Origin of the sequence: Streptomyces bauhiniae (assembly GCF_004784475.1) — a bacterium.
GTDB lineage: Bacteria > Actinomycetota > Actinomycetes > Streptomycetales > Streptomycetaceae > Streptomyces > Streptomyces seoulensis.
This window is the reverse complement of sequence record NZ_SRRT01000002.1, coordinates 1-57,023: the sequence shown is the minus strand read 5'-3', so window position 1 is coordinate 57,023 and position 57,023 is coordinate 1. Positions and strand designations below refer to the sequence as shown.

General features: G+C 71.6%; 52 protein-coding genes and 1 pseudogene (1 of these 53 running past the window's edge). 30 read left to right on the top strand and 23 right to left on the bottom strand.

Going from position 1 to position 57,023, the window contains the following annotated elements; all coding sequences use genetic code 11:
* The 3 genes from E5083_RS05570 to E5083_RS05560 all read right to left on the bottom strand — a co-directional run.
* Positions 1-567: the 5' portion of a Rieske (2Fe-2S) protein gene (locus tag E5083_RS05570; RefSeq protein WP_135784475.1), read on the bottom strand. The gene continues 294 nt to the left of window position 1, outside the view; only the first 567 of its 861 coding nucleotides appear in the window; its start codon is at positions 565-567; its stop codon lies off the left edge, out of view.
* A 152-nt stretch (positions 568-719) separates the two neighbouring features.
* Complete coding sequence (locus E5083_RS05565; RefSeq protein ID WP_135784474.1) at positions 720-944, bottom strand: hypothetical protein; 225 nt, start codon at positions 942-944, stop codon at positions 720-722.
* A gap of 60 nt (positions 945-1,004) precedes the next feature.
* Complete coding sequence (locus E5083_RS05560) at positions 1,005-1,247, bottom strand: hypothetical protein (RefSeq protein WP_135784473.1); 243 nt, start codon at positions 1,245-1,247, stop codon at positions 1,005-1,007.
* A 379-nt stretch (positions 1,248-1,626) separates the two neighbouring features.
* Between E5083_RS05560 and E5083_RS05555 the strand changes: the two genes are divergently transcribed.
* The 6 genes from E5083_RS05555 (at position 1,627) to E5083_RS05530 (ending at position 7,733) form a co-directional block, all read left to right on the top strand.
* A complete protein-coding gene (locus tag E5083_RS05555) occupies positions 1,627-2,280 on the top strand; it encodes a fasciclin domain-containing protein (protein WP_244317391.1) in 654 nt (217 codons plus the stop codon).
* 96 nt (positions 2,281-2,376) lie between these two features.
* Complete coding sequence (locus E5083_RS05550) at positions 2,377-3,633, top strand: NAD(P)/FAD-dependent oxidoreductase (protein ID WP_135784472.1); 1,257 nt, start codon at positions 2,377-2,379, stop codon at positions 3,631-3,633.
* Positions 3,627-4,358 (top strand): DUF1365 domain-containing protein, encoded by a 732-nt coding sequence (locus E5083_RS05545; RefSeq protein ID WP_135785229.1) that lies wholly within the window; start codon positions 3,627-3,629, stop codon positions 4,356-4,358. Before E5083_RS05550 ends, E5083_RS05545 begins: the two co-directional genes overlap by 7 nt.
* Positions 4,355-5,635, top strand: coding sequence for an SAM-dependent methyltransferase (locus E5083_RS05540; RefSeq protein WP_135784471.1), 1,281 nt, complete (start codon positions 4,355-4,357; stop codon positions 5,633-5,635). The genes E5083_RS05545 and E5083_RS05540 overlap by 4 nt, the downstream gene beginning before the upstream one ends.
* Positions 5,632-6,936: an SAM-dependent methyltransferase gene (locus E5083_RS05535; RefSeq protein ID WP_135784470.1), complete on the top strand. Its 1,305-nt coding sequence runs from the start codon at positions 5,632-5,634 to the stop codon at positions 6,934-6,936. The genes E5083_RS05540 and E5083_RS05535 overlap by 4 nt, the downstream gene beginning before the upstream one ends.
* Positions 6,933-7,733: a DUF1295 domain-containing protein gene (locus E5083_RS05530; RefSeq protein ID WP_135784469.1), complete on the top strand. Its 801-nt coding sequence runs from the start codon at positions 6,933-6,935 to the stop codon at positions 7,731-7,733. Before E5083_RS05535 ends, E5083_RS05530 begins: the two co-directional genes overlap by 4 nt.
* Positions 7,734-7,798: 65 nt before the next feature.
* Here the strand turns inward: E5083_RS05530 and E5083_RS05525 are convergent, their stop codons facing one another.
* The 5 genes from E5083_RS05525 to E5083_RS05505 form a co-directional block, all read right to left on the bottom strand.
* The gene (locus E5083_RS05525) at positions 7,799-8,548 is read right to left on the bottom strand and encodes an anti-sigma factor (RefSeq protein ID WP_135784468.1); all 750 of its coding nucleotides are present in this window, start codon (positions 8,546-8,548) and stop codon (positions 7,799-7,801) included.
* Entirely contained in the window at positions 8,545-9,129 is a 585-nt protein-coding gene (locus E5083_RS05520; protein WP_086694527.1) for a sigma-70 family RNA polymerase sigma factor, read from the bottom strand. Before E5083_RS05520 ends, E5083_RS05525 begins: the two co-directional genes overlap by 4 nt.
* Before the next feature lie 130 nt (positions 9,130-9,259).
* The gene (locus E5083_RS05515) at positions 9,260-9,610 is read right to left on the bottom strand and encodes a hypothetical protein (protein WP_135784467.1); all 351 of its coding nucleotides are present in this window, start codon (positions 9,608-9,610) and stop codon (positions 9,260-9,262) included.
* A complete protein-coding gene (locus E5083_RS05510; RefSeq protein ID WP_135784466.1) occupies positions 9,603-10,229 on the bottom strand; it encodes an Asp23/Gls24 family envelope stress response protein in 627 nt (208 codons plus the stop codon). The genes E5083_RS05515 and E5083_RS05510 overlap by 8 nt, the downstream gene beginning before the upstream one ends.
* On the bottom strand, positions 10,226-10,816 hold the full coding sequence (locus tag E5083_RS05505) for an RNA polymerase sigma factor (RefSeq protein WP_244317451.1): 591 nt from the start codon (positions 10,814-10,816) through the stop codon (positions 10,226-10,228). The genes E5083_RS05510 and E5083_RS05505 overlap by 4 nt, the downstream gene beginning before the upstream one ends.
* Before the next feature lie 283 nt (positions 10,817-11,099).
* Here E5083_RS05505 and E5083_RS05500 point away from each other — a divergent pair, with 283 nt between their 5' ends.
* From E5083_RS05500 to E5083_RS05470, 7 genes are all read left to right on the top strand, one after another.
* Positions 11,100-11,612, top strand: coding sequence for an Asp23/Gls24 family envelope stress response protein (locus E5083_RS05500; RefSeq protein WP_135784464.1), 513 nt, complete (start codon positions 11,100-11,102; stop codon positions 11,610-11,612).
* Positions 11,613-11,684: 72 nt separating this feature from the next.
* Entirely contained in the window at positions 11,685-11,870 is a 186-nt protein-coding gene (locus tag E5083_RS05495) for a hypothetical protein (RefSeq protein ID WP_086694531.1), read from the top strand.
* Entirely contained in the window at positions 11,867-12,817 is a 951-nt protein-coding gene (locus tag E5083_RS05490) for a DUF6286 domain-containing Asp23/Gls24 family envelope stress response protein (RefSeq protein WP_135784463.1), read from the top strand. Before E5083_RS05495 ends, E5083_RS05490 begins: the two co-directional genes overlap by 4 nt.
* Positions 12,817-13,389 carry a hypothetical protein gene (locus tag E5083_RS05485; protein ID WP_135784462.1) on the top strand — a complete coding sequence of 191 codons (573 nt, stop codon included), beginning with the start codon at positions 12,817-12,819 and terminating at the stop codon, positions 13,387-13,389. The genes E5083_RS05490 and E5083_RS05485 overlap by 1 nt, the downstream gene beginning before the upstream one ends.
* Positions 13,379-14,275, top strand: coding sequence for a YihY/virulence factor BrkB family protein (locus tag E5083_RS05480; RefSeq protein ID WP_135784461.1), 897 nt, complete (start codon positions 13,379-13,381; stop codon positions 14,273-14,275). Before E5083_RS05485 ends, E5083_RS05480 begins: the two co-directional genes overlap by 11 nt.
* A 460-nt stretch (positions 14,276-14,735) precedes the next feature.
* Positions 14,736-15,683, top strand: a complete 948-nt coding sequence (locus E5083_RS05475; RefSeq protein ID WP_135784460.1) for a sensor histidine kinase — start codon at positions 14,736-14,738, stop codon at positions 15,681-15,683.
* On the top strand, positions 15,680-16,348 hold the full coding sequence (locus E5083_RS05470) for a response regulator (RefSeq protein WP_135784459.1): 669 nt from the start codon (positions 15,680-15,682) through the stop codon (positions 16,346-16,348). Before E5083_RS05475 ends, E5083_RS05470 begins: the two co-directional genes overlap by 4 nt.
* Before the next feature lies 1 nt (position 16,349).
* Here the strand turns inward: E5083_RS05470 and E5083_RS05465 are convergent, their stop codons facing one another.
* Complete coding sequence (locus E5083_RS05465; RefSeq protein WP_135784458.1) at positions 16,350-17,573, bottom strand: cation:proton antiporter; 1,224 nt, start codon at positions 17,571-17,573, stop codon at positions 16,350-16,352.
* A 303-nt stretch (positions 17,574-17,876) separates the two neighbouring features.
* On the opposite strand from E5083_RS05465, the gene E5083_RS05460 reads away from it, so the two are divergent.
* Positions 17,877-18,185: a hypothetical protein gene (locus E5083_RS05460; protein ID WP_030813481.1), complete on the top strand. Its 309-nt coding sequence runs from the start codon at positions 17,877-17,879 to the stop codon at positions 18,183-18,185.
* Positions 18,186-18,204: 19 nt separating this feature from the next.
* On the opposite strand, the gene E5083_RS05455 is transcribed toward E5083_RS05460, so the two are convergent.
* Positions 18,205-20,589, bottom strand: a complete 2,385-nt coding sequence (locus E5083_RS05455) for an RICIN domain-containing protein (RefSeq protein WP_135784457.1) — start codon at positions 20,587-20,589, stop codon at positions 18,205-18,207.
* Between the two features lie 75 nt (positions 20,590-20,664).
* Positions 20,665-23,250: a PA14 domain-containing protein gene (locus tag E5083_RS05450; protein WP_425276706.1), complete on the bottom strand. Its 2,586-nt coding sequence runs from the start codon at positions 23,248-23,250 to the stop codon at positions 20,665-20,667.
* Positions 23,251-23,463: 213 nt separating this feature from the next.
* On the opposite strand from E5083_RS05450, the gene E5083_RS05445 reads away from it, so the two are divergent.
* From E5083_RS05445 to E5083_RS05425, 5 genes are all read left to right on the top strand, one after another.
* The gene (locus tag E5083_RS05445; protein WP_031179563.1) at positions 23,464-24,501 is read left to right on the top strand and encodes a LacI family DNA-binding transcriptional regulator; all 1,038 of its coding nucleotides are present in this window, start codon (positions 23,464-23,466) and stop codon (positions 24,499-24,501) included.
* 158 nt (positions 24,502-24,659) lie between these two features.
* Positions 24,660-25,745 carry an ABC transporter substrate-binding protein gene (locus E5083_RS05440; protein ID WP_135784455.1) on the top strand — a complete coding sequence of 362 codons (1,086 nt, stop codon included), beginning with the start codon at positions 24,660-24,662 and terminating at the stop codon, positions 25,743-25,745.
* 69 nt (positions 25,746-25,814) lie between these two features.
* Positions 25,815-27,380, top strand: a complete 1,566-nt coding sequence (locus tag E5083_RS05435) for a sugar ABC transporter ATP-binding protein (RefSeq protein ID WP_135784454.1) — start codon at positions 25,815-25,817, stop codon at positions 27,378-27,380.
* Positions 27,373-28,338, top strand: coding sequence for an ABC transporter permease (locus E5083_RS05430; RefSeq protein ID WP_135784453.1), 966 nt, complete (start codon positions 27,373-27,375; stop codon positions 28,336-28,338). The genes E5083_RS05435 and E5083_RS05430 overlap by 8 nt, the downstream gene beginning before the upstream one ends.
* Positions 28,338-29,360 (top strand): ABC transporter permease, encoded by a 1,023-nt coding sequence (locus tag E5083_RS05425; RefSeq protein WP_135784452.1) that lies wholly within the window; start codon positions 28,338-28,340, stop codon positions 29,358-29,360. Before E5083_RS05430 ends, E5083_RS05425 begins: the two co-directional genes overlap by 1 nt.
* A 22-nt stretch (positions 29,361-29,382) precedes the next feature.
* On the opposite strand, the gene E5083_RS05420 is transcribed toward E5083_RS05425, so the two are convergent.
* Entirely contained in the window at positions 29,383-31,227 is a 1,845-nt protein-coding gene (locus E5083_RS05420; protein ID WP_135784451.1) for a glycoside hydrolase family 76 protein, read from the bottom strand.
* A 348-nt stretch (positions 31,228-31,575) separates the two neighbouring features.
* On the opposite strand from E5083_RS05420, the gene E5083_RS05415 reads away from it, so the two are divergent.
* The 3 genes from E5083_RS05415 (at position 31,576) to E5083_RS05405 (ending at position 36,289) form a co-directional block, all read left to right on the top strand.
* Entirely contained in the window at positions 31,576-34,809 is a 3,234-nt protein-coding gene (locus tag E5083_RS05415) for a TIM-barrel domain-containing protein (protein ID WP_425276705.1), read from the top strand.
* A gap of 124 nt (positions 34,810-34,933) precedes the next feature.
* On the top strand, positions 34,934-35,905 hold the full coding sequence (locus E5083_RS05410) for a DUF4331 family protein (RefSeq protein WP_135784449.1): 972 nt from the start codon (positions 34,934-34,936) through the stop codon (positions 35,903-35,905).
* 105 nt (positions 35,906-36,010) lie between these two features.
* On the top strand, positions 36,011-36,289 hold the full coding sequence (locus E5083_RS05405; RefSeq protein ID WP_135784448.1) for a glutaredoxin domain-containing protein: 279 nt from the start codon (positions 36,011-36,013) through the stop codon (positions 36,287-36,289).
* Here the strand turns inward: E5083_RS05405 and E5083_RS05400 are convergent.
* From E5083_RS05400 to E5083_RS05385, 4 genes are all read right to left on the bottom strand, one after another.
* Positions 36,273-37,298 (bottom strand): LacI family DNA-binding transcriptional regulator, encoded by a 1,026-nt coding sequence (locus tag E5083_RS05400; RefSeq protein WP_135784447.1) that lies wholly within the window; start codon positions 37,296-37,298, stop codon positions 36,273-36,275. The genes E5083_RS05405 and E5083_RS05400 overlap by 17 nt on opposite strands.
* Positions 37,299-37,355: 57 nt before the next feature.
* Positions 37,356-38,192 carry an ATP-binding cassette domain-containing protein gene (locus E5083_RS05395; protein WP_135784446.1) on the bottom strand — a complete coding sequence of 279 codons (837 nt, stop codon included), beginning with the start codon at positions 38,190-38,192 and terminating at the stop codon, positions 37,356-37,358.
* Entirely contained in the window at positions 38,189-39,184 is a 996-nt protein-coding gene (locus E5083_RS05390) for an ABC transporter permease (RefSeq protein ID WP_135784445.1), read from the bottom strand. The genes E5083_RS05395 and E5083_RS05390 overlap by 4 nt, the downstream gene beginning before the upstream one ends.
* A gap of 123 nt (positions 39,185-39,307) precedes the next feature.
* On the bottom strand, positions 39,308-40,330 hold the full coding sequence (locus E5083_RS05385) for a sugar ABC transporter substrate-binding protein (protein WP_135784444.1): 1,023 nt from the start codon (positions 40,328-40,330) through the stop codon (positions 39,308-39,310).
* Positions 40,331-40,735: 405 nt separating this feature from the next.
* Between E5083_RS05385 and E5083_RS05380 the strand changes: the two genes are divergently transcribed.
* Positions 40,736-43,285, top strand: a complete 2,550-nt coding sequence (locus tag E5083_RS05380) for a GH32 C-terminal domain-containing protein (RefSeq protein WP_135784443.1) — start codon at positions 40,736-40,738, stop codon at positions 43,283-43,285.
* 41 nt (positions 43,286-43,326) lie between these two features.
* On the opposite strand, the gene E5083_RS05375 is transcribed toward E5083_RS05380, so the two are convergent.
* Positions 43,327-43,701, bottom strand: coding sequence for a VOC family protein (locus E5083_RS05375; RefSeq protein ID WP_135784442.1), 375 nt, complete (start codon positions 43,699-43,701; stop codon positions 43,327-43,329).
* A gap of 149 nt (positions 43,702-43,850) precedes the next feature.
* Positions 43,851-44,414 (bottom strand): DinB family protein, encoded by a 564-nt coding sequence (locus tag E5083_RS05370; RefSeq protein WP_135784441.1) that lies wholly within the window; start codon positions 44,412-44,414, stop codon positions 43,851-43,853.
* Between the two features lie 81 nt (positions 44,415-44,495).
* Here E5083_RS05370 and E5083_RS31095 point away from each other — a divergent pair, with 81 nt between their 5' ends.
* Positions 44,496-44,663, top strand: a complete 168-nt coding sequence (locus E5083_RS31095; protein WP_167513472.1) for a hypothetical protein — start codon at positions 44,496-44,498, stop codon at positions 44,661-44,663.
* A 219-nt stretch (positions 44,664-44,882) separates the two neighbouring features.
* Positions 44,883-45,692, top strand: a complete 810-nt coding sequence (locus E5083_RS05365; RefSeq protein ID WP_341869861.1) for an oxygenase MpaB family protein — start codon at positions 44,883-44,885, stop codon at positions 45,690-45,692.
* Here the strand turns inward: E5083_RS05365 and E5083_RS05360 are convergent.
* A complete protein-coding gene (locus E5083_RS05360; protein ID WP_135784440.1) occupies positions 45,689-46,615 on the bottom strand; it encodes an EamA family transporter in 927 nt (308 codons plus the stop codon). The two genes, E5083_RS05365 and E5083_RS05360, sit on opposite strands and share 4 nt — an antisense overlap.
* A gap of 39 nt (positions 46,616-46,654) precedes the next feature.
* Between E5083_RS05360 and E5083_RS05355 the strand changes: the two genes are divergently transcribed.
* Positions 46,655-47,185, top strand: a complete 531-nt coding sequence (locus E5083_RS05355; RefSeq protein WP_135784439.1) for a MarR family winged helix-turn-helix transcriptional regulator — start codon at positions 46,655-46,657, stop codon at positions 47,183-47,185.
* On the opposite strand, the gene E5083_RS05350 is transcribed toward E5083_RS05355, so the two are convergent.
* The 4 genes from E5083_RS05350 to E5083_RS05335 all read right to left on the bottom strand — a co-directional run bounded on the left by E5083_RS05350 (position 47,179) and on the right by E5083_RS05335 (position 51,967).
* Entirely contained in the window at positions 47,179-48,429 is a 1,251-nt protein-coding gene (locus tag E5083_RS05350) for a hypothetical protein (RefSeq protein ID WP_135784438.1), read from the bottom strand. The two genes, E5083_RS05355 and E5083_RS05350, sit on opposite strands and share 7 nt — an antisense overlap.
* Positions 48,430-48,433: 4 nt before the next feature.
* On the bottom strand, positions 48,434-49,060 hold the full coding sequence (locus E5083_RS05345; protein WP_135784437.1) for a hypothetical protein: 627 nt from the start codon (positions 49,058-49,060) through the stop codon (positions 48,434-48,436).
* 326 nt (positions 49,061-49,386) lie between these two features.
* Positions 49,387-50,361, bottom strand: a complete 975-nt coding sequence (locus E5083_RS05340) for an SDR family NAD(P)-dependent oxidoreductase (protein WP_135784436.1) — start codon at positions 50,359-50,361, stop codon at positions 49,387-49,389.
* A gap of 88 nt (positions 50,362-50,449) precedes the next feature.
* Positions 50,450-51,967, bottom strand: a complete 1,518-nt coding sequence (locus tag E5083_RS05335) for a catalase (RefSeq protein WP_135784435.1) — start codon at positions 51,965-51,967, stop codon at positions 50,450-50,452.
* A gap of 434 nt (positions 51,968-52,401) precedes the next feature.
* Between E5083_RS05335 and E5083_RS05330 the strand changes: the two genes are divergently transcribed.
* The 4 genes and pseudogenes from E5083_RS05330 (at position 52,402) to E5083_RS05315 (ending at position 55,935) form a co-directional block, all read left to right on the top strand.
* Positions 52,402-53,103: a hypothetical protein gene (locus E5083_RS05330; RefSeq protein WP_244317388.1), complete on the top strand. Its 702-nt coding sequence runs from the start codon at positions 52,402-52,404 to the stop codon at positions 53,101-53,103.
* A complete protein-coding gene (locus E5083_RS05325) occupies positions 53,096-53,602 on the top strand; it encodes a toxin (RefSeq protein WP_341869860.1) in 507 nt (168 codons plus the stop codon). The genes E5083_RS05330 and E5083_RS05325 overlap by 8 nt, the downstream gene beginning before the upstream one ends.
* The gene (locus E5083_RS05320; protein WP_244317387.1) at positions 53,584-54,552 is read left to right on the top strand and encodes a DUF6545 domain-containing protein; all 969 of its coding nucleotides are present in this window, start codon (positions 53,584-53,586) and stop codon (positions 54,550-54,552) included. The genes E5083_RS05325 and E5083_RS05320 overlap by 19 nt, the downstream gene beginning before the upstream one ends.
* Positions 54,545-55,935: pseudogene (locus E5083_RS05315) on the top strand (NAD(P)/FAD-dependent oxidoreductase). The gene E5083_RS05320 and the pseudogene E5083_RS05315 overlap by 8 nt, the downstream one beginning before the upstream one ends.
* The last annotated feature ends 1,088 nt before the right edge of the window (positions 55,936-57,023 follow it).

The window sequence follows — 57,023 nt, the reverse complement described above, 5'->3', positions numbered from 1 at the left end:
CGCCGCCACGTCCGTCCACTTGCCGGTCGGCTCCTCGAACGCCGTGTGGTTGACGCCGATGCCGTTCACGTACGACAGGTGGCCGCCCAGGTAGGCCGAGGCGCCGGTCAGACCGAGGCCCACCCCGCTCAGCACCACACCGGCGCGCCGACGGCCGGTCAGCCGGGCCACCCAGGACGCGGCCTGGAGCACGGTCGCCGCGCTGTTGAGCATCCCGTGCACCAGGCCGACCCGCTGCGGGCCGCCGAGGGTGTCCGCCCAGTCGGACGCGCCGCTCGCGGCCGTCGGCACCACGGCGAGCAGCCCGAAGCCGACGAGTTTGCGGGCCGCCACGGCACCGCGCTCGCCCGCCGTCAGGTCCAGCACGGTGGCCATGCCCCAGGCGCCGATGGGCACATCGGTGAGCACCGGGTGCAGCGCGTGGCCCAGCCAGGTACCGGAGAGAGCGTTCTTCACGGCGGTCGGCCGCGTCACCTTGTTCACCAGCTCGGCCGCCGGACCGGTGAGGGCGTCGAGCGCGGTGCGGTCCTCGATGTCCTGGATGACGTGCTCGATCTGCTTGGGCATGACACTCGCTCCTCATAGCGTTCGGACCTGACGGGCCGGTGTCCCGAGGGTGCTCCGGCTCGCGCTCTCATCTGGGCCAGACTGTCCTTGCCCGAGCATCCCGGGCCGCCGGTACGGCAGTTCGCCGCCGGTGAGGGGCCGGGTTCCCCTGTTCAGCGGGGCCACTCCCGCGGGCCCGCGCCCCGCCACTCGACCCACCCCGCGCCGACGACGTCCGCCTCCTCCACCGAGGCGAGGCCCTCGGGCCCGGCCCGGCGCAGGAACTCCACGACGTCCAGCACGGTGTAGGCCATGCCGACGAACCGGTCACCGACGCGCACCCGCCTGCCGCCGTCCGGGGCGGGCGGGTAGATCACGACGGGTGTCTGCGGGGCCATGTCCCGAGCGTGGCCGAGAACCGCGGCCGCCGCATGCCGGAGTGCTCCGGGACGGGGGCGCTACTCGACCGCGGGGTCCTCCTGGGTGTGCCGTACCGCCTCCTGGACCGACCGCTCCAGCGCGCCGCGGTCCTCGCCGGTCGCGGCCGCCCGGTCGGCGATGGCCGCGCACACGGCGTCGTACGCCGTGCGCCAGCGGCGCCGCTGGGCGTCGTACTCGCTCCCGGTGAGACCGGCCAGCTTGGCCCGCTCCACCTCTGCGGACCGTTCCAGGGCGATGAGGCTGTCGGGAATGTCTGCCACGTGGGGATCGTAAGCGCGGCGGCCGGAAGGCGCCTCCCGGGTTCCGGAGCGAGGCCCTTCTATCCGGCGCCGGAGGCCCGGCGGATTGGTCTCGATCTTTATTTCACCTGATCGGGGGAGTGACCAATCCGCTTCGGCGGCAGATCCGGATTCCCCGTGTGAGGGATGAAGAGCGGTACCACCGGTTGCCGGCCGCCCCGGCGCGCTTCGCACTGGGCGCGCCGCGCGGACCGCTCTTCGGTGGAGCCCGGGCGCCGACTGCCACGAGCCGCCCCGGCTCCACCGGCGCCGCACACCTCCCCTCCGCCCCGCACCGGTTTTTCCCGCTATGACCCTCAGCGCGGCCCCCGTCGCGCGCCACTCAGGAGATGACGAAGAGATGATGACCACCACCCGCACCCGCCGTGCCGCCGTCACCCTCGCCGCCGCCGCAGTGCTGCCCCTCGCGCTGAGCGCCTGCTCCTCCAGCGATGCCAAGGACAGCGGGAAGTCCGAGTCCTCGGCGCCCGCCGCCTCCTCGCCCAAGGCCAGCGAGAGCATGGGCGGCGCCCCCATGGACCAGCCGTTCGGCCCGGCCTGTTCCTCGGTGCCGAAGAACGGTGCCGGTTCCTTCGACGGCATGGCCAAGGACCCGGTCGCCACGGCCGCCTCCAACAACCCGGCGCTGTCCACGCTGGTCACCGCGGTGAAGAAGGCCGGTCTGGTCGACACCCTCAACAACGCCCAGAACATCACGGTGTTCGCGCCGACCAACGACGCCTTCAACAAGATCCCGAAGGCCACGCTGGACAAGGTCCTCGCCGACAAGGCCCAGCTCACCAAGATCCTGACCTACCACGTCGTCGGCCAGAAGCTCGCGCCCAAGGACCTGGAGAACGGCTCCTTCGACACCCTGGAGAAGTCGAAGCTGATGACCTCCGGCTCGGGCGAGTCCTACACCGTCAACGACTCCGCCAAGGTCGTCTGCGGCAACGTCAAGACCGCCAACGCCAACGTCTACATCATCGACACCGTCCTGATGCCCAAGAGCTGACCCCACCCGGCAGCGCCCGCCCGCTCCGGGTCCCCGGAGCGGGCGGGCGCGCAGCCCTTTCCCCCTGACGCCCCACTCCCTCGAAGGGAAAGCACGATGCGCCGAACCGCCGTCGTGGGCAGCGGAGTCGCCGGACTCACCGCCGCCCATGTGCTGCGCCGGGCCCACCACGTCACCCTGTACGAGGCGGACGACCGCCTCGGCGGCCACGCCCACACGCACGACCTCATAGCCCCGGACGGCCGCATCCACCGGGTCGACTCCGGTTTCATCGTGCACAACCGGCGCACCTACCCGAACCTGCTCCGCCTCTTCCGCGAACTCGGCGTCGCCACGCAGGAGTCGGAGATGAGCATGTCGGTGCGGTGCGAGGGCTGCGGCCTGGAGTACGCCGGTGCGCGCGGCGCCCGCGGCCTGCTCGCCCAGCCCCGCAACCTGCTGCGCGGCTCCTACCTGCGCATGCTCGCCGAGGTGACCGCCTTCCACCGGGCCGCCCGCGCCCTGCTGGAGCACGGCGGCCACTCCACGATGACACTGGGCGAGTTCATGGACCGGTCGGGCTTCTCCCCGTACTTCCGGGCCCACTTCATGACCCCGCTGGTCTCCTGCGTCTGGTCCTGCGACGCCGAGACCGCGCAGCACTACCCGGCCGCGTACCTCTTCCGGTTCCTCGACCACCACGGCATGCTCTCCGTCACCGGCTCACCCGTGTGGCGCACCGTGACCGGCGGCTCACGCAGCTACGTCGACCGGGTCGCCGCCGAGGTGCAAGAGGTCCGCACCAGCGCACCCGTCCGCACCATCCTGCGCCACGCCGACGGCGTCGACATCACCACGCGGGACGGCACCACCGCCTCCTACGACCACGTCGTCGTCGCCGTCCACCCCGACCAGGCGCTCCGGCTGCTCGGGGACGCCTCCGCCGACGAGAAGGAGGTGCTGGGCGCCTTCCGCTACTCCCACAACACCACCCTGCTGCACACCGACGCCGCCCTGCTGCCCCGGGCCCCCGGCGCCCGCGCCTCCTGGAACTACCTGATGCCGAACTGTTCGGCGGGCTCGGACCGGGTACGCGTCACCTACGACATGAACCGGCTCCAGCGTCTCGACGCCTCCCGGCGCTACCTCGTCACCCTCGGCGGCGAGGACCGCGTCGATCCCTCGCGTGTGCTGGCCCGGATGGACTACGAACACCCCGTCTACACCCCGGAGTCGGTCGCGGCCCAGCAGCGGCTGCCCGAACTCGCCACCTCCGTCACCGCGTTCGCCGGCGCCTACCACGGCTGGGGGTTCCACGAGGACGGCTGCCGCAGCGGGGTCGCGGCCGCGAAGGCGCTGGGGGTGACCTGGTGACCGCGCCCGCCCTCTACCCGTGCGTGGTCCGGCACACCCGGCGCGCGCCGGTCCACCACGCCCTGCGCCACCGCACCTACATGTGGTTCGTCGACACCGACCACATACCCGAACTGCCCATGCTGCTCCGCCCGTTGGCCCGCTTCCGGGCCCGCGACCACTTCACCGGCCGCGCCCCCTCGATCCGGGCCGCGCTCGACGGCTTCCTCGCCGAGCACGGCATCGACCTTCAAGGGGGCCGCGTCGTGATGCTCACCCACGCGAGAGTCCTCGGCCACGTCTTCAACCCCCTCACCCTGTACTGGTGCCACGACCCCGACGGCCGCCCCCGCTGCGTGGTGGCCGAGGTGCACAACACCTACGGCGGCCGCCACGCCTACCTGCTGCACACCGACGCGGCCGGGAAGGCCGACGTGGACAAGGAGTTCTACGTCTCGCCCTTCTATCCGGTGGACGGCCGCTACCACATGCGGCTCCCGCTGCCCGGCGAACGCCTCCAGCTCTCCCTGCGCCTGGACCGGCCCGGCAGCCCGCCCTTCACCGCGACCGTCCACGGCACCCGCCGCCCCGCCACACCGGGCGCGCTGCTGCGGCTCTCGCTGCGCCACCCCTGGTCGACCCTCGCGGTGTCGGCCGCCATCCGTTTCCACGGCATCCGCCTGTTCCTCAGGGGCCTGCCGGTGCAGCCGCGCCAGGTCCGCCACGACCCGGAGAACGCCACATGACCACAGCCCACCCCCGCCCCACGACCAGGACCGGCGCAGGCGCGGTCCCGGCCCCGGTGGACGCCGGCCGCTGGCCCGACGTGGCCGCCGTGCCCAAGGCGTCCCGGCCGGTGCGTACCGTCGCCGCCGCCGTCGTACGGCACGCCCTCGGCGGGCTGCCGCTCTGGGTGCGGTTCCCCGACGGCACCGTCCTGGGCCAGGGCGGACCGCTCATAGAGGTGCGGGACCCGGACGCCTTCCACGCCCGCATCGGCACCACGGGCCTGATCGGCTTCGGCGAGTCGTACATGGCGGGGGAGTGGGACGCCCCCGACCTGGTCGGCGCGCTCACCGTGCTCGCCTCCCACGCCGCCGACCTCGTCCCCGCCCCGCTGCAACGGCTGCGCCGCCTGTGGGCGCTGCGCCAGCCCGCCGCCCAGCGCAACACCGCGACCGGCGCCCGCGACAACATCAGCCGCCACTACGACCTGTCCAACGACCTCTTCGCGCTCTTCCTGGACGACACCCTCACCTATTCCTCCGCCGTCTTCCGCGGCTTCCCCGCCGAGCACGCCCTGCTGCCCGCCGCCCAGCACCGCAAGATCGACCGGCTGCTGGACCTCGCCGAGGTCGGCGAGGGCACCCGGCTGCTGGAGATCGGCACCGGCTGGGGCGAACTCGCCCTGCGCGCCGCCGCCCGCGGCACCCACGTCACCTCGCTGACCCTCTCCCGCGAACAGCGCGACCTCGCCCGGCAGCGCGTACGCGAGGCCGGCCTCGCCGACCGGGTCGCCATCGAACTGTGCGACTACCGCGAGGCGGAGGGCACCTACGATGCCATCGTCAGCGTGGAGATGATCGAGGCGGTCGGCGCCGAGTTCTGGCCCGTCTACTTCCGCACCCTGGACGAGCGCCTCGCCCCCGGCGGCCGGGTCGCCCTCCAGGCCATCACCATGCCGCACGACCGGATGCTCGCCTCCCGCGACACCCACACCTGGATTCAGAAGTACATCTTCCCCGGCGGCCTGCTGCCCTCCGTCGAAGCGGTCGACCAGACCGTGCGGGAGCACACCGGGCTCGCCGTCACCCGGCGCGACGCCTTCGGCGCGCACTACGCCGAGACCCTCCGGCTGTGGCGCGAACGGTTCACCGAGCGCGCCGAAGAAGTCGACGACCTCGGCTTCGACCATGTCTTCCGCCGGCTGTGGACCTTCTACCTCGCCTACTCCGAGGCCGGATTCCGCTCCGGCTACCTCGACGTCCAGCAGTACCTGCTCACCAAGGAGCCCACTCGATGACCGACCTCCGCACCCCCGTCCGCACCGGCGCCGCGCACCGGCTGGCCGTGCTCGTCGAAGACGCGCTCGGGGCCCCGCTGCCGGTCCGGCTGCGCGCGTGGGACGGAAGCGAGACCGGCCCGTCCGACGCCCCTGTCGTCGTCCTGCGCTCCCGCCGGGCGCTGCGCCGCCTGCTCTGGCAGCCCGGCGAACTCGGCCTGGCCCAGGCGTACATCACCGGCGAACTCGATGTGGAGGGCGACCTCGCCGAGGGGCTGCGCGCCGCCTGGACCTCCGCGCGCGAGCGGGGCGCGCACACCCCACGCCTCACCCTGGCGGACTGGGCCCGCGCGGTCGGGGAGGCCGCACGGCTCGGCGTCGTCGGACCCCGCCTGCCCGCGCCCGCGACCGAGGCCCGGCTGCGCGGCGACCGGCACACCAAGGCCCGCGACCGGGCCGCGATCAGCCACCACTACGACCTGTCCAACGACTTCTACCGCCTCCTCCTCGACGACACCATGGCCTACTCCTGCGGCTACTGGACGGCCGAGGACATGCACCCCGCCGACGCCCAGCGGGCCAAGCTGGAGCTGATCTGCCGCAAGCTCGGCCTCACCGCCGGCTCCCGGCTGCTCGACATCGGCTGCGGCTGGGGCTCGCTCACCCTGTACGCCGCCGAGCGGTACAAGGCCCGGGTCACCGCCGTCACCCTGGCCCGCGAACAGGCCGCGTACGTCCGCGAGCAGGTCCGCGACCGCGGTCTCGAGCACCTGGTGGACGTGGTGTGCCAGGACTACCGGGACATCACCGGTTCGGCCTACGACGCGGTCGCCACCGTCGAGATGGGCGAGCACGTCGGCGACGACGAGTACCCCGCCTTCGCCGCCGCCCTGCACCGCATGGTCCGCCCCGAAGGACGCGTGCTGGTGCAGCAGATGTCGCGGGGCGCCAACGCGCCGGGCGGCGGCGCCTTCATCGAGGCGTACATCGCGCCCGACATGCACATGCGGCCCCTCGGCGACACCGTCGCCCTCCTGGAGGCGGCCGGTCTGGAGGTGCGGTCGACGGAGTCGATGCGCGAGCACTACGTGCGCACCGTCGCCGCCTGGCACGAGACCCTCGAACGCCGCTGGGACGAGGTCGTCGCCCTGGTCGGCACCGAGACCGCCCGCGTGTGGCGGCTGTACCTGGTCGGCGGGGCGCTCGCCTTTGAGGAGGGCCGGATGGGCGTCGACCAGATCCTCTCCGTACGCCGCGACCGCAGGAGCGCCAGCGGGCTGGACCTCTCCGAGGCGGCCGACTGGTACCGGGACCTGGTGTGAGCGGCTTCGCCTGGGGCGCCTTCGCCGCGAACCTCGGCTGGGCGGCGCTCACCGCGCTCGGCGTCATGGTGCTCACCTTCGCCCTCGCCGTCCGCAAGGGCATGCACCGGATCGTGGACATCGCCTGGGGCGCCGCCTTCGCCGCGGTCGCCCTGGCCACCTTCGGCGCGTCGGCGGGCGAGGGAGACCTCGCCCGCCGGGCCCTCGTCACCGCCCTCACCGTCGTCTGGGGCCTCAGGCTCGCCGTCCACATCGGGCGGCGCGGCCGCGGCCACGGCGAGGACCCGCGTTACGAGGAACTGCTCGACAAGGGGTCCGGCAACCGGAACCTGTACGCCTTCCGCATGATCTACCTGCTCCAGGGCGCCCTGGTCTGGCTGGTCTCCCTGCCGGTCCAGGCCGCTCAGTACGCGACCGGCCCCCTCTCGGCGCTCGCCTGGCTGGGGACGGCCCTGTGGGCGGTCGGCATCGTCTTCGAGGCCGTCGGCGACGCCCAGAAGGCCCGCTTCAAGGCCGACCCCGCCAACCAGGGCCGCATCATGGACCGGGGCCTGTGGCGCTACACCCGGCACCCCAACTACTTCGGCGACTTCTGCGTCTGGTGGGGCCTGTTCCTCATCGCCTGCGACGGCGGAGCCGCACCCGCCCTCGTCTCCTTCGTCTCGCCGCTGGTGATGAGCTATCTGCTGATCAACGGCAGCGGCAAACGCCTGCTGGAGCGCCGTATGTCCGGCCGCCCCGGCTGGGCGGAGTACGCCTCCCGCACCAGCGGCTTCTTCCCGCTGCCCCCGCGCTGACGCCGCACCACGAAAGGAGGGGAGCCCCGGATCACCGGGGCTCCCCTCCTTTCGTCGCGTTCCGCCTACGACGGCATGCTCAGCACCGTCACCGGGGCGCTGGTCGGCTTGGCCGAGCCGCCCGCCGGTTCCACCGTCACGCCGACGCCCGAGGCACCGTCCACCGTGCCCTTCATCAGCACCGACTGGCTGGCGCGTGCCGGGTCCATCAGGCCGGCGTCGCGCATCGTGCCGCCGTCGTCGAACCAGAGCTGGTACACCTTGCCCTTGGGGGGCTCGGGCATCCTCGACGACACGAACACCGCCCGGTCCCGCTGGGCGGAGACGACCACCGTGCCGGTGCCGCCCGCCACTCTGACCGTGCGGGACTTGGCGTCCGGCGCGGCCAGCACCCCGGCCAGGTCGGACGCCTGCCGCTCCGCCTGCGCCGCCCGCTGCTGGGCGTCCTGGGCGCGGTCGTACTGCCACACCGCCGTACCGCCGAACACCGCGGCCGCCGCCACGCACGCGGCCAGCGCCCAGCGGGCCGGGCCCGCGCCGAGCGCCTTGCTCCGGCGCACCCGCTCCACCGGGGTGGTGCCGGGGGTGAGCTGGCGCACCGAGCCGACGCGGTGCAGCACCTCGTCCCGCATCGCCGGGCGCACCGGCACGGAGGCGGCCAGCGCCAGCCGGGCCGCTGCCGCCTCGAACTCCTCCACCTCGCGGGCGCAGGACGGGCAGCCGGAGAGATGGCGCTCGAAGTCGGCACGCTCGTCGTCGGGCAGTGCGTGCAGCGCGTAGGCACCCGTCAGCGTGTGCGGATCGGTCATGGTCACGCGGTCACCCCCAGGCAGTCGCGCAGCCGGATGAGGCCGTCGCGCAGTCGTGTCTTGACGGTGCCGAGCGGCAGCGCGAGCGCCTCCGCGACTTCCCGGTAGGTCAGCCCCCGGTAGTAGGCCAGCGTCACCGACTGCCGCTGGAGGTCGGTCAGCGTGCGCAGACAGCGCCGCACCTGCTCCTGCTCCAGCCGGGACTCCACCTGTTCGGTCACCTCGTCGTACTCCGGCGTACGGTCCAGCAGCGCCGCCTTGGTGTCACGGGCGGCGGCCGCCTCCACCGAGCGGACGCGGTCCACCGCACGCCGGTGCGCGAGCGTCAGAATCCAGTTGATCGCGGTACCTCGGTCGGGCCGGTAGCGCGGAGCGGTGCGCCAGACCTCCACCAGCACGTCCTGGGCCACCTCCTCCGACTGGGCCAGGTCGCGCAGCACCGCCCGGACGACCCCGAGCACCGGACCGGCCACGGTGTCGTAGACCGAGGCGAACGCCTCCTGATCACCGAGGGCCACCTCGTGCAGCAACTGCTGCAGATCCGGTTCCGCTGCCGGGTTCCTGCCGATGTAGACGGCTTCCTTCACAACTGTCCTCTCCCACGTTGCGCCGGGGCGGGGCTCCCGCGTGATGCGGCGGGAGTCGTCCCCGCGTAATCCGAGGCCATGGCGGCCGCGGATTGGTCACCCGGACGAATAACGACGACGGGTGCCGGGCTCAGACCAGCCCGGTGACGGTCACGGTGACCTTCGGCGCCTGCCGGCCGGGCAGCAGCCCGGCCAGCCGTACTTCCACGGCCCGTGCGACATCGCGGGCCACGTCGAGCGTGCGGACGTGCCCGCGCGCCACGATGTGGATCTCCACCTGCCACGGGCCTGTCTCGTCCGGCCGGCTCAGCCGCACCCCGGAGGGCACCGCCCGGCCGCCGTTCGCCGCGCTCGCGCCGCGCGGCAGCGCCGAGCGCAGCCGCCCGCCGAGGCCCGGCCGCAGGAACGCCACCCCCGGCACGGCCTCGACGGCCGCGGCGATCTCCCCGGTGAGCGTCGTGCGCAGCGCGCGGTCAGTCATCGCCCGGCCCTTCCTCGAATCCGGCCGGAGCGTCCACGAGGTCGACGATCCGGATGTCCACCGACGCGGGCCGCAGCCCCAGCCGCAGCCGGGCCGACTCGGCCACCCGCCGCCGCACCTCCTCGGCCACCTCCTCCAGCGGCACGCCCAGCGGAGCGTGCACCTCCAGGCGCACCGTCACCCCGCCCCGGCCCGCGTCCGGCGGGGAGATCCGGCACGAACCCGCGCGGACCCCGGCGACCGTCTCGGCGGCGGCCCGCAGGGTGCGCGCGGCGACCGCCTCCATCACCCACAGGTCCTCGTCGTCGTCCCCGAGCGGCACCGGGCGGCCGGGCCGCAGCTCCATCCGGACCACATCCATCACGCGCCGGGTCAGCGCCGAGGGGTCGTAGCCGGACTCCTCCGGGACGGTCTCCTCGCGCAGCTCCCGTACGGCCGACTCCAGCAGCGTCAGCTCCCGGACCGCGTCCTTGCAGTGCGGGCAGGAGGCGCGGTGCGGGTCGGGGTCGGCCTGCTCCCAGCCGTCCCATACGCCGGACAGCAGCCGCCCGCAGGCCAGCCGCTCGTCGTCGCCGCCGGGCCCGGTGTACCGGTCGGGCGGGTCGGTGTGCGTGGTCATCGCCAGGCCCCCAGTGCTCGTGTCAGACAGCGTCGTGCGCGGAAGACGCGGGCGCGCACCGCCTCCTGGCTGATGCCGACCGTCTCCGCGATGAACTCGTAGGAATGACCGTCCAGTTCGCGCAGTACCCAGCAGGCCCGCTGCTCCGCCGAGAGGTCGTCCAGCGCCCGGCGCATCCCGCGCACCGCGTCCCGCGCCTCGGTGACCCGCTCGGGGGAGTCGTGCTCCGGCGCCGCGAACTCCCCGGCCGCCTCCAGCGACGTCACCGGCCGGCGTGCCCTGAGGACGTTCAGACAGCGGTTGGTGACGATGCGGTACATCCAGGTGCCGAAGGAGGAGTGCCGCCGGAACTCCGGCAGCCGGCGCCAGGCGCTGATGAAGGCGTCCTGCACCGCGTCCTCCGCCTCGGCGCGGTCGCCCAGCAGCCGGGTGGCGAGGCCGACCAGCGCCGGGGCGTGCTCGCGCACCAGCACGGCGAACGCCTCCTCGTCGCCCTCGGCCGCGCGCACCGTCAGCAGGCCGTCGTCCCGGCGCGCCTCCCGTGCCGGGGTGGCGTCGGGCGCGCGTTCCGGTCCCGGATACGCGATCTGTCTGCGGACCCCCGACACCGGGCGGCTCCTCTCCGTCGTCCTGCCCCTTCGACACCTCGAAGGCGGCTTTGTGACGCGGATTCCGCCGCGCCCCTTTCCTGCCGTGCCCCTCATCGGCTACTTCAGGCGCGAAAACCCAGGTGGATGCAGGTCGTGGGGCGCGTCACCGGGGCGCGGACAGGCTTCAGCGGAGAAAATCCGGGAATCCGCGTCACATTCGTGGACCGGCCGGGTCCAACGGAACGACAACAGCAGTACGGCCCACCGAGAGGACCTGGTCATGAGCGTCCAGAGCGCGCCCGCCACCGGCACCGCCCCCACGGGCCCCACCACGAACCCCACCAAGCAGCCGCCGGCCACCACGGCCCTCGCGGGCGGCGCCACCGGAGCCGACGAGCCAGCCGCCACGCGCGGCCGGACCTCCATCGCCGATGTCGTCGTCGTCAAGGTCGCCGGCGTGGCCGCGCGCGAGATCCCCGGTGTGCACGCCATGGGCGGCGGCCTCTCCCGCACCATCGGCGCCGTCCGCGACCGCGTCCCCGGCGGACGCGCCAACGTCGGCCGGGGCGTCAAGGTCGAGGTCGGCGAGCGGCAGACCGCCATCGACCTCGACCTGGTCGTGGAGTACGGCGTCCCCATCGCCGACCTCGCCCGCGACGTCCGGGAGAACGTCATCGACGCCGTCGAGCGGATCACCGGCCTGGAGGTCGTCGAGGTCAACGTCACCATCAACGACGTCCACCTGCCCGACGACGAGGACACCGCCCCGGAGACCACCTCCCGCGTGGCCTGACACCGGGCGCCGGACCGGGTAAGCAAGAGCAGGGCAGCAGAGCGGTAGAGCAGGGAAGAAGGGGACGGAGAGATGGACAGAGCGCTGGTAGGGCTGATCGCCGGCATCGCGCTGGCGTTCGCCGGCTGGTTCGGCGGTTTCGGCGCGTTCCTGCTCGTGGCCGCGCTCGGCGCGGTGGGCTACGCGGTCGGGTACTGGTTCGACCGGGGCGGACGCGCCGGGGACCTGCGGCACGCCTTCGATCGGGGCCGCCGATGACCGCCCCCGAGCGGCGCGGCACCACCACGGTCTCCGACCGTGCCGTCCGCCGGATCGCCGGCCGCGCCGTCACCGAGGCGCTGCCCGGCCGCGCCGCGCGGGCGACCGGCTCCTCCGCCGCCGTACGCGGTGGCCGGGCCGAGATCGCGGTCGACGTCGCCCTGCCCTACCCGGCGCCGCTCACCCCCACCGTGCGCCGCGTCCAGGACCATGTCACCGCCCGCACCGGCGAGTTGACCGGCCTGGACGTACGCCCGGCCCGCGTCGGCGTCACCGCGCTCACGCCGGACCGGATGACGGAACCGGACGCGACAGCGCTGGAAGCCAACCCCGGCGGCCGCGTCCCCCGCCGCTGGTGGGCCCAGCGCAGGCTGCCCCTCGGCGTCCTCACCCTCCTCGCCACCCTGACCTGCGGCGCCCTCGCCACCGACCTGATCCTGGTGCACACCGGACACCGCCCGGCCGCCCTCTGGCGCACCGGCGCCCTGCACTGGCTCTACGTCCACGGCCCGGGCGAACCCCCGGTCACCGCCGCCGCCCTCGGCTGCGTCCTGCTCGGCGTCTGGCTGATCGTCCTCGCCGTCACCCCCGGCCGGCGCGGCCTGCTCACCGCCCACTCCCCGGCACCGGCCACCCACGTCGCCGTCGACCGGGGAACCGTCGCCGCGCTGCTCCGGGACACGGCCGCCGGGACCGAGGGCGTCGACACCGTCGCCGTACGGGTCCGGCGCCGCCGCGCCACCGTCCGCGCCGCCCTCGCCTTCGGGGACCGCGCCGCCGCCCGCGACCAGATCACCGACGCAGCCCGCCGCGTCCTCGCCGAGTGCGGACTGCGCCGCCCGCTCCGCCTGCGGGTCGCCGTACGCCCCCTGCCGGTCTGGACTCCGCCCCCGGCCGAGGCCGCGCCGACGCCCCTCGGGGCCGTGGCGCCCGCCGGAGGGAGCTGATGCGCACCGCCCTCAACCGCTGCGTCCTCGCCGCCACCGGCCTGGCCCTGCTGGCCGCCGGCACCTGGCTGGCCACCGCCGACCCGGCCCTCGGCACCCGGATGCCCGCCTGGTGGCCGGAACTCTCCGGCGACGTCACCTTCCTGAGCCCCGCCCGCGTCCTCGACCTGCGCAGCCGGGGCTGGTGGACGCCCACCGTGCTGGCCGCCTCCGTCGCCGCCACCGCGCTCGGCGCCCTGTGGTGTGCCCGCCAGTTCCACGGTGGCGGACGCCCGCTGATCGCCCTCCCCGCCCCCGGCGCCACCGTGCGCGCCCGCGCCCTGGAGGAGGCCGTCGCCCGCGACGCGGCCGCCCTCGACGGCGTCGCCCGCTGCCGCGCCCGCGTCCTCGCCGGACGCGGCCGGATCACCGTACGGCTGCACCTCTGGCTCCAGCCCGACACCACCCCCGACGCCGTACTGCCCGGCGTCACCCGGCTTCTCGGCCGGGCCGAATCGGCCGCCGCCCCCTGTCCCGTCCACGGCCGGGTGCGCCTGAGCGCCCGGTCCCACCAGGTACCGCATGTCCGCTGAACCACACGCCCCCGCCGCCACCCGGCCACCCCCGCCCCGCCCCGCCGACTGGGGCGCGGCGCTGCGCCGCACGCCGCTGTCCATGTGGCGTGACGACGTCTCCGACGACGCGGCCGCCCTCACCTACTACGCCATCCTCACCGTGCTGCCCGCCCTCCTGGTCACCGTGATCGCCTTCGCGCTGATCAGCCCGGGCACGGCGGAACGGTTCATCACCCAGGTCACCGCCTACGCCCCCGCCGAGTCCGGCGGCGAACTCCACGACGTACTGGGCCGCATGCTGCGCCCCGACGCCGCGATCTGGCCGCTGCTGGTCGCCGGGACGGCCAGCGCCATCTGGTCCGCCTCCAGCTATCTGGCGGTCTTCCGCCGCTCCCTGCACCGCATGCACCGCGTCGAGGACCACCGCTCGCCGCTGCGCAAGGCCCACCGGATCGTGCTCACCGCGCTGGGGCTGCTCGGCCTGCTCCTGGTCAGCGCCCTGGTGCTGCTGCTCACCGGGCCGGTCGCCGAGGCCGCCGGACGCTTCTTCGGCCTGGACGCCACCGTGGCCTGGGTGTGGCGGCTGCTGCGGTGGCCCCTGCTGCTGGTCCTCGCGGTCGTGCTGATCGTGGTCGTCTTCCGCACCGGGCCGCCGCAGGCCAAGCGGCGCAGCCACAGCCTGCCCGGCGGAGTGCTCGCCGCCACGCTGTGGATCATGGTGTCGGGCGGCTTCGCGCTCTACACCTCGGTGCTGGGCGGCTACAGCCGGCTCTATGGATCGCTCGCGGGCTCGGTCGTCTTCCTGATCTGGCTCTGGCTGTCCAACCTCGCCCTGCTCACCGGCGCCCAGTTCACCGCCGAGCTGAACCGGACGCCGGCCCAACCGCCCCCGCCGGCCCGCTGAGCCGGGGCGGGCCGGGTCCAGGAGCTGAGCCGCGATCCCGCTGAGCACCAGCCCCGTGGCGATCAGCAGCCCGTCGGGCAGCGCGATCCCGGCCGCCAGCAGCACCCCGCCGAGCGCCAGCAGCCACCAGTACCGGCCACGGAAGGGACGGGGCCGGGCGCGCGGCGGGGGTGCGGGTTCGTGACGCGGACCGTCGTACGGACCGCTCCGGGCGAAGTGCCCCCGCACCCCGGCCAGGGTCTCCTCGTCGTATGCGTGCATCGGGCGCCTCCCTCCGGTTCGCCTTAAGCATCCCGGCCGTACCGCCCGCCCGACCATCGGGTATGACCCCCATTTGCGAAGGCTGTGACCCGTAGGGGAGACCCGGATGGGTGCCCCCACGGATGGCGCCCCGACCGCTCCCCGCCCAGGCTGTAGCTGACGGGCCCGACCGATACCCGGCGCCGGGAGGTGAGGCGCGGTGCCCCTGTTCTGGCGGATCTTCCTGCTCAACGCCGTCGTCCTGGTCGCGGCCGCCGCCCTGCTGCTCGGCCCGGTCACCGTCTCCACCCCGGTCCTGCTCACCGAGGCCGCCATCCTCACGGCCGGCCTCGCCGCCATGCTCGTCGCCAACGCGGTCCTGCTCCGCGTCAACCTCGCCCCGCTGCACCGGCTCAGCCGCGCCATGACCACCGCCGACCTGCTGCGCCCCGGCGTACGCCCGGCGGCCGGCGGACACGGCGAGATCGCCGAGCTGATCACCGTGTTCAACGCCATGCTCGACCGGCTGGAGCAGGAACGCGCCACCAGCAGCGCCCGCGCCCTCTCCGCCCAGGAGGCCGAACGCCACCGCGTCGCCCAGGAACTCCACGACGAGGTCGGCCAGACCCTCACCGCCGTCCTCCTCGAACTGGGCCGTGTCGCCGGCCAGGCCCCGCCCGGACTGCGCGAGGAACTCCACCAGGCGCAGGAGGCCACCCGCGCCGGACTCGACGAGGTCCGCCGCATCGCCCGCCGCCTGCGCCCCGGCGTACTGGACGAACTCGGCCTGCCCAGCGCCCTCAAGGCCCTCACCGCCGAGTTCTCCGGCCCCGGACTCACCGTCCGCCACCGGCTCGGCACCGACCTGCCCCCGCTAGGCCACGAACGGGAACTCGTCCTCTACCGCGTCGCCCAGGAAGGACTCACCAACATCGCCCGCCACGCCCACGCCCGGCACGCCGAACTCGCCCTCGCCCGCACCCCGGCCGGTGTCGAACTCCGGGTCGGTGACGACGGCCGGGGCATCGGCCACGCCCCCGAGGGCTCCGGCCTGCGGGGCATGCGCGAACGCGCCCTGCTCATCGGCGCCGACCTCACCGTGAGCCCCTGCCCCGAGGGCGGCACCGAGATCCGCCTCACCGTCCCCGTCCGGAGCCGCCGCCCATGACCGACCCGACCGACCCGGTCCCCGCCCGCATCCTCCTCGCCGACGACCACGCCCTCGTCCGGCGCGGCGTGCGGCTCATCCTCGAGGGCGAGCCCGACCTCACCGTGGTCGCCGAGGCCGACGACGGCGCCGAGGCCCTCGCCCTCGCCCGTGCCCACCGCCCCGACCTGGCCGTCCTCGACATCGCCATGCCCCGGCTCACCGGCCTCCAGGCCGCCCGCGAACTGTCCCGCACCCAGCCGGACACCCGCGTCCTCATCCTGACGATGTACGACAACGAGCAGTTCTTCTTCGAGGCCCTCGCCGCGGGCGCCTCCGGCTACGTCCTCAAGTCCGTCGCCGACCGCGACCTCGTCGAAGCCTGCCGCGCCACCCTGCGCGGCGAGCCCTTCCTCTACCCCGGCGCCGTCAACGCCCTCATCCGCGACTACCTCGACCGGGTGCGCGACGGCCGCGCGCTGCCCTCCCGCGTCATCACCGGCCGCGAGGAGGAGATCCTCAAACTCGTCGCCGAGGGCCACACCACCCAGCAGATCGCGGACCTCCTGGTCATCAGCCCCAAGACCGTCGAACGCCACCGCGCCAACCTGCTCCAGAAACTCGGCCTCAAGGACCGCCTGGAACTCACCCGGTACGCCATCCGGGTGGGCCTGATCGAGCCCTGAGTCACCGCTCCGCGGGCACCGGAGCCTCCTCCTCGGACGGCGCCGGGGACGGCGGAGCCGGCCGCACCGCCCGCAGCGCGCGGGCCAGCAGATCCGCCCGCTTGGCGATGACCGGTCCCAGGATCGCCAGCACCAGCACGTACCCCGCGATGAACGAGGAGAGCCGCCCGTCCAGCCCCGCGCTCACCGCCATCGCGCCCAGGATCAGCGCGAACTCCCCGCGCGCCACCAGCGTGGTGGCGATGTCGGCGGCCGGCTCGGGACCGTACCCGTAGGTGCGGGCGACCAGGAGACCGGCGATCACGTTCATCACGATGGTCAGCGCCGCCGCCGCGGCCACCGGACCCGCCACCGACACCAGCCGGGCCGGGTCCAGCGCAAGACCGAAGGCGAAGAAGAAGATGGCCGCGAACGCGTCCCGCAGCGGATGCACCAGCTTGCGGATGCGCGGCCCGGACGACGTGCCCGCCAGGATCAGGCCCACCATGAACGCGCCGATCGCGTCCGCCACCCCCAGCAGCTCCGACACCCCGGCCACCAGTACGGCCGCGCCCAGGAAACTGATCACCAGCAGTTCGTTGTCGCGGACCTGGATCAGCCGCCCCACCAGCCGGGTGCCGTACCGGGCGGCGGCGGCCAGCACCAGCAGGAAGCCGAACGCCTTCGCGGCCTGCAGCAGCGTCTCCCCGGCGCCCTCCGCGCCGCCGATCACCGGCTGCAGCGCGGCGAGGTACAGCGCGAGGAACAGGTCCTCCACCACGATCACCCCGAGGATCAGCCGGGTCTCCGGGCGGCTGATCCGGCCCAGGTCGATCAGGATCTTGGTGACGATCGCGGACGAGGAGATGCCGAGGACCCCGGCCAGCACCAGCGCCTCCCGCGCACCCCAGTCCAGGGCGAACCCGAAACCCAGGCCCGCGCCCACGTTGAGCAGCAGATAGATGCCGCCCGCCGTCAGCAGCCGCCGCCCGCCGCGCCGGAGGTCGTCCAGCTTGAACTCCAGGCCCAGATAGAACAGCAGCAGCACCAGGCCGAGCGCGGACAGCATCTCGAAGTCGTGCGGGTCCGAGACCAGGACCAGACCGGGGGTGTGCGGGCCGAGCAGCAGACCGGCCAGCATGAACAGCGGGATCGTCGGCACCCCGAAACGGGCGCCCAGCCGGGCGAGGAAGGCGGCGGCCAGGAAGGCGCCGCCCATGGCGAGCAGGGTGTCGGCATGTCCCACGGGCCACCTTCGCCTTCCTTGGGGACGCGCGAAGGGCCGTGGCACCGGAAGCGGGTCCGGGCGGCCCCGTGCCGTCGGCGGTCTCGGTTCGGGTCGCGGGGGCCCTGACACCCTCGCACCTCCCGCCCCCGCGCCACCATCGGTGCCGGCACCCATACCGGGAGGGGTCCGACACCCATTGCCCGGCTGGGCGTGCCGTACGGCGAACGCACCGCGACGAATTGCCGACCGCCACCGGCCGTGTTTCGTTGGGTGCTGAGCCGCCCCGCCCCGGTGGCGGCGCCCTGGCCGGCTGGAGGAACCGTGGCCGAGAAGTTCGTGCAGATCATCGCCTTCGAGACCGACCGCATCGACGAGATGCGCACCCTGGCGATGGACATCGACCGGCGTTTCGGGGGCATGCAGCACGGCCCCACCTACCAGGCCGTCCTCAAGGACAAGAGCAAGGACGACCGCTACTACGAGGTGCTGGAGTTCGCCTCCCTGGAGGCGGCCGGCCGCAGCCGCCACGACCCCGAGGCCCGCGCCTTCGCCGAGCGCATGGCGGCCCTGTGCACCAGCCCGCCCTCCTTCATCGAGTGCGACCTGCTGGAGTCGTCCCGGCCGAGCTGACCGGGACGACTCGCGTCGGCTAGCCGATCCGCCACAGATGGTCGTCGGTGCCGTTGTCGGCGAACTGCACCACCTGCGCGCTGTTCGCCGTCGACATCCGGTCCACGCCGAGCACCTTGCCGCTGTGCTTGTTCTGGAGCCGGAACCAGCCGTCACCGCTGTCCAGACGCCGCCACAGATGGTCGTCCGTGCCGTTGTCCTCGTACTGGACGACCTGCGCGCTGTCGGCCGTCGACATGCCGTCCACGCCCAGCACCTTGCCGCTGTGACCGTTGCGGACCAGGAACCAGCCGTCCCCCCGGTCGAGCAACTGCCAGGCGTGGTCGCCGGTCGGCGTGTCGTCGTACTGCACCACCCGGGCGCTGTTGGCCGTGGACATGTTGTCCACGGCGAGCACCTTGCCGCTGTTCTTGTTCCGTACCCGCCGGAACGGGGGTTCCGGGGTCCAGGGGCGGCCGTCCGGCGCGGCGGTCGGGAAGCTGCTGATCCGCAGCCGCGCCGCCCCCATCGGGACCAGCGTCACCGTCTCGACAGGGGCGGCGGACCGGGCCGGACTCGGCTGGAGCGGCGCGACCACGTGCTCGTCGTCCGCGACCCACTCCGGGATACGGCGGGCCTGCGCCGTCAGCCGTACGGGCGTGCCCTCCAGGGTGAACGGGTTGGCCGGGACCGTGCCCCCCGACCGGACGAACTCCGGCACCGCGCCCGGCACCAGCCCGTAGTTCCACGGGGTGGTGGCGTGCACCGCGTACTCGGGGAAGGTGTCGTCGCCCGCGTACCGGACGTACTGTTCACCGATCTTCAGCGCGTACGTCAGCGGGCCGTGCGCCACGCTGACCGCGTTCTTGCCGCCCGTCCAGGTACGGATCGTCGTGCGCTGGGGGAGCGTCAGAGCGATGACGTCGCCGTTCGCCCAGGTGCGGTCCACGGTGACGAAGGCGGGGCCCGGACGCGCGCTCACCGCCTGGCCGTTGACCGTTAGCACCGGGTCCGCGCACCAGCCCGGCACCCGCAGGCGCAGCGGGAAGCGGACCGCGCGGGGCGTGGAGAGGGTGAGCCGAACCGTCTCGCCGAAGGGGTAGTCGGTCTCCTCGGTGACGGTGACCTTCGTGCCCCCGGCCACGGTGGCCGTCACCCGGCAGGGCGCATAGAGGGCGACCGCCAGACCCTGGTCCGGGGTGGCGAGCCACAGCTCCTCGGTGAAACAGGGCCAGCCCATGCCGTAGTTGTGCGGACAGCAGCGGTACTGATCGACGCCCGGCTGGAACGACTGCATGGCGAAGCCGTTCTGGAACTGCCCCTGCGTCTTCACCGCGTTGTCCAGGTCGACGCTGTTCGCGCTGGTGATGTAGTGCACCGCCCTGCCCTGCGGATCGAGCGCGGCGGGCAGCATGTTGAACGCCAGCTCCTCGCAGCGGTCCGCCCACACCGGGTCCCCGGTGACCCGCGTGAGCAGCTCGTGGCTGGCCATGAACTCGACGATCCCGCACGTCTCGAACCCCTGCCGGGGATCACCGAAGCCCGGCCGCAGATTCTCGTCCCCGGCGAACCCGCCACCGGGGAACTGCCCATACGTACCCAGCACTTGGTCGTACGTGCGGTACGTGGCACCCGTGTCCGAGGCCGAGCCGGAACGCCGGGCGTACTGGGCCGGTTCCCGGAAACCCTGGGCGATGTTGACGTTGTGCGGGGTGGGCAGCGGGCCGGCCCAGTCGGCGCCCCAGGTGTGCATCTTGTCGGCGAGATCCAGCAGGAAGGCGTCGCCGGTACGGTCGTGCAGCCACAGCGCGACATCGAGACCGTCGCCCCAGCGGGTGGCGATCCAACTGTGGTCGAAGGCGCCCTTGCCCTGGGCGTTCATGAAGGTCAGGAAGCGGGTCAGGAACGGGATGATCCGCTGGTCGCCCGCGTACTCCTGCCAGGTCCGCAGCGCCATCAGCAGCGGCAGGAACGGCCAGAAGTCGGGGCCGCCGTCCAGCGAGGTACGCAGGGACCGCGGCCCGAAGAACCCGTCGGACTGCTGGGTGGCCAGCACCGCGTCGATCCAGCGGCGCGCCCTGGCCAGCGCGTCGGCGTCCCCGGTGGCGATGGCGAGCGGGACGAAACCCCGTAGCCAGTAAGGCAGTTCCTCCCAGCCGGGCTTCTCGGGGTGGACCCAGCCGGAGGCGTCGAAGTCCAGGAAGTGCGAGCGCTGGTCGTAGCGGCCGCACAACCCGTCGAGCTGAAGCTTGAGCTGGCCGGCCAGCCAGCCCCGTGCGGTGATGCTGCCGGGCGCGAGCCGGGTGAAGGCGGCTGGGGCGAGTGAACGGGTGGCCGGGGCGGCGTGGGCGAGGGGACCGGACAGCGCGGCCGAACCCAGCGCCAGCGCGCCGCCGGCCAGGAAGTGACGTCGGTCGAGGGACATGCGGGCGCTCCTGGGGGTGAGTCCGGCATGGGGACGCGCGGCCCGCCCCGAGACAGGAGCGGGCCGCGCGGTACTTCAGGAGGTGCAGGTGAGCGTGCCGTTCTCGGCGCCCTTGATCAGCGCCTCGTGCGCGGCGTGCAGCCGCTTGGTGTCGGCCTTGAGGACCTTGCGGTCATAGGTGAGCAGACCGTTCAACTCGCCCTCGACATCCGTGATCTGGGTGTACACGGCGCCGTTGCTGCCCTTGCAGGCCGCGAGCTGCTCGACCTCCTTCAGCCGGTCGAGGTAGACGTCGGTGTACGTCTCCGGGGTCACACCGACGTAGGTCATCTGGACCGGGAAGGCGTGTCCGGGGACGCCCAGACCGAGGCCGCCGTACTCGCCGCTGACCAGGGCCCGGCGGCCGTCGGCCTGCGGGACCTGGGGGCTCGGATAGCCGTGGGCGTCGGCGATGTCGCCGTTGCCGCCGTCCACCGCGCCGCAGCAGTTCAGGCCGCTCATGTTGTTGACCAGCCGGGTCGGGTCGAGGGACTTGGCGTAGTCCGCGATCCGCGCCTGGTCGTACTGGCCCCAGCCCTCGTTGAAGGTGACCCACATGACCACCGAGGGGTGGCTGTCGTGCTGGAGGATCATCTCCTTCAGCTCGTGCTCGTACTCGGTACGGGCCGCCGCCGACGGGTTGACCGTGTTCATCGCCGGCATGTCCTGCCAGACCATGAGGCCCAGCTTGTCCGCCCAGTAGTACCAGCGGTCCGGCTCCACCTTGATGTGCTTGCGCACCGAGTTGTAGCCGAGCTGCTTGTGCACCTTGAGGTCGTAGGCGAGCGCCTCGTCGGTCGGCGCGGTGTGCAGGCCGTCGGGCCAGAAACCCTGGTCGAGCGTGGCCATCAGGAACACCGGCTTGCCGTTGAGGATGGTGCGCTGCTTGCCGTCCACCGTCTTGACCTCGACCGAGCGCATACCGAAGTAGCTGCCCACCCGGTCGGTGTCGCTGCCCCGGCCGACGGTGACCTTGAGCTGGTACAGGTGCGGGTCGTCCGGGGTCCACAGGTGCGGGCGGGGGACCGGCACCGAGAACGCCTGGCCGCCGGTACCGCTGGCCCGGCCGACCTCGCGGTTGCCGTCGTAGGCGACGGCCGTGACCGGCACGCCGTCCCGGACGCCGCGCACGCTGACCGACACCGAACGGTTGGCCAGGTCGGGGGTGGTCTTCACGTCCTCGGCACGGTCCCGGCCGACCGGCTCCATCCACACCGTCTGCCAGATGCCGGAGCTGGGCGTGTACCAGATGCCGCTGGGGTCGAGGCGCTGCTTGCCGATCGGCGGGTTCTCGCCGTTCGCCGAGTCGGTCGGGTCGTAGACGCCGACGATCAGCTCCTGGAGGCCGCCGTTCTTCTTCAGCGCGTCGGTGACGTCCAGGCTGAACCGGTCGTAACCGCCCTTGTGTTCACCGACCTTCTTGCCGTTGACGTAGACCACGGCCTGCCAGTCCACGGCGTCGAAGTTGAGCTGGAGCCGGCGCGTGCCGTGCACCTGCCAGTCGGCGGGCACGGTGAAGGTCCGCTTGTACCACATACGGTCCTCGTGCCGTTCGATCCCCGAGAGCTGGGACTCGACCGGGTAGGGCACCAGGATCTTCTCGCCCAGCTTCTTCTTGCCCGTGGGCGGCTGCTCGCCGGCCTCGGCGCCCGCGAACTCCCAGGTGCCGTTGAGGTTCTTCCACTTGTCGCGGGTCAACTGCGGCCGCGGGTACTCCGGGTGGGCGTTGGTGGGGCTCACCTCGTCGGCCCAGGGGGTGCGGAGCTGGTACGTGGAGTGGTTGGCGCCCGTGCTCCAGAAGTCGGAGACCGCCACACCGTCGGTGCCGGTCAGGCCGCCCTTGCCGTCGTAGCGCAGGTCCGCGTAGCCGCCGTGGCCGCCGACCACCGGCTCCGTGAGCGGGACGATCAGCTTGCTCGGGTCGGAGGCGTCCAAATGCGCCGTGCCGCGCGGCCACGCGGAGCCGCCGACATCGATGTCAAGATGGTCGTCGAACCCGGCCGGGGGAGCCTTCAACTGCTGGGCGAAGTCCAGCACGAGAGTCTTGCCGTCCGGCTGGATCGCCGAGTCCAGCGGGCCGTTGTAGGTGAACCCGTCCGGCAGGCTGAACGCCGACTGCGGGATCGCCTCCTTGGCACCGCCGGGCGGCGTCCAGCGCACATGCAGGTTGGAGCCGCCGTAGTGCTCGAAGTACTCCACCTTGATGTCGTAGGCGTGACCCGCCTCCAGGGTGACGGGCGCCGAGTTCTGTTCACGGTCCCAGTCGTCCACCCAGTGGTCGATGACCTCCTTGCCGTCGACCCACAGCCGGAAGCCGTTGTCGCCGGTGATCGAGAAGGTGTGCGCGCCGGACTTCTCCGGGGTGAGCCGCCCGGTCCAGCGCACGTTCACGTCGTCCTGCTGGCCGGTGCGGGCCTTGAGACGGGGTTCGAGGTCGGGGAAGTCCAGTGAGGGGTCGAAGGCGGTTGCCTTCAGGGTGGCGAAGTCGAAGGCTCCGGACGCCGACTGGGTGTAGTACTCACCCTTGAGACCGTGGGCCTCGGCCGGCTCGTCCGCCTTCGGGGCGGCCGGTGACGCCGCTGATGCCTGGGAGGCGGCGGCGCCCGAGACCACGAGCGTCAGGGCGGTGAACGCGGAGGCCAGCCAGCGGTGCGGGCGGGACCTGCGCAGAGAGGATGGTGGCACGAGTACCTCCGGGGGAACGGAGTTGCGGGTGCGTGCTCTGCCCGTGCTCCAGCACATCTTGTATAACGTTGGAAACAAGGGCAGTTGGCATGAGAACACGCCTCCTGCGCTCTGTCCAGGTGTCTGACACGAGGCGTGGGAGGACTGAGGATGCGCGTGAGTCTGAAGGACGTGGCCGAACGTGCGGGGGTCTCCGTGAAGACCGTCTCGAACGTGGTCAACGACTATCCGCACGTCACCCCGGCCATGCGGGCCCGCGTCCAGTCGGCCATCGACGAGCTGGGCTACCGGCCGAATCTGACCGCTCGTCACCTCCGCAAGGGCCGCACCGGGATCATCGGCCTGGCCGTACCGGAACTCGGCAACTCCTACTTCGCGGAACTCGCCGGCGCCGTCATCGACGCCGCCGCCCAGCACGAGTACACCGTCCTGCTCGACCACACCCAGGGCCAGCGCGAACAGGAGATCCTGGTCTGCCAGGGCTTCCGCGCCCGGGTCATGGACGGCCTGATCCTCAGCCCGCTGGAGCTGGAGACCGAGGACCTCGCCGCCCGCCGCGACGACGCCCCCCTGGTCCTGCTCGGCGAGCGCCGCTACGACCTGCCCTACGACCACATCGTCATCGACAACATCGCCGCCGCCCGCGCCGCCGTACGCCATCTGCTCGCCCTCGGTCGGCGCCGGATCGCCTTCCTCGGCGCCCGCCGGGACCACTCGCACCAGCCCGCCCACCTGCGGTTCATCGGCTGGCAGGCCGAACTCGCCGCCTCCGGCGTGGCGGTGGACGACCGGCTGGTCGCCACCACCAGCGGTTGGGGCCACGAGGACGGCGCCCGCGCCATGGCGGAACTGCTGGACTCCGGGGAGCGTCCCGACGGGGTGTTCGCCTACAACGACCTGGTCGCGCTGGGCGCGATGCGGGTGATGTTCGAGCGGGGCCTGAGGGTGCCCGAGGACATCGCGGTGGTCGGCTTCGACGACGTCACCGAGTCCCGGTACGCCGCCGTCACCCTGACCACCGTCTCGCCCGACAAGGAGGCCATCGCCCGGCTCGCCGTCGAGTCCGTCGTCGGCCGGCTCAAGGGCGACCAGAACCATGAGGCTCCCCGGGCCGCCCGGCTGCTCCAGCCCGGCTTCACCCTGGTGGAGCGGGAGAGCACCCTCGGACGGCGTCCGCACTCATTCTGACCAGCGCAAATCCCGTTGCGCAGGCCCCAGTTGGCGTTGGTATCGGTTCGGTGTCGCCCGGCACAAGGTGTTTACACGGCACTTCCAACGATGTAAAAAACATCCTGATCTGGTCACGGCCGGACGGCCTTCCGCAGTCCCGAAGTGGGGTAATCCGCATGAAGCCGCACTCCCGCACCACCACCAGAAACATCCTCGCCATGGGGCTCGTCGCCGGGCTGGCGCTCGTCACCGGCTGCACCAAGTCCGAGAGCGACAACTCCGCCCCCGCGCAGACGAGTAGCGCCGGCGACGACGCGGGCAAGCAGGTCGCCGAGAGCGGCGGCGGCAAGACCTGCGCCATCGGCGACTACGGCGCCGACAAGCTCGACCTGAAGAACGCCACCGTCGGCTTCTCCCAGTCGGAGAAGGAGGCCAACCCGTTCCGCATCGCGGAGACGGCCTCCATCAAGGCCGAGGCCCAGAAGCGCGGCATCAAGCTGCTCACCGCCAACGCCCAGTCGCAGTTCTCCAAGCAGATCAGCGATGTGCAGGACCTCATCGCCAAGGGCGCCAAGCTCCTCGTCATCGCCCCGCTGAACTCCGACGGCTGGGAGCCGGTGCTCCGGTCCGCCCAGGCCAAGAAGATCCCGATCATCACCATCGACCGGCAGATCAACGCGGCCCCCTGCAAGGACTACGTCAGCTTCATCGGCTCCGACTTCGTCGCCCAAGGGCGGCGCGCGGCCGACCAGTTGATCGCGGCCACCGGCGGCAAGGGCGAGATCGCCATCCTGCTCGGCGCGGCCGGCAACAACGTCACCACCGAGCGGACCAAGGGCTTCGAGGACCGCGTCAAGGCCAAGGCCCCCGGACTCAAGATCGTCTTCAAGCAGACCGGCGAGTTCACCCGCGAGAAGGGCCAGTCGGTCACCGAGCAGCTCATCCAGTCCAAGCCCGGCATCAAGGCGATCTACGCCGAGAACGACGAGATGGGCCTCGGCGCGGTCAACGCCCTCAAGGGCGCCGGCAAGAAGCCCGGCGCCGTGAAGATCGTGACGATCGACGGCACCCGCAACGCCGTACAGGGCATCGCGGACGGCTGGATCAGCGCCGTCATCGAGTCCAACCCGCGCTTCGGGCCGCTGGCCTTCGCCACCCTGGACTCCTTCACCCAGGGCAAGCCGGTCGGCGAGGACATCGTCATCCAGGACAGCCAGTACACCGAGGCGAACGCCAAGGCCGACCTGAACAAGGCGTACTGAGCGCCCACTTCGACCGGGCGCCGGGAGCCTCCTTGAAGGCTCCCGGCGCCCCGAGCAGGCACGTCGCCCATGACCCCATGGAGAGCAGCCGTGACCGCACCACCCGACGAAGTCCTCGCCGTCACCGGCCTGACCAAGCGCTTCCCCGGTGTACTGGCCCTGGACGACGTGACGTTCACCCTGCGGGCGGGCCAGACCCACGCCCTGGTCGGCGAGAACGGCGCGGGCAAGTCCACCCTGATCAAGGTCCTCACCGGGGTGTACCGCCCCGACGAGGGCGAACTGCGCCACCAGGGCGAGGTGGTGGCCTTCCCCACCCCGCTCGCCGCGCAGCACGCCGGGATCTCCACGATCTACCAGGAGGTCAACCTCATCCCCCTGATGAGCGTGGCCCGCAACCTCTTCCTCGGCCGCGAGCCCCGTACCCGCCTCGGCCTGATCGACTTCGCCCGTATGCACCGCGAGGCGCAGGAGACCATGGCCGAGTACGGCGTCCACGTCGACGTACGCCGTCCCTTGCGCGAACTCGGCGTCGGCGCCCAGCAGATGGTCGCCCTCGCCCGCGCCGTCTCGGTCGACGCCCGCGTGGTCGTCATGGACGAACCCACCTCCTCGCTCGAACCCCGCGAGGTGGAGACCCTGTTCGGCGTCATCCGGCGCCTGCGCGAACAGGGCATCGCCGTGCTGTACGTCAGCCACCGCATGGACGAGCTGTACGCCATCTGCGACACGGTCACCGTGCTCCGCGACGGCCGCCTGGTGCACACCGGCCCGCTCGCCGAGACCGGCCGCCTGCAATTGGTCTCCCTGATGCTGGGCCGCGAGACCAGCGAGGTCCGCGCCGAGGGCGTCACCAAGTTCACCGGCAGCCACGACGCCGGGTCCCAACCGGTGCTGAGCGCCCGGAACCTGGACCGGCGCCACCAACTGCACGACGTCTCGCTCGACATCCGCCCCGGCGAGGTCGTCGGCCTCGGCGGGCTGCTCGGCTCGGGGCGTACCGAGACCGCCAAGGCCATCGCCGGCGCCCTCCCGATCGGCGGGGGAGAGGTCACCGTGGACGGCCGGCCGGTGCGCACCGGGTCGGCCGCCGCCGCGATCCGGGCCGGGATCAGCCTGCTGCCCGAGGACCGCAAGTCCGAGGGCATCGTGCCGGGCCTCTCCGTCCGGGAGAACATCGCGCTGGCCGCGCTGCCCCGCATGTCCCGCTTCGGGCTCGTCTCCGAGGCCAAGGTCGACGCCGTGGTCGACACCTTCATGAAGCGGCTGCGGATCAAGGCCGCGAGCCCCCACCAGAAGGTCGGCGAACTCTCCGGCGGCAACCAGCAGAAGGTGCTGCTGGCCCGCTGGCTGGCCATGCACCCCAAGGTGCTGCTGCTCGACGAGCCGACGCGCGGCATCGACGTCGGCGCCAAGGCCGAGGTGCAGAAGCTCATCGACGAACTCGCCGAGAACGGCCTCGGCGTGCTGCTGATCTCCTCCGACGTGGAGGAGCTCATCGAAGGGTCCGACCGGGTGGTGGTGCTCCGGGACGGCTCGGTCGTCGGCGAGCTGACCGGGGACGAGGTCGGCGCCGACCAGCTCCTGCGGGCCATCGCCGAGGCCGCCGAGGAGGAGGCGCCCCGCCATGACTGAACTCGCCCTGGACAACAGGACGCTGCCCGACCGGTCCACGGTCGTCGGCTGGCTCCAGAACTACGGCGTCTACCTGGGCCTCGCCGTCCTGCTGCTGTTCAACGTGTTCTTCACCGACCACTTCGTCTCCGGCGAGAACTTCCGCACCCAGGCCGTCCAGGTCTCCCCGGTGCTGATCGTCGCCCTCGGCATGGCCCTGGCCATCGGCACCGAGGGCATCGACCTCTCCGTCGGCGCCGTGATGGCCCTGGCCACCTCGGTCACCTCCCTCTACCTCGGCTACGGGCCCTGGTTCGCCCTGGTGGCCGCGCTGGTCGGCGGCGCCGTCATCGGCCTGGCCAACGGCTCGCTCATCGCGTTCATCGGCGTCCAGCCCATCGTCGCCACCCTCGCGCTCATGGTCGGCGGCCGGGGCATCGCCCTGGTGCTGCTGCCCCAGCTCAAGGACGTGCGCGACCCCGCCATGGCCACCCTCGGCTCCGGCAGCGTGGTGGGCATCCCCTACCTCGCGCTGATCGCGGCCGCCCTCGCCCTGGTCGTCGGCTTCGTGGTGCGCCGGACCACCTTCGGCCGCCGCCTCCTCGCCATCGGCGACAGCCGTCCCGCCGCCCAGCTCGCCGGGCTGCCGGTGCACCGGGTCCTGATCACGGTGTACGTCTGCTCGGGCGTCCTCGCCGCCGTCGCCGGGTTCCTCGCCACAGCCCGGCTCCAGGCCAGCGACCCCAGCTCGCTGGGGAACCTGATGGAACTCTCCGCCATCACCGCCGTCGTCGTCGGCGGCACCCCGCTCACCGGCGGACGCGTACGCATCGGCGGCACGGTGGCCGGCGCCGTCCTCATCCAGCTCCTGACGGCCACCCTGATCAAACACGACCTGCCCTCGTCCTGGACCCAGATCGCCCAGGCCGTGGTGATCGTGCTCGCGGTGTACGCGGCACGGGAGAGGGGGAAACGGTGATGCCCAGCACCAAGGAACACCCCGCGGCCGCCGGACGGACCGCGCCCGCCCCCGGCGACACCGCCCGGCGCGGCGACCGGGTGGCCGCGCTGGCCCAGCGGCACGGCGCCCTGGTCGCCCTGGTGGTCCTCGCCGCCGTGGCCTCGCTGTCCTTCGACTCCTTCGCCACCGGCGACAACCTTGGCAACATCGCCATCTCCTCGTCGTTCCTGGCCACCGTCGCCCTCGGCATGACCTTCGTCATCGTCAGCGGCGGCATCGACCTCTCCGTCGGCTCCGTCTTCGTCCTCGGCGGAGTCCTCGCCGCCTGGGGCTCCCAGTACGGCACGGTCGTCGCGCTGCTGCTGCCGCTGGCGGTGTGCGCCGCCATCGGGTTCGTCAACGGGCTGCTGGTGGCCCGTACCGGGCTCGCGCCGTTCATCGTCACCCTCGCCTCGATGCTGGCCGCGCGCGGACTCATGCTGGCCATCACCGACGAGGGCGCCGACACCTTCCTCGTCGACCCCGACTCGGTCTTCGCCTCTCTCGGCCAGGGCAAGCTGCTCGGCATCGGAACTCCCGTCTGGATCACGGCGGTTCTGTTCGTGGGCGGTGCCGTGCTGCTGCGGAGCACCCGGTTCGGGCAGCGGGTGTACGCCGTCGGCGGCAACGAACAGGCGGCCGCGCTGATGGGCGCCCCGGTCGCCCGCACCAAGATCAGCGTGTACACCCTGTCCGGGCTGCTGGCCGGCCTCGCCGGGGCGCTGAACGCGGCCTACCTCGCCTCCGGCGTCACCATCCTCGGCTACGGCATGGAACTGGACGCCATCGCCGCCGTCGTCATCGGCGGCACCCTCCTCACCGGTGGCCTCGGCTACGTCAGCGGCTCGCTCGTCGGCGTGCTGCTGCTGAAGGTCATCCAGAACGTCATCAACCAGATCGGCTCCCTCGACTCCGCCTACCAGCAGGTGGTCAGCGGGGCGTTCCTCGTCCTGGTCGTCGTCGCCCAGACCTGGCTGGCCAGGCGGCGCCGGGTCGGCTGAACGCCCCCTCGCACCGCAGGACTTACCCGGCCGCGGTCAGCGCCGCCAGCGCGCTCGCCTGGGTCCGCCAGTCCACCTGGTTCGGGCTCCCGCCGGCCCAGCGCTGGCCGAGCCGGTTCAGCGGGTCCCGGTCCTTGGCCCACACCGAGTCGGCCTGCCGCACCAGATACGCGCGGTAGGCCGACGAGCCGGTGGCGGACGCCAGATCGGCGAGATGCCGGACGAACACGCCCTTGAACTGCTTCTGGTTGTCGTCGCAACTCGCGCCGCCCACATCGCACGACTCGGTCAGCACCCCGTCACGCGTCAGCGCGGAGGAGGACAGCGCCGCGTCCGCCAGCCGCTTCGCGGCGTCGAGATAACGCGTGTTCCCGGTCGACCGCCACAGCTCGGTGAAGCCGCCGATCGCCAGCCCCTGGTTGTAACTCCACACCGTCTGGCCGTTGTTGGCGCACCCCGAGGTGAGCCCGTCGTTCACCAGCCCCGAGCCGTTGATCAGCCCGCTGCCCAGGTACCAGTCACCAGCCGTCACCGCCCGCGCGCCCCACACCGTGTCTCCGCTCAGCCGCTGGTGCAGCGCCGAGGTCAGCCACAGATACAGCCCGCTGGTCACCGCGTTCTTGTACGTGCGCTCCCGGTTCCACCACACCCCGCCGCCGCAGGTGTTCGTGTCCCAGAACCCGCGCACATAGTCGGTGATGGTCACCGCCTCGTCCAGATACCGCTGCTCGTGCGTCAGGTCGTACGCCGCCACCCACGCGAGCCCCCACCACGCCGCGTCATCTACGGCGCGGCTGATGAAGTGCCCCTCCACCGGGTCCGAACTGCGCCCGCCCGCCGGGAAGACCCCCTTGTTCTGCTCGAAGGTACGCGCCACCGCCCAGTCGTAGTCGTGCGTCCCGGTGGCCCGCGCGAAGTCGACGACCGAGGTCAGCGCCACCGCCGAGTTCCACCAACTGCTGCGCCACCAGCCCTCGTCGGTCCGGTACGACGCCATCAGCGCGTCCGCCGCGCCCCGCGCCCTCGTCGGTGCCGGACGCGCCCACGCGGTGCAACTGCCGTCCTGGTGCGCGGACTCACGCCCGCAGGCGCGCACGGCACCGCCGTACAGCAGCCCGCGCGGGTCCCGGGTGGCGAACATCGCCGTGCGCGTGGAGGACGACCCGGAGGGCACGCTGGTCCGGCCGAGTGAGGAACCCTCCGGCCAGCTCGCGCCCTCGTCCCAGGAGCGGTCCAGCCAGATCTCGTCGCCCGCGCCGCCGTTCTCCACCACGCCCCAGGCCAGCCCGTTCGCCTGGTCCATGTGCAGGCTGATGGTGCGCCCGTACAGGGTGGTCGCGGGTACCGGACGCTCGTCCCGGGCCGCCGTGGCGGGGTCGGCGCCGTCGCAGGAGGTGCCGTCGCACACGCGGGGGCGGAACCAGTCCGTGCAGGTCACCCCGGCCGCGTCCGCGCAGGCCCGGACCCAGCCGCGCCGGTGGCCCACCGGATCGGTGACGTTGTACATGAGCGTCCGGGTGCCGGTCCACGAAGCGGGGATGCTCGCCTTCCCCAGCAGCCCGTCCCAGCTCGCGCCCCGGTCCCAGGAGCGGTCCAGCCACACCGCGTCGCCCTGCTTGCCCTGGTCCACGCTGGCCCAGGCCATGCTGTCCGGCTCGGAGACATGCAGCCTGAGGAGGCGGCCGTTGACGGTGCGGTCCGGCACCGGGAACGACTCCTGGCGTGCCTTGGACGGATCGAGGGTGTCGCAGGAGAGCGCGCACACGGCCGACGCGGCGCGGGCGGGGGAGGGGAGCGCGAGCACTCCGCCGAGCGCGAGGGCGAGGGCCAGCAGTGCGCCGAGGAAGCGGGGTCTGTGAACCGGCATGGCGAGTCCTCCAACGTTGAACAAGCCCAGTCAGTTGCACGACAGCACCGCGGGGGAGGGCTGTACAGCATCAAAAACAGCCACACACGGAACCGGACGGAACATCCGTCGCGCACGCTTCACGCCAACTACCCTGACAACGCTGTCCGTTCCGGATCTGGACACCGGAAAGCGGAGCGTGGTCTCATGCCGGGGAGCCGTGTTTACAACGTTGTACCGCCGTACCGCACCTGTGCTGCACCCGTCGTCTCCGCATGTCCGTCGCGCTCGCGAGAGCGCCACCGCCCCCTGGAGCGTGCCGTGCGACCACCCTTCCCCCGTGCCCTCCGCCCGCCGCGCGGACCGGTCATCGCCCTCGTCCTGGCCTGCGCCGGCGTCGCGCTCGCCCCGGTCGGCGCCGACGCCGCCACCCCGGCCGCCAAGGCCCACTCGGCCACCGTGACCGTGCCGGGCGCCCGGTTCCAGGTGCTGTCCCCGACCCTGATCCGTACCGAGTACGCCGGGGACGACAAGTTCGAGGACAGCGCCACCTTCAACGCCATCGGCCGGAGCGCCTTCACCCCGCCCGCCTACACCTCCGCCGTCAAGGACGGCGTCCTCACCGTCACCACCAGCGCCCTGACCCTGCGCTACAAGGTGGGCTCAGGACCCTTCACCGCCGACAACCTGACCGTGCGCCTGAAGGCCGGGCAGAAGCAGGTGCAGGCGAGCCCCTGGCAGCGCCCCGACTGCGCGGTGGGCACCCTGTGCGAGGCCGAGGGCCAGCTCCACGACGGCCCCGGCGTCGCCACCGACCACACCGGGTACACCGGCAAGGGCTTCCTCGCGGGCTTCGACGTCACGAACAACTCCCTGACCACGGACGTACGTTCACCCGAAGCCGGCACCTACGACTACGCCGTCCGCTACGCCAACGCGGTCGGCTCGGACGGGCGCCGCGAGACCCGCACCCTCAGCCTCAGCGTGGACGGCGGCGCGAACAGGACGTTCAGCCTCCCGGCCACCGCCGACTGGAACACCTGGGGCGTGGCCCGGCTGCCCCTGACCCTCGGCGCCGGCCCCCACACCGTACGGCTCCAGCGCACCGCCGCCGACTCCGGCAACGTCAACATCGACAGCGCGGCCCTGGTGAAACCGGGCGACGGCTACCCGGCGCGCGACCGCACGGCCGTCCCCGCGTGCGCGTTCGGCACGAGCTGCGAGGCCGAGGACGGCCTCCTCGCGGGCTCCGCCGCCATCGCCACCGACCACCGGGGGAACTCCGGCGACGGCTTCGCCGCCGAGCTGAACAAGGACGCCTCCCTCACCCGCCGCGTCGTGGACGTCCCCCGCGACGGCACCTACCGCCTCCACCTGCGCTACGCCAACGGCACCGGCGGCGACGGCCGCCACGAGAAGCGCACCATGCAGGTCCGCCCCGCCGGCGGCACCCCCGCGACCCTCACCCTCGACCCCACCGACAACTGGGACACCTGGCAAACCGCCTCCACCACCGTCGAGTTGAAGGCCGGCGCCAACGACGTCACCCTCGCCTGCCCCGACACCACGAGCTGCCACGTCAACGTCGACACCCTCGGCGTCACCGCCACGGCCGACCCGGCCCCCGAGCCGCACCTCGCCCTCGGCGGCTACCGCCGCAGCCTCGACGGACTCGACGGCGACAGCGACCCCAGCCCCCGCACCACCCCCGGCCTGCTGCACCGCGACGGCTGGTACCTGCTGGACGACACCCCCTCCGCCGTCTACGACGCCCGCACCGGCAAGGCCACCCCGCGCGCCGGACACGCCGGAAAGCCCTACCAGGACGGCTACCTCTTCGGCTTCGGCCACGACTACAAGCAGGGCCTCACCGACCTCGCCACCCTGACCGGCCCGCCCGCGCTGCTGCCCCGCTGGGCCTACGGCGTCTGGTACTCCGAGTACATCGACCGCACCGCGAAGGACTACCAGGACACCATCCTGCCCGCCTTCCGCGCGGCCGGGGTCCCGCTGGACGTGCTCGTCACCGACACCGACTTCAAGGCGCCCAACACCTGGAGCGGCTGGAACTTCGACCCGGCCAAGTACCCCGATCCCAAGGGCTTCTTCGACTGGTCCACCGCGCAGGGCCTGCACAACACCCTGAACGTGCACCCCAGCATCCTGGAGTCCGACCCGCAGTACGCGAAGGCCCAGCAGACCGCCAAGGGCAAGCTGAGCAAGGGCGGTTGCGCGGGCTCGGCCGGCTCGGAGTGCCGTACCTTCGACTTCGGCGACCCCGACCAGTTGCAGGCGTACCTCGATCTGCACCGGCCCTTCGACCGCGCCGGGAACGACTTCTGGTGGCTGGACTGGTGCTGCGACGCCTCCCGTTCCTCGCAGCCCGGTGTCACCCCGGACGCCTGGATCAACCAGAAGTACGCCGGTCTGACCGCCGAGACCGCCGAGCGGCCCTTCGTGCTCTCCCGCGCCTACGGCTCGCTCCAGGCGGGCGGCTACAGCGGTGGCGTCGGCCTGCCCACCGGGCCCTGGGCCGACAAGCGCACCACGCTCCACTTCTCCGGCGACACCGCCTCCACCTGGGGCACCCTGAGCGCCGAGGTCGGCTACACACCGGGTGAGTCCGCCGCCACCGGCATGGCCGCGATCAGCCACGACATCGGCGGCCACAACGACGGACACGGCATCCCCGGCGCCGAGACCTACACCACCGACGACGGCCGCACCCACCGCACCACCAAGCTGCCCGACGATCTGTACGCCCGCTGGGTCCAGTTCGGCACCTTCCAGCCCATCGACCGCCTGCACAGCAACCACAGCGACCGGCTGCCCTGGCAGTACGGCGACGCGGCCCGCGACTCCGCCACCAAGTTCCTCCGGCTGCGCGAGTCCCTCGTCCCGTACACGTACACCCTCGCCCAGCAGGCCGCCACCACCGGCGTCCCCATCGTCCGCCCGCTCTACCTGGACCACCCCGAGGACGAGGCCGCCTACACCAGGGCGGGCAGCGAGTACCTGTACGGGCCCGACATGCTGGTGGCGCCGGTCACCACGCCCGGCACCAGCACCACCACCTCCGTGTGGTTCCCCGAGGGCACCTGGACCGACTACTTCACCGGCCGCACCTACACCGCGGGCGCCGGCGGCACCTCGTACGACGTGACGACCACCCTGGACACCATGCCGGTGTTCGTCCGCGCCGGCGGCATCGTCGCCACCCGTGCCGACAACGCCTCGCACGACTCCGGTACCCCGCTGGACCGGGTCGGCGTCACCGTCGCCACCGGCGCGCCGGGCACCTTCACCCTCTACGAGGACGACGGCGTCAGCACCCCCGCCCGCCACCACTCGGCCACCACCCGCATCAGCTACACCGACCGCACCCTGCGCATCGCCCCCACCCGAGGCACCTACCAGGGCCTGCCGAGCCGCCGCACCTGGACGGTCACCTTCCAGGGCCTCACCAAGCCCCCGGCCCATGTCACGTCCAACGGCACCACTCTCGCCCCCTCCGCCTGGCAGTGGGACGCCACGGCACACACCCTGAAGATCACCACCCCGAGGACGAGCGTCCACCAGCCGGTGACCGTCTCCTACCGGTAGCCGGTACCGCACAGAGGGGGGCCGCGTGGCCCCCCTTTCGTGCGGCATGGCGTCCGAGTGACCGGGCGCCGGTGAGCGGCACGGCGCACGCGGCCGGTCCGGGCGGCCGGGCAGCCTTGGGGCCATGTCTCATCACCTCAGCGGCCCGGACCTGCGCTCACCCCAGGGCGACGCCCGGCTGGACATGACCGACCTGTTCGCGTTCACGGTGCCGGGCGACCGCACCGTACTGATCCTGAACGCGCACCCCGCCGTCCCCAAGGAGGGCGCCGCGCTCCACCCCGACGCGGTCTACCGGATCAACGTCGACACCGACGGCGACCACCAGGCGGACGTCGCCTTCAGCTTCGTCTTCTCCCCACCGCGGGACGGCCGGCAGACCGTGAGCGTGTACCGGGCGACCGGTCAGCAGGCCCGCGACCACGAGGCGGCGGGTGAAGAGATCATCAGCGACGCCCCCGTCTCCTTCGGTGCCGAGCCCCAGGTGGTCAGCGCCGGGCCGTACCTGTTCTCCGCCGCGCTGCGCAGCGACCCCTTCTTCGCCGACCTCGAGGGCATCGCCAACCAGTTCCAGTGGACCGGGAAGGACTGGGGCGCGGACAAGAACGTCTTCAGCATCGCGCTGGAGATGCCCAGTTCCGAGCTGAGCCCCGACCCCGTCATCGGAGTGTGGGGACGGGTGAGCCTGCGCACGGACGGGGAGCTGAAGTCGGTCGACCGGGGCGCCCACCCGTCGCTGACCGCGTACTTCAACCCGGAGAACAGCGCCAAGACCGCGTACAACGAGGGCGAGCCCGCCCAGGACCGGGACACCTACCTGCGCCAGTGGACCGAGGTGCTCCAGCACACCGGCGGTTACGAGCAGGCGGCCGCCGAGGAGACCTTGAACACGGTCCTCCCCGACATCCTCCGCTTCGACCGCTCCCGGCCCGCGGCCTACCCCAATGGCCGCACGCCCACCGACGACATCACCTCCGCCCGGCTGACCATGGTCTCCGGCGGCAAGATCACCAGCGACCACATCGCCCCGCACACCGACCTGTCGGACCGGTTCCCCTACCTCGGCACCCCCCACGCCGAACCGGCGAGCCTCTGACTGCCCCCAGCCGCAAGGGAGATGGGCCCGCGCGGCGACACCGGGCGGGCCCTCCATTACCCTCGGATACCCTCGGACCGAACGACGCCGACCGAGGGGAAGACCGTGACCGACTACCGGGACGGCGTGGTCGTCTACTGGCGGCCGCTGTGCCCGTTCTGCATCAAGCTCCGCCTCCGCCTGCGGCTCGCCGGGCTGCCGCGCACCGAGGTCAACATCTGGCGCGACCCCGACGCGGCCGCGTACGTCCGCCTGGTGGCCGATGGCAACGAGACCGTCCCGACCGTCACCGTGGCGGGCAACGCGATGGTCAACCCGTCGATGAGGCAGATCCGCGCGGCCGTACGCCGGGACGCCCCGCACCTGCTCAAGCCGACGCGCTGACCCGCTGCTCGCCCGACCCCCGCACGATCAGCCGGGTCGGCACCGTGACCGTCCGGGCGCGGGAACGGTCCCCGTCGAGGCGGGCCAGGGCCGTGGTGGCCGCCGTACGGCCGATCTCCTCCGGGTTCTGGGCCACCACCGTCAACGCCGGCTCCAGCGCCTCCGCGAGCGCCACGTCGTCGAACGCGACCACCGCCACGTCCTTGCGACCGCTGCGGGCCAACTCCGCGACCACACCCAGGGCCACGATGTTGTTGCCCGCGAACAGCGCGGTCGGCGGATCGGGGAGGGCAAGCAGCCGGGCCGTCGCCTCGCCCGCGTCGTGCTGGTCGTGGGCGCTGGCGATCAGCAGCCGGTCGTCGGGCAGCCCCGCGTCCCGCAGCGCCTCCCGGTACCCGGCCAGCCGCTCCCGCCGGGTGTAGAGCCGCGTCGGCAGGTCACCGACGAACCCGATCCGGCGATGCCCGTACCCCACCAGATGCGTCACCCCGGCACGGGCGCCCTCGCGGTTGGAGCTGACCACGCAGTCCGTCGCCAGCCCCGCCCCCGGCCGGTCCACGAACACCACCGGCAGCCCCACCGCCCGGTGCTGCCGCAGATGGGCGTGGTCGGCACCCACCGACGGCACCACCATCAGGATGCTGACCCGGCGCGCCAGGAACTTGTCCGTCAGCGCCCGCTCCCGGTCCGGATCGTCGGCCGAGGACCCCATCAGCAGCGTCAGTCCCCGCTCGCGCACCCGGTCCTCGATGCTGCCCGCCACCGCCCCGAAGAACGGGTTGCCGAGGTCCGGCACGACCAGCCCGATCGTGGTGTCCGGGCCGCCCACCCGGATGTTGCGGGCCATCAGGTTCGGCTGGAAGCCGAGCCGCGCCACGGCCGCGAGCACCTGCTCCCGGGTCCGCGCCGAGGCGGGCCCGTCCTCGTTGAGGACACGGGAGACCGTCTTGGCGCTCACCCCGACCTCGCGGGCGACATCGGCCAGGGTGGGGCGGCGGTTCGCGGCCATGCGGGACACGTCTCCTGTGCTCGTCGGCTCCGGCCGGGAACCCCCGGGCCGTGGAAGTCAGGTGGCCTGGACCCCGGCGGCCTTCGCGGCCTCGGAGTCCGCGACGACCGTACCTCCGCTCCCGTCCACCGTGAGCGCCCCGGTCATGATGGCGACCACCTCGGCCATCGAGTACTCCGACGGCTTGATCACCGCCGCCCGCCGCCCCAGCCGGTGTACGTGGATACGGTCCGCGATCTCGAAGACATGCGGCATGTTGTGGCTGATCAGCACCACCGGCAGCCCCCTCTCCCGCACCCGCCGGATGAGGTCGAGCACCTGGCCGGACTCCTTCACGCCGAGCGCGGCCGTCGGCTCGTCCATCACCACGACACTGCGCGCCCAGGCCACCGACCGTGCCACCGCGACCGCCTGCCGCTGCCCGCCGGAGAGTGTCTCCACGGCCTGGGTGAGCGAGCGCAGCCCGATCTTCAGATCGGCCATGTGCTCGGCGGCCTCCTGCCGCATCCGCTTCTTGTCCAGCATCCGGAAGACACTGCCCAGCACCCCCGGCCGGCGCAGCTCCCGGCCCAGGAACATGTTGGACGCGATGTCCATCGACGCGGCGACCGCGAGATCCTGGTGGACCGTCTCGATGCCGTGCGCGCGGGCGCTCTGCGGCCCGGTGAACCGGATCGGCTCGCCGTTCAGCCGGATCTCGCCCGCGTCCGGCACGATCGCCCCGGTCAGCGCCTTGATGAGGCTGGTCTTCCCGGCACCGTTGTCCCCGATCACCGCCAGCACCTCACCGGGCAGCAGATCGAAGTCGGCGCCGTCGATGGCGGTCACCTGGCCGTAGCGCTTGACCAGACCGCGGGCCTGGAGGACGGGCGTGGGGGAGTCGGCGGCGGTCATCGGGCCTTCTTCCGGGAGATCTGGTCGACGGTCACCGCGAGGATCACCAGGACCCCGGTGATCAGCGTCTGGTAGATGGACGCGACCCCCATCAACTGAAGGCCGTTGCGGAACACCCCGACGATGAGCACCCCGATGAACGTGCCCAGCACCGAACCGCGCCCGCCGAACAGGGAGGTCCCGCCGATGACCACGGCGGTGATGCTGTCGAGGTTGTCCGTCTGCCCCGCCTGCGGATCACCCACGCCGGTACGGGAGACGAGCAGCAGCGCGGCCACCCCGTAGAGCAGCCCGGCGACTGTGTACACGCCGATGGTGAGCCGGGAGGTGCGGACGCCGTTCAGCCGGGCCGCCTCCACGCTGTTGCCGAGCGCGTACACGTGCCGGCCCCAGCCGGTGCCGCTCAGCGCGTAGGCGAACAGCAGGAACAGGGCGATGGTGACCAGTGACCCGTAGGTGATGTCGGTGTGGCCGAGCGGGAAGGTGCCGCCGAGCGCGGTGAGCGGGCCGGGCAGCTCGGTGACCGTCTGCTCCTCGGAGTAGATGTGGGTCAGCGCGAACGCCACGTTCAGCATGCCGAGGGTGACGATGAACGGCGGCAGCGGGATCTTCTCCGTCAACACCCCGTTCAGCAGCCCGAATCCGGCGCACACCAGCAGCCCCAGACCGATCGCGAGCAGCGGCGGCAACGAGCCCTCGGCCGCCATCCGCGCCATCATGATGCTGCCGAACGCCATCACCGCCCCGCACGACAGGTCGATCCCCGCCGTCAGGATGATCAGGGTCTGCCCGATGGCGAGCGTCCCGACCACCATCACCTGCTGCACGATCAGCGAGAAGTTCCCGCCGGTCAGGAACTGGTCGGTGGAGAAGGAGAAGAAGACACAGGCGATCAGGAGGGCGGCCAGGGGACCGGTGGTGGGTGCCGTGAGCAGTCGGCGCGCCGTGCTCGGCGCCGGGAGCCCGGCGTACGGCGTGGTCGTGGCGGTCATACGACGTCCTTGTCGAAAAGGGCTTGCCGGAGGTCGAGTTGTCATGGCGACGGGGGAGAGCGGGGGCGGCCGGACCGGCGGGGGAGTGGCCGGGCCGGCCGCCCGGTCGGGGGAACCGGGGGCTCAGCCCCAGCAGTTGTCCAGGCCGTACGCGGTGTCCTTCGCGTCCACCCCGGACTGCGCCTTGTCGGTGATCAGAGTGACGCCGGTGTCGGTGTAACCGGACGCCTTCTTCCCGTCCTTGGCGTACGACACCACCGCCTGCACGCCCTCGGCGGCCATCTTGAGCGGGTACTGCTGCGAAGTCGCCGCGATCTTCCCGTCCTTGACCGCCTTGGTGCCGGTGCAGCCGCCGTCCACGGAGACGATCAGGACGTCCTTCTCCCGGCCCTTGGCCTTCAGCGCGGTGTAAGCACCCAGCGCGGCGGGCTCGTTGATCGTGTAGACGACGTTGATGCCCGGCTCCTTCTGGAGACAGTTCTCCATCGCCGTCTGCCCCTTGGTCTGGTCGCCGGCGGTGTCCTGGGAGCAGACCACGGACGGGTCCTTGGCGCCGACGCCGAAGCCCTTGAGGAACCCGTCGTGCCGCTGCACGCCCACCGAGACGCCCGGCGCCAGGTCGAGCGTGGCGATCTTCGCCTTCTTGCCCTTCATCGCCGCCTTGGCATACGCGCCGATCAGCTCGCCCGCCTTGAGGTTGTCCGTGGCGAACAGCGCGTCCACCGCGCTCTGCGGCTCGGTCGGCGTATCCAGCGCGATCACCAGTACGCCCTTGGCGCGGGCCTTCGCCAGCGCGGGCACGATCGCCTTGGAGTCGCTGGGCGTGATCAGGATGCCCTTCACCCCGGACGCCACCATGTTCTCGACCGCGGTGACCTGACCGGCGTTGTCCCCGTCGAACTTGCCCGCCGCCGTGAGCAGTTGGGCGCCGTTCTCCTTGGCCGACTTCTCCGCGCCCTCCTTCATCTTCACGAAGAAGGGGTTGGTGTCGGTCTTGGTGATCAGTCCGACCTTGACGCCGCCCGACCCGGACTTGGCCGACCCCGCGCCGGAGCCGGAGCCACATGCCGTGAGGGCCAGAGCCGCTACGCCCGTACAGGCGGCGACTCTCAGCAAGGACAGGTGCGGGCGAGGATTGCGAGACATGAACGACTCCTGCGGGATTGCGAGCGGCGCGGCCGGCATCGGAGCATGCCGTCCCGAGGTGTCATCGTTGACTTATGTCATCGTTGACACGGCATGGCGAGGACTATGGACGGCCCCTCACGGCGGCGTCAATGCCCTGTGCCTGTCACAAATCGGAAACGTAAGCGGCTTCTGCCGTACGCCGTGAACCGGCCAACGAACGCCCGCGCGCGAACCGTTGACGCGCCCCTGTCCCTGCCGCATCATCGACGCACCCGCTCGCTGTCATCGTTGACATGAGTCAACGATGACATCTCCCGCCGACGCCAGGGACGACGGCACCGGCGGCCTGCCCACTCCTTCCCGGACCCGTGCGCCCCGCGCGTCACGCTCCGCCGCGGGGCCGACCGCAGCACAGGAGATGTCATGAGCTCCGTACGTGGAGCGCGGCACGCCCGCGCCTGGCTGATTGCGGCGGCACTGTCCGCCTGCGCCCTGGCGGCCACCTCGCTCACCCCGCCGGCGGCAGCCGCCGACGCACCGCCGTACACCGAGACCTACCGCCCCCAGTTCCACTTCACCCCCGAGAAGAACTGGATGAACGACCCCAACGGTCTCGTGTACTACCAGGGCGAATACCACCTCTTCTACCAGTACAACCCAGGTGGCAACTCCTGGGGCGACATGTCCTGGGGCCACGCGGTGAGCACCGACCTCGTGCAGTGGAAGCAGCTCCCGCTCGCGCTGTCCCACGACGACAAGGAGATGGTGTTCTCCGGCAGCGCGGTGGTCGACCGGGACAACACCAGCGGCTTCGGCACGCCGGGCAATCCGCCGATGGTCGCCGTGTACACCAGCGCCTTCAGAGACGGCGGCAAGCAGGCCCAGTCCCTCGCCTACAGCACCGACCGAGGCCGCACCTGGACCAAGTACCAGGGCAATCCCGTACTGGACATCGGCTCCACCGAGTTCCGCGACCCCAAGGTCCAGTGGTACGCGCCGACCAAGAGCTGGCTGATGACGGTCGCGCTGCCCACCGAGCGCAAGGTCCGCTTCTACACCTCCAAGAACCTCAAGGACTGGAAGCTGCTGAGCGACTTCGGTCCTGCGGGGGCGACCGGCGGCGTCTGGGAGTGCCCGGACCTCTTCCCCCTCGCCGTCGACGGCAACCCGCGCAAGGTCAAGTGGGTCCTGGTCACCAACGTCAACCCCGGCGCGGTGGCGGGCGGTTCGGGCACCCAGTACTTCACCGGCGACTTCGACGGCACCCGGTTCACCCCGGACGACGACGGCAGCTACACCCCGCCGTCCGGCACCCTGGTCCAGGACTTCGAGGGGGCCGGCTTCGGCGACTGGACCGCCACCGGCACCGCCTTCGGCGCCGGCCCGGCGTCCGGTGCGGTGGACGGCCAGCAGACGGTCACCGGCTTCGACGGCAAGGGCCTGGCCAACAGCTTCCACGGCGGCGACCCGAGCACCGGCACCCTCACCTCACCCGGCTTCACGGTGAGCACCCCGTACCTCAACTTCAAGGTCGGCGGCGGCCGCCACCCGCACGAACCCGGCACCGCCGTGGACCGAGGCCCCACCCCCGAGGGCACCGTCCTCGCCGACTTCGAGGGCGGCACGTACGGCGACTGGACCGCCACCGGCGACGCCTTCGGCACCGCACCGGCCACTGGCACCCTCCCCGACCAGCAGCAGGTCTCCGGCTGGCTCGGCGACGGCCTGGTCAACACCTACCGGGGCGGCGACACCGCCACCGGCACACTCACCTCACCCGAGTTCACCCTGGACAAGGACTACCTGGACTTCCTCGTCGGCGGCGGCAACCACCCCGCCGCCTCCGCCAACCGCACCGCCGTCGAACTCGTCGTGGACGGCCGCACGGTCCGCACCACCACCGGCCGCGACACCGAGGCGCTCGACTGGGCGTCCTGGGACGTGCGCGACCTCAGAGGCAAACGGGCCCGCATCCGGATCGTGGACGACAACACCGGCCGCTGGGGCCACCTCAACGTCGACCACCTGGTCCTCTCCGATACCCGCGCCGAGGGCCTCACCGACGAGACTGCGGTGAACCTGCTGGTCGACGGCCAGATCGTCCGCAGCGTCACCGGGCCCGACAGCGAGGCGATGGACTGGGTCTCCTTCGACCTGCGCCCCTACCAGGGCCGCACCGCCCGCATCCAACTGGTCGACCGCAACACCGGCGGCTGGGGCCACATCATGGCCGACAGCTTCACGGCGGCCCAGGCACCCGCCCGCTCCGCCGTCGACCGCGCCTCCTGGGTCGACTACGGAAAGGACCACTACGCGGCCGTGACCTGGAACGACGCGCCCGACGGCCAGCGGTACATGATCGGCTGGATGGCCGGTCTCGACTACGCCGGCGCCACCCCCACCACCCCCTGGCGCAGCGCCCAGACCGTCCCCCGCCGCCTGACCCTCCGCACCGTCGACGGCCGCGCCCGCCTGATGAGTGAGCCGGTACCGGCGCTCTCCACCCTGTGGCGACAGCCGACCACGACAACGGGCCTCACCGTCACCAACACCTCCCGCACCCTCCCCGCCAAGGGCAAGGCCCTCGACATCGAGGCCACCTTCTCCGTCCGCGACGCCGCCCGCTTCGGCCTCAGGGTCCGCACGGGCAGCGGGGGAGAGGAGACGGTCGTCGGCTACGACCGCACCACCGGCGAGATGTACGTCGACCGCACCCACTCCGGGGTCACGGACTTCAGCCCGTCGTTCCCCGGAGTGCAGCGCGCCCCGCTGAAGCCGGGCGACGGCAAGGTCCGGCTCCGGATACTCGTCGACTGGTCCTCGGTCGAGGTGTACGGGGGCGACGGCGAGGCGACCATCACCGACCTGGTGTTCCCCGACCCGGCGTCCGACGGGGTCCAGGTGTTCGCCGAGGAGGGCTCGGCGAAGCTGGACCGGGTGACGGTGCGGCAGGTGAGTTCGTACCGGCAGTGAGGCTGAGCGGCCGGGCACCTCTGGGGCGCCCGGCCAGCTCGCTACAGGTACGGCCGGGTGATCAGCTCGATCGCGTGACCTGCGGGGTCCTTGAAGTACACACCCCGCCCGCCGTGCTCATGGTTGATCTCGCCGGGCCGCCGCATCTGCGGATCGGCCCAGTGCACGACCCCGCCGTCCTGGAGCCGCCGGTAGGCCCGGTCGAACAGCTCGTCGTCGACGAGGAACGCGTAGTGCTGCATCTGGATCTCGACCGGCGGCTCGGCGAACTGCAGCAGTACCCCATCACTGAGCTGCACATTCACAAACGGCCCCCAGGACGGCGCCGCCGGCACCTCCAGCAACTCCCGGAAGAACCGGGCCGATTCCTCACGGTCCTTGGCGGCGACGATGGTGTGGTTGAACGTTACGGACATACTGACCTCACGGTGGGCTCGGACTGGGACGCGATGACCTACGCGCGCCCCGGAGGCCCCCGGGCAGTCAGCCGCCCACCGGCTGACCGTCCTGTGCGTGGCTCGACGCCGATCCGGTGATCACGTGGGGAGGTTACAGGGTGTGGGCCTCACTGGCCCACCCTTCCGTCGATCCGCTCCCGCAGCAGATCGGCGTGGCCGCAGTGACGCGCGTACTCCTCGACGCGGTGCACCATCAACTCCCGTACGGCGATGCCCTCCTTGCCGACCCGTGCTCCCAGATCCGGGTGCTCGGCCAACGCCGCGTCGGTGGCGGCCTGTTCACGTTCCAGATCGCGGAACGCCTGCTCCACCACGGCCTGTTCGCCGACGGCACCCTCGAAGTCCGCGTCCCGCACGCCGTACAGCTTCGCCAGCGGTTCGTCCTCACTGATCCAGTTCCGCCAGTCCCGCTCCACCTCGGCGAGATGCCGGACGAGGCCGAGGAGGGACATGGTCGAGGGCGGAACGGACCGGAGCGCGAGCTGTGCCGCGTCGAGACCGTCGCACTTCATCCGCAGGGTCAGCCGATAGTTCGACAGGAAGTCCTGGAGGGTCGCCAACTCGCCCTCCGGGCTGGGACCTTCACGGGGATCTTCGTCCGGATCGGCCCACATGTCGGGGTAGACGGTCGCTTCGGTCCATCGCGCGGGCTGCTCAGTCATGCGCCGCATGCTCGCGGGTAACTGCGTTTCGGCGCCACCGAGTTATCACTACCCTTCCTCCCGGTGGGCGTCGTCCCCGATGATGTCCTCGTGACCAAGCACATCAGCACCTTGATCTCGGCCCTCGGCGTTCTCGTCAGCGTGTTTCTGTTCGCCGGGGCGGCCCGCGAGGCATCGCCCCTCTGGCTGCCGGCCGGAGCCGCGATGGTCCTCATCGCGGTCTACGCCCTCGTACGGGACCTGCGCCGCACATCCTGACCCCGCAGGGTACGACCGGGAAGCGACGCAGTAACGATGCGACTGGCATCGCCGGCTCCGCAGGTGTTCACTCGGTGGTAGTCGAGGGACAAGGGCATGTCGATGGTCGACCACTCCCCACCCACGCGCACCCGACCGCGACCGGAGCGAGCGACGACGGCCGCGGCAGCTCCACGCCCCGGCCTGCGAGGCCGCGTAGGCGATGCTCTCTTCCGCGCTGTGGCGGGCCCCGACGGCCCGGAAAGCCGACGCCACGTCCACGGCACCCCCGGCCCCCGCTGGTTCGCCCCGGACCGCCCGATCCGGGTGGTCCACGGCGACGCGTCCATGTTCCCCGGCGGCCTGGCCGCCCTGCTCCTCCAGTCCCTGCATCCCCTGGCGATGACCGCGGTGGCCGACCACTCCGACTACCGCAACGACCCCTGGGGCCGCCTCGCCCGCACGAGCACGTTCCTCGCGTACACCACCTACGGCGCGGCGGACGACGCCCAGCGAGCCGTCGACCGCGTACGAGCCGTCCACGAGCACATCCGGGGCCATACGCCGGAAGGCGAGCCGTACCACGCCTCCGACCCCCACCTCCTGGCCTGGGTCCACAGCGCCGAGGCGTACTGCTTCCTCGCAGCCCACCAGCGCTACGGCAAACACCCGCTGAACGAGGCGGGCCAAGACGCCTACGTGACCGACATGGCCCGAGTAGCCACCGCGCTCGGCATCAAGAACCCCCCGACAACGGTGGCGGAACTCCACAACACCCTCAACGCCTACCGCCCCGAACTACGCCTGACTCCCCAAACCCGAGAAGCAGTCCACTACATCCTCCTACGCCCACCCCTCCCCAAACCCGTCCTCCCCCCATACCTCCTCCTCGGCACCGCAGCCGCCTCCCTCCTCCCCACCTGGTCCCGCAACCAACTGGGCCTCCCCGTCCTCCCCCGCACGGAACGCTGGTGCGTAGCCCCAGCCGGGGCAGCGGTGACGGCGTTGATCAGATACCTATTGCCACCGTCGCCGCAGCGCCGCGTCTAGCACCGGAGGGCGTCGTCCTGACTGGACGCCCGGACCGATGCGGCCTGGCCTAGTCCCCGGTTGTCCTTCTTGCTGCCAGTGCCCGCCGAGTGACCCAAGACCACGCCGGCCAGAGCGAGCGCCAGCCCGCACCACTGCTGTGCTGCCAGCACCTCTCCGCCTGCCGCCGTGCCGAGTAGCGCACCGGTGACGGGATTGAGTAGTCCGATCAGTCCAACTGTCCCCGCAGGCAGATGCCGTAGGCCGGTGAACCACGCGACGAAGGCCAGAGCCGTGGCTACGAGCGAGACGTAACCGAACGCGAGGGCAGAGGTGCCGGTCAACGCCGGGGGAGGCCCCTCCATGACCGCAGCGGCGGGAAGCAGAAGCAGGCCGCCGGCCGTGAGCTGCCAGGCGGTGGATGCGAGCACATCCGTGCCCGTACCCCACCGCTTCGTCAGTACGTGACCGAACGCGGAGACCAGCATCGCAGCGGCCGAGGCGAGTAGACCCGGCACACTCACCCCCTCCGATCCGGTCAGCAGCATCAGGCAAACCCCGCCGAGACCGACGGCCGCGCCGAACAGGCTCCGAATGCTCGGGCGTTCGGCGACCAGCGGCCACGCGATGAGCATCATCGTCAGCGGCGAGAGAGCCATGACGGTGGACGCGACGCTGGTGGGGAGAAGCTGCGAGGCGGCGTAGACGAGAACGAAGAAGACGCTGGTGTTGAGAAGTCCGAGCAGCGCGGACCGCCCCCACCACACGCCGTATGGGCGCTTCCTCGACAGGGCGAGCAAGATGACACCGGCGGGTAGCGCCCGCAAGGCGGCCCCGTAGAGCGGTTGGTCGGCGGGGAGGTACTGGTGGGTGACGTAGTAGTTGGCGCCCCACGCGATCGGCGCGACCGCCGTCAACGCCACCCACCGCACGTTAGCTTCCATGGAAGGCAATATAGCTTCCTCGGAAGCTAATATGGAGTCATGGAACACGACGAACCGCTGGACCACGTGGCCCGCATCCAGGCCGACTGGCGCCGCGAGCGGCCTGAGCTCGACATTGCCCCCCAGGGGGTGATCGGCCGCCTGCACCGCTTGGGTGCCCGCATCACCGAGGAACTCTGCCTGGTCTACGGCCGCTACGGGCTCAGCGAAGGCGAGTTCGACGTACTGTGCGCCCTACGCCGCGCCGGTGAGCCGTACGAACGGGCACCGGGCGAACTCGCCGCCCACACCATGGTCACCACCGGCGCCATGACCAAACGTATCGACCGCCTGGAACGCGCCGGCCTCGTCACCCGGCGCCGCTCCCACGACGACCAGCGCGGCCGCATCGTCGCCCTTACCACGCCGGGCCACGACCTGATCGACGAGGCGTTCGCGGCCCACATGCAGAACGAGCGCCGCCTACTGGACCTGCTGGCACCGGCCGAGGCGGCCGCTCTGGAGACCTTGCTGAAGACATGGTTGGCACGGGTCGAGCCGCCGGGCGCATCGGCGGACCGGCGTCACTGAGCTGTTCGACCACCCGCAGCCGTCTGAACCTGCCGGAGGAGTTGATGGAGGAAGTGGTTCCACTCCCTGAACTCCCTACGCTCCTCGAACCAGTCGTCGGCCGAGGTGTCGACCCACTTTTTCACTTCGGCCAAGAGCGAGGCAAAGTCCACGCCAGGGCGGCTCGGGTTACCTGTGGACCACTGGACCCGTCCGGCCAAGTCGTGCACTTGATGCGCCGCACGGTAATAGGCGACCTGTGCCGCGGTCAGCCGACGGATGGCGTAGCCGCCACATTTGCTGCACGGGTCGAATCGCTCGGCATCCAGCATCTGTTCAACCGTCGCCAGGTCGTAGTACCGGCTGAGTCCGCGGCCCCTCTGAGTGTGCTGGCAATCAGGAGAGTGGGCCCGGCCCTCGTACCGCCCGGTGACATCCGTCGAGTAGACCTGCACTCCCGCCAGGATGCCCAGCGGCAAGCCGGACCCGCCCCATCGGTCGTCCGACACCGGCAGGAACGGCCGCAGGTCCGGTTGCTCCATGGCCAGGAGCCCGTGCCACACGCTGAAGTGGACCGGGCTGCGGCGTGACTCGTATCTGTCCCAGTCGTCCCCCAGGTCTCGCAGATCCGCTATGTTCCGGGCGAGGACCAGCGAGCGTAGCGCGGCCTTGGGGTCATGGAAGCTACGGGCAAGACGAACTGTCAGCCGTTCGCCTTCGGCCGTGCCCAGTTCACGGCCGAAGGCCGGATCGCCTGGCTCGTGGACAGGAGACCTCGAGCCGGGGTTGTTGTCCGCTTCGGCTTCGGTGAACTCCGCGCAGGAGGCTGCCACGAGCGTATCGGGTACGTCGTCCGCAACCGCGATAATCACATATCGTCCTCCGCCGGCCACCCCGTCTTCCAGCGCCGACAGGGGCAGCACCTGCGGACCGGCCGCGAGGGACATGACGAGGTAGAGCTGATCTGAATCTCGCGAGACGGCATGCAGGGCCCGCAGATCGCCGGTCGTGACCGGGCGGCGAGCGTGCACCGGTACGTCGTCGAACACGCCAGGACCGAACGGTTGCGCGGTCTCCTGCGCGGTCTGTTCCACGGTGTCACTCTCTCCGGTCTCACTGCACGACAGATCCGACGCGTCGGCCAGTAGTCGGCGCGCAACGGAGCCAGGGACCCGCAGGGTCATCGCCGGGTGCGCCCAGTCCGCGTCGGTCCCCCAGGACACCAGCACGCCCAGTTCCCACTCGCTCAGTCCGCTCAGGAACACCTCGTCATGTTCGGCTCGAACATCGGGGTCCGGCTCGGGGAACCGTACGAGGAGGGTCCGCACCGTCACGTCCCTTACGTCGGCTGCTGACCTTGTGGACAAGGCGGTAGGTGAGGTAGTCGTACTCGCGGGGATGGTCCCAACTGTCCGCGATGCTCGTGCGCCATTGGCGCCACAGCGACCTCAACTGGTCCCCGACCGCCGTCGGGTTGCCCAGGACGGAGAAGACCGCCTCCTCACTCGGCAGCTCTGGAGTATCCATTGCCGCGATGCGGGCCGCGGCCAGGAGAGCCTCCCGTGAGACCAGCCGTGCGGCCTGCTTCTGCAGCGACGCCACGTATTCGGCCTTGAGCTTCATCGGTGAATCGGCCCAGGATTTCAACCACGGAAACGTGTCGAGAACACTTTGAGCGCGGTGCAGGCTCGCGGCTGCCCTACGCCATTCCTTGAACACGTTGATGCGTAGTTGCTGTGCCTCTCCATGGGCACGCCAGTTATCGTCTTCCGCGTCTTCATCATCGCCCGCCCCGTTGCTGTCGGGAGAACGGTGAAGCGGCGCAGCCGCCTGCTCCACCTCCTCGTCGAGAAATGAGTCCTCGTCAGCTCCGGTATAGCTATCCAACTCGTACAACAGACCGAGGCGCGTCAGTGCACGCAGGAACAGCCCTACCCCTGTGCCAGGCCGACCCCACGACCCGTAGGTCGCACAGACTTGGCACATGCGCTCGACTGCCGTCCGCAAGGGCAACTCTCTGACCACGGCATTTCTGGACGGGCACCTCTGGGTGGCAGCCTCTGCTGGACGGCAAGCGTTGAGCGTGAAAGTCGCGGGACTCCGTCGGCCAGTACCGGCAGCAGATCTGGCCTGTCCTCGCGTTCGGTCAGGGCGGAGAGGAGGCATACCGCCTGCACAAACTCACCCTTGCCGGATGGGACGACCAGGTCGCGGGACAACGCTCAGGCGGACCGCTCACCATGCGCAAGCGACGCCACGTACTCCCACAACTCCCCCCGCACCTCCTCCGAGTCCCCGCCCGCCCCGAGCGGATACGTGGTCGGTCGAGGCCGTCGGTCGTGCCAGAAGAGCCCGTCGCTCTCCGTGGCCTCCGAAGCCGTGCCCAGCCAGACGATCGTGTCGGCCCCCTGGGCAGGGCTACGGATGATCGGACGCGTCACCGCACGGAAGACCGGCAGCCACTGCCGAACCCCCTTCGTGTCCGCCCACCCCGGATGCATCGAGTGCACATGCACACCCTGGTCGTGCAGCCGCTCCGCCCACTTCTCGGTGACCACGACCTGCGCCCGCTTGGTCCGGGCGTAGAACTTCTTCGGGCTGTACGGCGTCTCCTCCGACTCCGGATCACCGGCGGGAAGCTGCTGCCCGTACTGCCCGCCCGAGGTCACGTTGATCACCACCGACGGCGCGGAGCGCACGAGCAGCGGTGTCAGTTCCTCGATCAGCACCCAGGGCGCCAGCACATGCGTGGCGAACGTCAGCTCCACCCCGTCCACGCTGTACTGCCGCTCGTCCGGCATCACCCCCGCGTTGTTGACCAGCACATCCAGCCGGTCCTCCTCTTCCAGGAACCGTGTGGTGAAGTCCCGTAGCGCCGCCAGACTGCTGACGTCGCACACGACGGGCCGTACGTCGACGTCATCCCCCGCCTGCTCCCGCGTGAGCGCGGCGGCCTCCTCGGCACGCTGCTGGTTACGGCCGAGCACCCGCACCGAGGCCCCCAGCCTGGCGAAGCCGACGGCGGCCGCGAGGCCGACCCCGGACCCCGCGCCGGTGACGAGGACGACCTTGCCGTCCATCCGTTCGGGCCCGTCGGGCCAGTCCGGCAGGGCCTTGCGGAGGAGCAGTCCGGGCCACCCGTAGCCGAGGACGACGGAGCGGTCGAGGGCGGTGTCGATCAGGGAGGTGACACTCATGGCATCCGCAGTACCCGTACCCGCCGTCCTCACACGGCCGAGCGCCCCTCGCCCCACGGACGGGGGAGGGGCACTCGGCGGGACGGGGTCAGGCTTTGTGCTGCATGCTGCTGCGGGCCGGATTCCCCTGGTCAGCCGCCTTCGGGTCCTTCTCACCGGCCTTGGCACGCACGCCCTCGGCGATCCGCGCCCCGATCTTGGGGTCGATGTTGGACCAGTACTGGAAGGCACGCTCGAGCACGGGCTCGGTCACGCCGTTGAGCAGGTGGCCCACGACGTTGTCCACGAGCCGGTCACGGGCGTCGTCGTCCAGCACCTCCCGGACGAGGGTGCCGGCCTGCCCCCAGTCGTCGTCCTCCGCGTGCGAGACGTACGCCGTACGGGTGATGTCGCCGTCCGTGTGCCAGGTCGGCGGGGTGCCGTACCTGGCGGTGTCGGCGGCGGGTCCGCCCTTGGAATTCGGGGCGTAGACCGGGTCGCTGGTCTTGCGGTACGCCATCGCCCCGTCCTTGGAGTACGTGTGGACGTCGGTGATGGGCGCGTTGACCGGGAGCTGGGCGTAGTTCGCGCCGATGCGGTAGCGATGCGCGTCGGCGTACGAGAAGAGCCGGGCCAGCAGCATGCGGTCGGGGCTCGGTCCGATACCGGGCACGAAGTTGTTCGGCTGGAACGCGAGCTGCTCGATCTCCGCGTGGTTGTCCGTCGGATTCCGGTCCAGCGTCATCCGGCCGACCTCGATCAGCGGGTAGTCGCCGTGCGGCCACACCTTGGTCAGGTCGAAGGGGTTGAAACGGTACTCGGCGGCGTCCGCGTACGGCATGATCTGCACGTACAGCGTCCAGCTCGGGTGGTCCCCGTCCCGGATGTGCTCGAACAGATCACGGGTGTGGTAGTCGGTGTCGGCCGACGCCATCTGGTCGGCCTCGTCCTGGGTGAAGAACTCGATGCCCTGGTCGGTCTTGAAGTGGTACTTGACCCAGAACTCCTCACCGGCCTCGTTGATCCACATGTACGTGTGCGAGGTGTAGCCGTTCATGTGCCGCCAGGTGCGCGGCACGCCCCGGTCGCCCATGAGCCAGGTGACCTGGTGGGCCGACTCGGGGGAGAGGGTCCAGAAGTCGCACTGCATGTCATGGTCACGCAGGTTGTTGTCGGCGCGGCGCTTCTGGGACCGGATGAAGTGCTGGAACTTCATCGGGTCCTTGACGAAGAACACCGGGGTGTTGTTGCCGACCATGTCGTAGTTGCCTTCGCTGGTGTAGAACTTCACCGCGAAGCCGCGCGGGTCACGCCAGGTGTCCGGGCTCCCGCGCTCCCCGGCGACGGTGGAGAACCGGGCGACCAGATCGGTACGCGTCCCCGGCTGGAACACGGCAGCCTTCGTGTACGGGGTGACGTCCCCCGTCACCTCGAAGTGCCCGAAGGCCCCGCTGCCCTTGGCATGCGGCTGCCGCTCGGGAATGCGCTCCCGGTTGAACTGGGCCATCTGCTCGATCAGGTACGCGTCCTGCAGCAGGATCGGTCCGGCGGGCCCGACGGTGAGCGAATGCTCATCGCTCTCCACCGGGGCGCCGGAGTCGGTGGTGGTGCGGGGAGTCTCGGTCATGGTGGTTCGCGGTTCCTTTCCAAAGCGCCGGAACCGACGGGGGGCCGTATGCCGGGCCGACGGTTATATGGGCTCAGGGGTACCGGATGACCGGGGGTGGGGGGTGCCAAACGTGGGCGGCGACGGGATGACCTGGGTGGGTGCAGTTCCGGCCTCGGGGACGGGGGTCCGGGGCGTCTCGCCCTTGCGCCCATGGAGGAGGCCGACCGCGCTTTCGGGGGGCGCGGCCGGCCTCCGTCTGTGCCCTCGAGCGTGCCCGTGACGGGGCTGCTCAAGGAGTCGGGCGGAATCCCCTCGGCGGGATCGTCCTACCTCCAACCAAGCTGTGTCAACGATGAGTTGGAATTCGTAAACGATCGTTGAGCGATCGAGCAACCGTGCGTAGAGTGGCATGCACACCGCAGCGCCGGCCCATCGACCTCTGGAGTACATCGGTGGAACCACCCCCGCTGGCCGAGTCGCTCGCCCGGATCGATGCGCTGATCGTGGAGCGCGGCCTGGACCGGGATGAACTGCTCGACCCGGCCACGCTCGCCACCCGTACAGCGCTGCCGCAGGACACCGTCCGCGCCCTCCTGGCGGGGGAGGAACCCCCGCGGGACACCGTCAACGACCGTGTGCGGGCCCGGATCAGCACCCTCGCGGCGGCACGCCTGGCCTCCTCGAACCGGCGGATGGCCGATCTGGCGGCCGAGATGCACACCAGGTTCGGGGTCTCGCCGATGTGGGCGCGGCAGGTGTGCGACGGCAAGAAGGTGCCCAACGTCGAGCTGCTGCATGAGCTGGTGGGGTTTTTCGGTGTCGAGGGCGAGGCTTTCTTCACGCTCCCGGCCGACGAGGCCCTCGGTCGGGTGCTGCGGGAGATCATCGGCAGGTTCGAGGACGACCCCTTGCAGGCGCTGATGGATCAGTACGGTGTCCGGTCCACGGATCTCCGGATGCACGGTTCCCTGTCCCGCCGCCAGTTGGAACGGCTCCTCGAGGGCGTCTTCCACTCCGTGACGACCGACGAGGAGGGTGAGGAGCCGGGCCATGAAGGGGCTGCTGGCCGGCTTAGAGGCGACCGTCTCCCGGACGCTCCGGCCGCCGGCCGACCCCCGCACGGTGATGGGCGCGTTCTGCCGGGCGATGAGTGAACACCGGGGCCGTCCGGTCGAGTTGGTGTTCCGGGCCTTTCCGGAGGACCTTCCGGTGTCGGGGATGCGGCTGGACTGCGGGGATCGTTCCCTGATCGTGGTCGAGGAACGCACGCCGCCCGAGTCGCAGTTGGTGATCCTGGGCCATGAGTTGTGGCACGAGGAGCGGGGCGGCTGCGGCCACCATGTTCCGGGCCTGTCCGCAGCGGCTGCTCGTGCTTTCGCCCCCGCGTCCGAGGGGGACATCGTCCGGCGGGCGGTCCGCGAGATCCTCGCCGGGGACGAGATCTCCCGCCGTACCCTGCTGGCCGTGGCGGCGCGGGCCGGGTCGGCCGACCGTCACGAGCAGGACGCCGAGACCTTCGGTCTGCTCTTCGGGCGGGAGGCGCTCAGATGGATACCCGGCCGCCACGCCCGGGGCCCGGTGGACCCGGACACCCTGGAAGGCCGTATCCAGCTCTGCTGCCCGCCGCCCTCCTGGTGCTGGCCCTGGCGCTGAAGGCGCCGACGTTCCTGCGGGCGTGGCAGGACTCCGACGTACGGGCGACGACCCTGTTGCTGCTCTTGGCCGCCGCCAGGGCGCTGTACGCCGCCGTCATCGCCGCGCTGTGGGCCACCTTCCTCCTCGCCGACGTTCCCGACGAGCGTGTCTACGACCTGGACACCTACTACGCCACCGAACCGTGGATGCGTGAGCACATCCTGCTGTACCTCACCGCGCACACGGTCTCCGCACTGGTCGCCGCCTACCTGATCTGGACCTGGATCTCCCAGGTACGGGGGGCGTGGCTGAGAACGGGGCTGGTGTTCCTTCAGGCGGGGTACGCCTTCGGACTCGTCTTCGATGTCGCCAAGTACGTTGCCGTCGGCGCCCGTTGGACGGGCAACGACCTGGACTGGCTCTCGACCCGGCTGGCGCCACCGTTCGCGATCCTGGACGCCAGCCTGGTCGCGGTCGGCTTCATCCTTCCCCAGGCCGGGCCCCGCCTGCAGAAGTGGGCCCGCGACCGGGCGGGTTTCCGTCGCCTGCGGTTCCTGGAGCGGGCCCTGCGGGAGGTCGGACCGTCCACCGCGCGCGCCCGTGTCGGTGTCCTGGCCCCGCTGGACCTCCGGCTCCTGCAGCGCCGGCAGCGCATCCACGACGGTCTGCTGCGCCTGGCGCCGGTCCTGGACGCCGGCCTGTGGCAGCGTGCTCATGACGCCGCCCTCGCCGCCGGCCACCCGGAGCCTACGGCCCGTGGCATCGCGGGCGCGATCACCATGGACGCGGCCCTCACGGCATGGCGTACCAGCCGCCGACAGGCCGTCACCACGGGGGCCGGGGCGCTGCCGCGTCTGGGTTCCGAAGAGGGCGACATCGAAGCCGTCTCCCGCGTGCTGCCCCGGCCGCGGTCCCTCGACCCCATCCGCGAGCGGGTGGCCCCACAAGAAACGCGAGCGCATGTCTGACGCCCCACGCCCCACCGCCGTCGTGATCGGCGCCGGCATGAGCGGCCTGCTGGCCGCCGCCGCCCTGGCCGGCCACGCCGACGTGACCCTGATCGAGCGCGACACCCTCCCCGCCGGTCCCGAGTCCCGCCGGGGTGTGCCCCAGGCCCGCCACGCCCATCTGGTGTGGACGGGTGGCGTGACCGCTCTGGACACGCTGCTGCCGGGCCTGACCGAGGATCTCGTCGCCCGTGGCGCCCGTCTCGCGCACATCATGGGCGACATGTCTCGCGTGCCCCCAACGAGATCTGGTTCCGCCGTTTCACCTCCACCCCGCACCGCAACCTGGTCTGCTCCCGCGACCTGCTGGACGCCGTGACCCGCGAACGCGTCCTCGCCGACCCCCGTATCACCCTGCGCGAGAACACCACCGCCGCCCGCCTCGCGGGAGACGCCGCCCGCGTCACCGGCGTACACCTGCGCACCCCGGACAGCGACACGGAGGAGTACCTCGCCGCCGACCTCGTCCTGGACGCCTCCGGCCGCGGCTCCCGCGCCCCGCACTGGCTGGAGCAGCTCGGCCTGCCCCCGGTGCCCGAGCGCCAGGTGGACGCCGGCGTCGCCTACGCCACCCGCGTCTTCCGGGCCCCCGCCCCCGACTTCCCCCTGGTCAACGTCCAGGCGAACCCGGCCACGGCACCGGGCCGGGGAGGCATCATCCTGCCCGTCGAGGACGGCCGCTGGATCGTCACCCTCTCCGGCACGCGTGGCGGCGAACCCACCGACGACCCCGACGCGTTCACCGGCTTCGCGCTCGGCCTGGGCGACCCGGTCATCGGCGAGCTGATACGCGACGCCGAGCCCCTGACCGACGTCGCCACGACCCGCAGCACCGCCAACCGCCGCCGCTACTTCGAGAAGCTCGGCCGCTGGCCGGACGGCTTCACGGTCATCGGCGACGCGATCGCCGGCTACAACCCCGTCTACGGCCACGGCATCACCGTGGCCGCCCAGAGCGCGGTCGCGCTGCGCGAGTACGCGGCCACGAGGGGCCTGCTCCGGCCGGGCAGCGCCCGCCGCCTGCAGAAGCTGCTGACCCGCCCGGTCGCGGCTGCCTGGGACCTGGCCATCGGCCAGGACATCTTCTACCCGGGCGCCACCGACCGCCTCCCAACCCGCATGGAGCGCGCCCTGGCGTCCTTCGTCGACCGCGCGGTGGCGACCGGCGCCCGCAATCCGCGCGCCTTGGCCGCGCTGCTGGACGTGATGAGCCTGTCCCGTCCGGCGACGCGGCTGTTCTCGCCGGGCATGCTGATCCCGATGCTTTTCGGTCCCCGGCGGCCCTTCCTGACGGGGGCTCCGCTGACGGAGGAGGAGCGGAAGGGGGTTGTGGGGGAGGGGTGAGGCCCGGCGGGGATTCGCGCAGCTTGCGTCCCCCTTCTCGCTGCGTCCGCGTGGCTTCGGGCATGGCCGTGGCCCCGGTCTGCGTCGTCCTGGCCCGGCGCCCTTGGTAGAGGGCGAACCGGCCCCCTTGGACTCCGGCACGCTCGCTGCCGGGGGGCGGCTACGGGACGTTGTTGCCGCCGCCGATGGTCCTGGGCCTGTCATCACCGCCGCCGACCACATCTGTGCCGTCTCCGCTCCCTTGTCACCCGCGCCCCCATCGCCCCTCGCCGCTTGTGGCCTGTGTAGGTCAGGGCCGGTTTGGCTGGTGTGGTGGGGGTTCTGTGGGTGGGGGTGGGTGGGGAGGGTGGTGGGTGTCCGGGATGCGGGTTCGGGAGGGGTTGTGGGGATGATGATGTTGGTGGGTTGGTCGGTTGTGCGGGTGGTTGTGGCGGGTGTGTTCGTGGTGGCGGGTACGGGCCTGGCGGGGGGTACGGCCGCGGCGGCCCACGCCTCTTCTTCGGCCGTCTCGTCGGCTGCGTCGGGTGTCGTCTCTCCGGGGTTTGGTGTCGTCTCTGGTGTGGCTGGTGTGTCTTGGCGGGTGGTCCGCGTTTCCTCGCGTGTGGCTGGGGCTGCTTCTGCTGCTGGTGTCGCTTCTGCTCCTGTCTCCTCGTCCACCTCGACGTCGGCCTCCGCTGCTGTTGTTGTTTCTGCTTCCGCCCCGGTCTCGGCCTCGACGGTCGTTGTCGCTGGTGTGGGTGGTGTGGGTTTGGATGATTCGGGGTGGCAGGGGGCTGGGGTCTGAGCGGGGGGCCGGGTGTGGGGTGTGGGTCGGGGTTGGGGTGTGAGTGGGGGCTGGGGATGAGGGATGTGGCGCTTGAGTCGGGGCCAGTGTCTGGGTCGGGGGCGGGGCTGGTGTCTGGGTCGGGGCTGGGGTCGAGGCCGGGTCTGGTGTCTGGGTCGGGTGTAGGGCCTGGGTCGAGGTCGGTGGAGTCGGGGCTGGGGCTGGTGGGTGTGGACGGGGTGTCTGAGGCGGTGTCTGGGGTGAGGGGTGTGGTGGGTGTGGGTGTGGAGGGTTTGGATTATGTGGCGGGTTTGCGGGCTGGGGT

Excerpts from the sequence above, each read along its gene's own strand:
- E5083_RS05565 (WP_135784474.1), bottom strand. The coding sequence starts at position 944 with ATGGCCCCGCAGACACCCGTCGTGATCTACCCGCCCGCCCCGGACGGC.
- E5083_RS05555 (WP_244317391.1), top strand. The coding sequence starts at position 1,627 with ATGATGACCACCACCCGCACCCGCCGTGCCGCCGTCACCCTCGCCGCC.
- E5083_RS05550 (WP_135784472.1), top strand. The coding sequence starts at position 2,377 with ATGCGCCGAACCGCCGTCGTGGGCAGCGGAGTCGCCGGACTCACCGCC.
- E5083_RS05540 (WP_135784471.1), top strand. The coding sequence starts at position 4,355 with ATGACCACAGCCCACCCCCGCCCCACGACCAGGACCGGCGCAGGCGCG.
- E5083_RS05535 (WP_135784470.1), top strand. The coding sequence starts at position 5,632 with ATGACCGACCTCCGCACCCCCGTCCGCACCGGCGCCGCGCACCGGCTG.
- E5083_RS05515 (WP_135784467.1), bottom strand. The coding sequence starts at position 9,610 with ATGACTGACCGCGCGCTGCGCACGACGCTCACCGGGGAGATCGCCGCG.
- E5083_RS05510 (WP_135784466.1), bottom strand. The coding sequence starts at position 10,229 with ATGACCACGCACACCGACCCGCCCGACCGGTACACCGGGCCCGGCGGC.
- E5083_RS05500 (WP_135784464.1), top strand. The coding sequence starts at position 11,100 with ATGAGCGTCCAGAGCGCGCCCGCCACCGGCACCGCCCCCACGGGCCCC.
- E5083_RS05495 (WP_086694531.1), top strand. The coding sequence starts at position 11,685 with ATGGACAGAGCGCTGGTAGGGCTGATCGCCGGCATCGCGCTGGCGTTC.
- E5083_RS05490 (WP_135784463.1), top strand. The coding sequence starts at position 11,867 with ATGACCGCCCCCGAGCGGCGCGGCACCACCACGGTCTCCGACCGTGCC.
- E5083_RS05485 (WP_135784462.1), top strand. The coding sequence starts at position 12,817 with ATGCGCACCGCCCTCAACCGCTGCGTCCTCGCCGCCACCGGCCTGGCC.
- E5083_RS05480 (WP_135784461.1), top strand. The coding sequence starts at position 13,379 with ATGTCCGCTGAACCACACGCCCCCGCCGCCACCCGGCCACCCCCGCCC.
- E5083_RS05470 (WP_135784459.1), top strand. The coding sequence starts at position 15,680 with ATGACCGACCCGACCGACCCGGTCCCCGCCCGCATCCTCCTCGCCGAC.
- E5083_RS05455 (WP_135784457.1), bottom strand. The coding sequence starts at position 20,589 with ATGTCCCTCGACCGACGTCACTTCCTGGCCGGCGGCGCGCTGGCGCTG.
- E5083_RS05445 (WP_031179563.1), top strand. The coding sequence starts at position 23,464 with ATGCGCGTGAGTCTGAAGGACGTGGCCGAACGTGCGGGGGTCTCCGTG.
- E5083_RS05440 (WP_135784455.1), top strand. The coding sequence starts at position 24,660 with ATGAAGCCGCACTCCCGCACCACCACCAGAAACATCCTCGCCATGGGG.
- E5083_RS05435 (WP_135784454.1), top strand. The coding sequence starts at position 25,815 with ATGACCCCATGGAGAGCAGCCGTGACCGCACCACCCGACGAAGTCCTC.
- E5083_RS05430 (WP_135784453.1), top strand. The coding sequence starts at position 27,373 with ATGACTGAACTCGCCCTGGACAACAGGACGCTGCCCGACCGGTCCACG.
- E5083_RS05425 (WP_135784452.1), top strand. The coding sequence starts at position 28,338 with ATGCCCAGCACCAAGGAACACCCCGCGGCCGCCGGACGGACCGCGCCC.
- E5083_RS05420 (WP_135784451.1), bottom strand. The coding sequence starts at position 31,227 with ATGCCGGTTCACAGACCCCGCTTCCTCGGCGCACTGCTGGCCCTCGCC.
- E5083_RS05410 (WP_135784449.1), top strand. The coding sequence starts at position 34,934 with ATGTCTCATCACCTCAGCGGCCCGGACCTGCGCTCACCCCAGGGCGAC.
- E5083_RS05400 (WP_135784447.1), bottom strand. The coding sequence starts at position 37,298 with ATGGCCGCGAACCGCCGCCCCACCCTGGCCGATGTCGCCCGCGAGGTC.
- E5083_RS05395 (WP_135784446.1), bottom strand. The coding sequence starts at position 38,192 with ATGACCGCCGCCGACTCCCCCACGCCCGTCCTCCAGGCCCGCGGTCTG.
- E5083_RS05390 (WP_135784445.1), bottom strand. The coding sequence starts at position 39,184 with ATGACCGCCACGACCACGCCGTACGCCGGGCTCCCGGCGCCGAGCACG.
- E5083_RS05385 (WP_135784444.1), bottom strand. The coding sequence starts at position 40,330 with ATGTCTCGCAATCCTCGCCCGCACCTGTCCTTGCTGAGAGTCGCCGCC.
- E5083_RS05380 (WP_135784443.1), top strand. The coding sequence starts at position 40,736 with ATGAGCTCCGTACGTGGAGCGCGGCACGCCCGCGCCTGGCTGATTGCG.
- E5083_RS05375 (WP_135784442.1), bottom strand. The coding sequence starts at position 43,701 with ATGTCCGTAACGTTCAACCACACCATCGTCGCCGCCAAGGACCGTGAG.
- E5083_RS05370 (WP_135784441.1), bottom strand. The coding sequence starts at position 44,414 with ATGCGGCGCATGACTGAGCAGCCCGCGCGATGGACCGAAGCGACCGTC.
- E5083_RS05360 (WP_135784440.1), bottom strand. The coding sequence starts at position 46,615 with ATGGAAGCTAACGTGCGGTGGGTGGCGTTGACGGCGGTCGCGCCGATC.
- E5083_RS05355 (WP_135784439.1), top strand. The coding sequence starts at position 46,655 with ATGGAACACGACGAACCGCTGGACCACGTGGCCCGCATCCAGGCCGAC.
- E5083_RS05340 (WP_135784436.1), bottom strand. The coding sequence starts at position 50,361 with ATGAGTGTCACCTCCCTGATCGACACCGCCCTCGACCGCTCCGTCGTC.
- E5083_RS05335 (WP_135784435.1), bottom strand. The coding sequence starts at position 51,967 with ATGACCGAGACTCCCCGCACCACCACCGACTCCGGCGCCCCGGTGGAG.
- E5083_RS05325 (WP_341869860.1), top strand. The coding sequence starts at position 53,096 with ATGAGTGAACACCGGGGCCGTCCGGTCGAGTTGGTGTTCCGGGCCTTT.